This is a genomic window from Halanaerobium congolense, from assembly GCF_004366375.1.
Lineage (GTDB): Bacteria > Bacillota > Halanaerobiia > Halanaerobiales > Halanaerobiaceae > Halanaerobium > Halanaerobium congolense.
This window is the reverse complement of the sequence record NZ_SOEF01000004.1, coordinates 57,672-115,342: the sequence shown is the minus strand read 5'-3', so window position 1 is coordinate 115,342 and position 57,671 is coordinate 57,672. Positions and strand designations below refer to the sequence as shown.

The following is a 57,671-nucleotide window of genomic DNA, read 5'->3' as shown; positions in this document are numbered from 1 at the left end:
AAACATCACTTAAATCATTTTCAATTACCTGCATCTGAAATTCATTTGCGATTTTTAGTGCATCTTCCCGGTCACTGCTGCTGGAATGACAGGGCATAATAACTGTGAGCAGATTTTCACCAAAGGCCAGCTGGGATAATCTAGCAGTAACTGCAGAGTCAATTCCTCCGCTCAAACCAACCACTGCTCCCTCTAAACCGGCTGTTTCAACCCTCTCCTGCAGCCAGGAAACTAAATTATCTTTAATTTTTTCATAATCATGGTTTTTAAATAAATTTTTATCCATTATTTTTCCCTCCAAGGATATTTTCCGTCAATCATTGCTTTAAAATCACCTTTAATTGCTGTGATTCTCCAAATATCATCAATTTTTTCAACAAAAAGTTGATCTTCCAATGCAGCCGAATAAAGTTTTTCCCTATCTCTAAAATTAAATTCATAAAAAGCTTTGAAACTACGGCTGTTGGTTGAATGCGACACTTCTTCTATCCTTAAATTCTCCAGGCTGTAAACTTGATTTACCTCTTCCCCAAATTCAGGATTCCTGTAGGCCGTCTGCATTTTTTCAATTACATGACTTTCAGAAATTAGACGCTCCATCTGACCCAAATCAATGGCTGCTGCTTCTTTAGCCAGACCAATATTTTTCGCAGCAAGTGCCTCATAAAAATAATTGACTACTTCTGCAGGTGAATCCTCAGCTGTAATAACCGGAGCCGGCCCCGAACTTAAGCCCCAAAAAATAGAAGCAAATAAAATGACAAAGAAAAGCAGTGGTTTCCAGCTCTGTCGAAAAAAGAGCTTTATATTCTCCTTTTGCCTCTTTTTTTTAAGCACCTTATTTTCAATTAAATTCTCTCGTTTCAAAAAAGGAAGCAGTCTAAAACTAGCAGCAGATGCTGCACTTTCGAGCTGCTGCAGTACTGAATCCAAATTTGATCTCTCATTTTCATCACGGTCCAGCATTTCCATAAGCAGACTGTTCAACTGCTCACTGATTTCCGGTACTAAAAGCTTAGGCTCCAAAATATTTTCGGTCTGGATTTTATTTAAAACTTTTGCCTGATCATCGTCACCAAAAATTGTTTTCGAAGTTAAAAAATAATAAAAAACTGCAGCTAGATTGAAAATATAGGCCTTTTGATCCCAGGTCTGACCCGCTATTATTTCTGGCGGTTTAAAATATTCAGCAGCAGGTGCTTCAAAGTCAAAATTATTATAATTTTTTTGACTGCTGTGTATCTGCTCCGGCATCAAATAAATATTTTCCTGCTGATCAATATAAAAATTAGCTGCATTTATTCCTTTTGGAAAAAGCCTTTTTATCAAATCCAAATCTCTTAAAAGCTTTAAAATTTCGATCATTTCCTGCAGCAGTTTCTCTGAACTGATAGAATTCTGATTTAAGTATTCAACCAGTGGTTTTAAGCTGCTGCTGCCCTGATAAAGCAAAAAGTATTCCCCATTTTCGTTAATCACATCTTGATATGCAATAATTTTTGCTGGGAGATCTGCCGGCATATTTTTTACAGCAGCTCTTACTTTTTTAACTACATCTAACTGCACCCTTGACCGTGGTACAGTATCTTGAAAAAGTTTTACTTTATTTAAATTTTCATTATCTGCTTTTTCCCTACTCATAGCAATTCCCCCGGCATTAATTACAGAATTAAATCATCTTTATGCTTGGCAGAATTTTCATATTCATCTTTTTTCTCCTGGTAGCCATCACGACCAAAAATACCATAGGTATAATTTTTACCAAGTTCTACTCCCGGCTGATTAAAGGCATTAATATCTAATAGCTCACCTGTTACAGCTGTCTGGAATTCAAAGAAGTAGAATAACTGACCTAAGGTAAATTCATTTACTTCAGGTACTTTAAGAGTTTGATTCATTCTATTTCTTTTATTTAAAGCAAGCTCTGTTGCCCATTTTTCTGTATTAATCAATTCAGCAAAACTGTGGCCTCCTAAATAACCAAGACCTGCTAAATCTTTGTAAGCTCCTGGAATTTCTAATTCTTCTGCAAAATTTTCTACTTCCAGGAAGGTAATTATTTTATCAAAAGGACCTTCCATATACAGCTGTGCCTGTGAATGCTGGTCAGTTGCACCTAAGGCTTTAATTGGAGTTGGACCAACATTAACCTTATTGCCCTGGCGGTCAACTTCCTTACCTAATGATTCTGCCCATAACTGTCTGTACCAATCAGCTACATCACGCAGACGATCCGAATAAGGCATCATTACTGACATAACCTTACCTTTTTGATAAGCTAAATACTGAATTAAACCATTGACTAAGGCAGGGTTTTTCCAGAAATCATCCTGACGACAGATTTGATCCATATAAGCTGCACCATCAAGCAGTTTTTCAATATCTACTCCGGTCATAGCAGCTGATAAAAGTCCTACCGGTGTTAAAACTGAAAATCTTCCACCAACATTATCGGGAATGAAGAACTTCTTCATATTCTCTCTGGCTGCAATCTCAATGAGATAGCCTGAATCTTTACTTGTGGTAGCAATGAAGTGCTCACCCACATTTTCTTCTCCAACAGCATCAGCAACAAATTTGCGGGCCAGCAAAAACTGACTCATTGTCTCCGCTGTACTTCCTGATTTAGAAATTACATTGAAAAGAGTCTTTTTTGGATCCAGTTTCTCAAATAGTGCCTTAATTCCTTCTGGATCAACATTATCATTTACAAAAAGACGGGGATATCCATTACGCGCTTCTTCAAATAAATTATAGTGGGGATCATTTATTGCAGTCTGAACCGCAATATTTCCGAGTGCAGATCCTCCTATACCCAATACTACAAAATTGTCAAATTTGTCTTTTAACTCTTCGGCAGTTGCCTTAAGTTCTTTTACAATCTCTTCCTGATTGTAAGGTAACTCCATAAAACCCATCTTGCCATCTGTTTCAGCCTCAAGAATGTTCTGATGTGCTTTTAAAGCTTCCTCTTTTGCTTCTTCTAGCTCCTCCACAGTTAAACCATGCTCGTCACCAATCATTTCCGCAAAAACATTGTTAATATCCAGTTTTAATCTTAAATTATCTTTTTCAGACATCCTAATTCCTCCTTATATTCTTATATCGCTGCCTAAATTATTAATGCTATCACAAGTATATATTTTTCAGCACTATTTTGCAAGATTTATATGCATTTAAAAAACCCTACCTTTTACAGTAGGGTTAATATCTTGACTATTTTTTTGCATTTTGATTTGCGTTAGAATTAGGAGATTTATTTGATGATCCACCTTTGTTATTTCCCTTTCCTTTATTAGAGCTACCTTTTCCTTTATTATTATTTTTGGCAGAGTTTTGAGAAGCATTATTTTCCCCTCGGTTTTCCAAAGCATTCTCTGAAGCTGAGTTAGAATTTTTTTGTCTATTATTTATTCTTTCAGCCCTTGCCTCTTCTCTTGCCTCTTTTCTGTATTCTGCAGCTAATTGTTTTAATTGAGAAGTTTCAATCTCACCATTCTCTTCTATAATAGATGCTATCTCAGCCGCAAATGCTTCTGTTTTTTCACCTGAAATATCTTCACGACTTAGCTTTCTCAGTTCAAGTGCAGTTTGAAAACTTAACTGGCCATTATCAGTTTCATTTTGATAACTATTAATTAATTCTAAAGCCTTTTCTTCTTCAACACCATTATTTAAACTTTGCTCTAAATTATTTAATATTACAAAGCCCTGTCCTAAATCAATTTCTTCGTCCATAATTTTATTTGTAACTGAAGTCATTGTTTCAATACTTAAACTTTCTTCATACGATGTTAATTTTCTTTCTAAAGTGACTTTTTCAATATTATTTAAATCTTCACTTTCATCAATAGCTGTTAACAATTCCTCAAGGTTTTCATAACTAACTTCATATTCCTCTTCAGTATCTCCCTCATCAGCAGCTTCTTCCTCTTCATTTGCTGCAGTTTCTTCCATACTACTTGCAGCCGCCTGCGTTTCTTCTACAGCCGTTTCTTGATTTTCTTCTGTGCTGTCTTGAGCCAAAGTTAAAGCAGAACCAAATGCAAAAAGAATCATCAATACTACCAAAATTAAAGTTATTTTTTTCTTCATTTTTTGACCTCCTCATTAAAGTTTTTCTAACTATCTTCATTATAGTACAGGTACAGCAGCAAAACAAATCATCTGGCAAAAGAATTGTGTTTTCTTCATAAATTTCATTTTTTTACGATATAGTTTTATGAGCTTTGCTCGTGGGATGGACGTATATGCAGCGTAAACCACCCGATTTATATCGTTTTATGTAAAAAAAGCAGCAGTTAAGAGGTCTTTTCTTTCTCAAAACTGCTGCTTTTACTATTTTTTTAACAAAAAACGATAGGTTCACGTTACATGTAATTTTTTGTAATTTTTATTCTAACTATTCCAGATAGGTGTTCCAGAAGAAAGGCTGCCAGCCTGCCTGGAAGTTTTTAAGTTCTGTTCTCCTAATATGCAGGCGGCTGTAATCTAAAATGTTAAAGTAAGGAACAGAATCCCAGAGTTCAGCCTGCATTCTTTCTACAATTTTATATCTCTGCTCATAATCAACCTCTCTCAGCATTTCTGCAAAAATTTGATCCATCTGTCGGGAATCTTTACTATCCCAGTTTGTAATCCATTTATTAGTACCTGTCCATCCCTGGTGTATCTGAGGATCAGGAACTACTTTTATAAATGGAGAAAGATGCATATGCCAACCTTCTTTTTTAGCTCTTCTTTCAACAACAGTTGGACGATCAAATAGCTGCAGTTCAACATCTATTCCTATTTTCTCCAGCTGATCCTGAATTGCAATTGCTCCCTGCCTTTCCATTTGATTATCCTGGCCACTTAAAATAACAAGTGGCTGACCATCATAACCAGCCCGCTCAAGCAGTTGTTTTGCCTTTTCTGGATCATAAACTCCGTAAATACCTGAGCCTGCATCAGACACATGCCAGGGATTTCCTTTTTCGTGCAGGGCAGATTCCAGACGCCAGAACTGAGGATCACCAATCATTGCATAACCCAGCTCTTCAAAATCTAAAGCATAAGCTATTGCCTGTCGTGCATACTTATTATCAAATGGAGCTTCCGCATTATTAAAAATCAACATTGACATTCGATCAGGATAAATAATTACATTTTTAATATTTTGATCCATTTTAAAAATCTGATATTGATCTCTCGGTACCTCTTCAGCAAAATGGAATTGTCCGGTCTGTACCCCAGAAACTCTAACCTGAGCATCAGGGATAAAGTTGAAAACAATTTTATTTAAATATGGAATTCTCTCACCGGCAAAAAACGAACCTTCACGGGGGCTAGGAGTATAATCTTCAAAACGAGTTAAAACCAATTTTTGATCCGGCACCCATTCTTCATATTTATAGGGTCCGGTACCTACATGACGGTCAATAACATCAGTGCCAAATTCGTCGATAACTTCCTCTGCTCTGACTACAAACTTTTGATTGGAAACCGGTGAGGCCAGAATATTTAAAAATGGAGCATATACTTCTTCAAATTTAAAACGAATATTGTACTGATCAAGTTTTTCAATCTCATCAAAGTGGGGGGCCACCAGCTGCCCACCATTATTAATTTCTAACCATCTTCTAAAAGAGGCTACAACATCATCAGCATCCATCAGCTCTCCATTATGCATTCTTACATCTTCTCTTAATTTAACATCATAAACTAGTCCATTTTCTTTTATCTCATAGCTTGCTGCCAAATGTGGAGTTAAATTAAGATTTTCATCAAACTCAAATAGGCCTTCATAGACATGATTCATCATCGCTGAAATCATAGAATCAGTTGAATTATCTGTATCCAGGTGGGCAACCGACATCTGAAAAGCCGTATTAAGTGTACCGCCAAATCGGTCTTCTTCCTGGGCCAGCACTGTTGAGCTAATCAGCAGAGAAAAAACTATTAATAAAACAATTAAACTAAGTCTTAGTTTTTTTTTCATTTTTTAAACACCTCTTTTTATTTTTTTAAAGTATTTTTTAAATGTGGATCTAATAAATCTCGCATACCATCTCCCAGCAAATTAAGTGATAGAACTGATAAAATGATCATCATACCTGGAGCCAATATCATCCAGGGTGCAACTACCATGTATGTCCTGGCATCTGTTACCATGGCTCCCAAACTTGGCGCAGGTGGCATGATACCAACCCCCAAAAAGCTAAGTGCCGCCTCATCCAAAATAGCTAAAGCAAAATTAAAGGTTGCCTGAACCATAATAGGAGATGCCGAATTTTTAAGAATGTATTTAAAGATAATTCTTAGATCATTAGCACCTGCTGCTCGTGCAGAATCAACATAATCTAAGTCTTTAATTGAAATTACCGCACTACGAATAATTCTAGCCATCTTAGGAAAATAGGCAAAAGATAGAGCAAGAATAATATTCAGCTTGCCGGCTCCCCAGATAGCTGCCAGTGAAATCGCAATAATAATACCGGGAAAAGCCATCATTGCATCTAAAACTCGCATAATTATCTTATCAATCTGAGGATAATAGCCAGCAACTATGCCGACTACCCCGCCAAAGATAACAGTTAAAATAACTACAGAAATACCAACTTCAATTGAGGTCCGGAGGCCATAAAGAATTCGGGTGAAAATATCTCTTCCATATTGGTCTGTTCCTAAAAGATGTTCTTTAGAAGGTGGCTGTAATCTATTTCTGGCATTATTTCTGACAGGATTATAATCTGTCAGTAGAGGAGCAAAAAGGCTTAAAGAAATCAGTATTATTAAAATTATAATTGAAGTTGTTATATATGAATGTTCATATTTTTTATATTTCTTTAAAAATAGCAATTTATTACCCCTTTATTGATAACGAATTTTTGGGTTTAAAAATGCATAACTTAAATCTACTAATAAATTTAAAACTACATAAATCAAGGCTACAAAAATTATAGAAGCCTGGATAACAGGAATATCCCGCCGCATGATTGCATTGATTGCCATAAAACCAGTGCCTGGAATCACAAATATTGTTTCCACTATCCAGGTACCTCCCAGCAGTACTGCAAAGTTATGACCAATTACAGTAATTATCGGCAGCATTGAATTTTTCAAAGCATGTTTAAAGACTATCGAATAAGTTGAAAGCCCCTTGCTTTTTGCTGTTCTAATATAATCATGTTTTAAAGTATCCAGCATTGCACTTCTAGTCATACGAGCAATTAAGCCGGCCTGCATAAAAGCAAGCGTAACAGCTGGTAAAACTATATATTTAAAAGTGCCCAAACCGGCTTCAGCAAAAGGCTCATAGCCGCTAACTGGAAACCAACCCAGCCTAACTGAAAAAATATACATCAAGATTAGAGCCAGCCAAAAACTTGGAATAGAGATCCCAAATAGCGAAATTGTAATTGAAAACTGGTCTAAAAATTTTCTATGTTTAACCGCAGCCAGAATACCCAAAAGCAAACCAGCAGTAATGCCAAATACTTCGGCAAAAACTGCAATTAAAAATGTAGGTCTAATTCTTTCTGCTAAAACTTGAGAAACCGGTGCATTTAAATAAAGTGAGTCGCCAAAATTACCTCTAACTATATTAGCAAGCCATTTAAAAAATCTTACAATCAATGGCTGATCAAGACCTAAACTTGCTTTAACCCTGACAATTTCTGCCTCTGCAGCCATGTTCCCCAGTATAACACGCACTGGATCTCCAGGCATTAAATTTGTGATAAAAAAAGCAATTAAAGCTACAATAAATAAAATAGGAATTAAAAGTAATATTCTCTTTATAATATAGTTCCGCATTTTTTCACTTCCTGATTCTAACATCTCTGTATCTTTTAATTAATATTACCACAATAATATAAGTATATCAATCAAGAATAATTATTGATAGTTAATTTATTTAATTTTTAGCTGCAAAGGCTTTGGCTATTTTAGCCCCTACTACAGCGTTATTTTTAACTAAAGCAATATTGGTTTCCAAACTTTTACCAGCTGTTATTTCTTTAATTCTGTCAAGTAAAAAAGGAGTTAATTCTTTACCAGAAATTCCCTGTGATTCTGCCTCAGTTAAAGCCTGCTCAATTTTTTCATTGATTACTGAGTACTCGATCTCATCAGCTTCTGGTACTGGGTTAGCAATTAAGACTCCACCTTCTAAACCAAGTTCCCATTTTGCCTGCAGAATATCAGCTGTGTGCTCAGGATTTTCTAATTTGTAATCAACATTAAAGCCACTGTGGCGGCTGTAAAATGCTGGCAGTTCTTCAGTTTGATAGCCGAGTACCGGCACCCCAAAACTTTCTAGTTTTTCTAAGGTTAAACCTAAATCTAGTATTGATTTAGCTCCTGCAGCAATAACTGCTACTGAAGTTTTCTTTAGTTCTTCTAAATCGGCTGAAACGTCAAAACTTGTTTCAGCACCTCTGTGAACTCCTCCAACTCCACCGGTAACAAAGATCTTAATTCCAGCTAAATCTGCTGCAATCATAGTCCCAGCTACTGTTGTTGCTCCATGCTTCTTTTCTGCTAATACTACTGGTAAATCGCGTCGGCTGACTTTAACTATTTCGTCGGATTCACCTAAAAATTCAACTTCTTTTTTTGTTAATCCAACTTTTATCTTACCATCAATAATTCCAATTGTTGCCGGTACTGCTCCATTTGCTCTAATAATATCTTCAATTTCTAAAGCTGTTTCAATATTCTGGGGGTAAGGCATTCCATGAGCAATAATTGTTGATTCCAATGCCACAACAGGTTTTCCAGATTCCAGTGCTTCTTTTACCTCAGCTTTGATTTCTAAATATTTCTCTAAGTATTTCATTTTACTACCTCCATAATTTTTTATACTAATTTACTCAAATCAGGACTACAGGTCAGTTCAGATTTTACCGTCAGTGCTGAAGCCTTAATTCCTAATTTTATTGCCTCGTTGATAGACATTTCATTCATAATTCCGGCTGCAAATCCTGCTGTTAATGCATCACCTGCACCGGTTGTTTCTACTATTTCATTACTGCTGACTTTTACAGCCTCAAAATGCCTTAATTCCGTTTCACCTTCAGACTGGCTCAAATAATAGACTCCATTTTGACCGGCACTAATAATCATCTCCGGCAGCTCTTTGTTCCGAGAATATTCTCTTTTTAAACGCTCAAGTCTTGCTTCTAGATCCATTTTTTGAGCAGATTCCGAATCTTCCATTTTAACTATATTAACTATATCAAGTATAACTTCAGCTTCATCAAGATTAGCTCTTAAATAATCCAATTCAGTTAATTTACCTTTTAATTTCAAAGACTTTTCAACTGAAACTGCATCAGTTATTTTTATCATTTTTTTGTCTTTTACTAATTCTAATAAAAAAGAAATTATATTTTCTTCTAAATTCGTGTCAAAAATAAGCATTGAGGACGTTTCAATGATTTTTCGCTTATTATTTAAATAATTACTGTCGATTTCTTTTAAAATTCTCATATCGTTTACTGCACCAATCAAATCACCATTTTGATCCATATGTGCCAGATAAACTCCAGTTTTATAATCTTGAGCCGGTGTAGTCTTAAAATGAGAAATATCCACTCCTACAGCTTCTGTTTCTACTTTTAATTGATCACCAAAATGATCACTGCTTACTGCTGTTAGGAGTACAACTTCCTGCTCTAAAAGCGCAAGATCTTCTGCAATGTTGCGTCCTACTCCTCCAGAACTTTCTTTGATCCAGCCAGGACTGGAACTTCCTTTTATATAGTTAGGGCTATAACCTTTGATATCTAGATTAGCTCCTCCAACGATTACAACTTTTTGTTCAGGGGCTGTGATATAACCGCGGCCTAAAAGGTAGCCTTTGGTGCTTAAATGATGGATATATGTACCTACCGCTGATTCTGAAATTTTAAGTTTGTTTGCAATTTCTTCTCTACTAATTGTTGCATCTTTTTTGATCAGAGCCAGCACTTCTTTTTCTCTTTCAGTTAATTTTTCTATTGTCAGCACCTCCTTTTTTAAATTTTTATTTATATTTATAAATTATTGTTTAAATAAAGTATAGCATATTTATTTAGATTTGTAAATAATTATTTAGATATTTTAAGTCATCAAAAAAAAACCGCCCACAAAGGGCGGCAGTTAAGTACTTATTTGAATTTTATCAGTAATTATTATTCTACAACTTTAATTTCTTTTCTACCTTCCCAGTGACCATGAAGGTTACAGAATGCATATACATTTAAATCACATGATTCTTCTAATTTAAGATTTAATGTAGCTTCTGCTTTCATATCAGGAGTAAATTCTACTCTAGCTAGACTTGCATAATTAGCATATAGATCAAAATACTGAATATAATGATCTGGACCCATTGGATGAGTGATTTCCTTACCAAAAGTAACTTTGACTTCAAAGTATTCACCTTTTTTAACTTCATCAGGACATTGGATATAAGGAACATGCTTCTTCTCTAAGGCTGTCTTGTCTTCACCAGTGTTTTCTAACTTCTTAAGATCATAATAACCCATTTTAAAATTCCTCCTTATAGATTTTAGTTGATTATTAAATACCTAAATTAATATTAATATTAATTTAGAAAATTTGATTTCATTATATAATTACTTAGTAAACTTACGGAAAGCTGAACTAGGTTCTCCACAAACAGGACATTTTTCTGGTAAACCATCTACAACTGTATGGCCACAAACTTCACAAATGCTGACATATTCTAATTCTATATCTTCACCATTATCAACATGTTCTTTAGCATCTCGGTAAAGTTTAGCATGGATCTGCTCAGCTTCTAAGGCATAGTGGAATGAACGCACTGCATCTGATTCCCCTTGCTCTTTAGCAACAATACTGTATGTAGGATACATCTGCTCAACTTCACCTTCTTCACCTTCAATAGCGCCAACAAGGTTTTCTGAAGTTGTACCTAACCCAAATTCGCCACCACCAGCAACTAAAAAGCCTCCTTCAACATTTTCATGAGCTGCAAAATGATTGCCTGCATGAACTTCTTCAGCATAAGCAATAGCATCAAATAAAAGTGCTACATTTTCGAATCCTTCTTCTGCTGCTTTCTGGCCCCAAATCTTATAACGCTGATAAGCCATACTTTCGCCAGCATAAGCAGAACGTAAATTTTGAGCTGTCATATCATTATTAACCATCTTTTAACTACCTCCATTTATTAATAATTATTATTAATAGTATAACATCTTAAATAATGTTCTGTCAAGAATACATATTTTTAGATTTCAGTAAAATATAATACTTACTAATTATATTAATTCTATTTATAAAATGATTTTCCTGCTTTTTTTATTAAATATAGTTAATTTTTAACTTAATTTTAATATTTTATTTGTTATTTTCTTATAATTCGCTAAATTTCAACAAAAAATCCGACCAAGTTTGACCTCAGTCGGATAAAATACTAATTAATATTTATTTCTATTTGCTGTTTCTAATTCTCATTTTTTCATTTAATATTTTTTTACGCAAACGAATTGCCTCAGGTGTAATCTCTACCAGTTCATCATCTTCTATAAATTCTAAAGCCTGTTCCAGAGTGAATTTCTTAGCTGGTGCTAGATTAATAGAATCGTCAGAACCAGAAGCTCTTACATTTGTCAGCTTCTTATTTTTACAGGCGTTTACAGTCAGGTCATTCTCACGGCTGTGCAGGCCAATAATCATACCTTCATATACCTTAGTTCCTGGTTCAATGAACATTTCTCCTCTATCTTCTAAATTAGAAAGCGCATATCCCATAGCAGTTCCCTGCTGATTAGATATTAATACACCATTTTTTCGTTTTGGAACCTCACCTTTAAATGGTTCATATTTTTCAAAAGATCGAATCAGAGTACCTTCACCACTGGTATCATTGATAAACTCACTTCTGAAACCAATTAAACCTCTAGTCGGTACCAAATATTCCAAATGTAAATAATCACCTTCAGGCATCATAGAATGCATGATTCCTTTACGCTGATTTAATTTATTAATTACAGTACCAGAATATTTTTCCGGCAGCTCAACCATTACTTTTTCAATTGGTTCATGTTTTTTACCATCAATTTCTTTCATTAAAACCTCAGGCTTGGAAACAGAAATTTCATAACCTTCACGGCGCATATTTTCTAATAAGATTGAAAGATGCAGCTCACCTCGGCCGGATACTTTAAAGGCTTCTGTGTTTTCAGCTTTCTCAACCCGCAGGCCAACATTAACTTCTAATTCTCTTTCCAGTCGAGCTTTAAGATGGCGGGTAGTTAAATATTCACCTTCCAGACCAGCAAAAGGAGAATCATTTACTAGAAAATACATAGCCAGCGTTGGCTCAGCTATTTCTATCATCGGCAGTGGATCAACTTTACCTACTTCACAAACTGTTTCTCCGATTGAAATATCTGGGATGCCAGCAATTGATACAATTTCTCCACTGTGAGTTTCCTCAACTGCATTCTGTTTTAAACCCTCATAAACAGATAACTTAGTTATTTTTCCCTTTTTAGTTGAGCCATCACGCTTATAGACTTCAACCTGCTGACCATCTTCAAGTGTTCCTTTATAAACACGGCCAATACCAATTCTCCCGAGATAATCATCATAAGCCAGATCATAAATCTGCATCTGCAGTGGCTCATCGTCTAAATCAGGATAGCTTTCAACACTATCAATAATTGTTTCAAAAAGTGGATCTAAATTTTCACTTTCATGATCTAACTCAAAAAATGCCTTTCCTTCCACTGCAATACCATAAATTACAGGAAATTCTAGCTGATCATCATCTGCAGAAAGCTCAATAAAAAGATCAATAATTTCATCATGAACCTCTTCTGCCCGCTGATTGTTTTTATCTATTTTATTAATAAAGACAATTGGTTTAATTCCCTTTTCTAAAGATTTCTTCAAGACAAATCTAGTCTGCGGCATTGGACCTTCGGAAGCATCAACAATTAAAATTGCAGAGTCTACTGCTTTAATAACGCGCTCTACTTCTGAAGAAAAGTCAGCATGACCTGGAGTGTCAACAATATTAATTTTTACACCTTTATGCTCAATAGCACAGTTTTTAGAATAAATTGTAATTCCCCGTTCACGCTCAAGATCATTACTGTCCATTATACAATCTACAACTTCTTCGTTTTCTCTAAAAACTCCACTCTGACTTAAAAAAGCATCAACAAGGGTTGACTTACCGGCATCAACATGAGCAATAACTGCCAGATTTATTATTTCTCTTTTATCCACATTAAAAACCCTTTCTCTTATAAAGTTAAATTTAACTTCCTTATTTTATATCTTTTCCCATAATATTATCCAAACTAATACAAAAAAATTAAAACTTTTAACTATAATAATGTAATAATTTTAAATTATTTTAAAATATTACATTTTTTCTACTATAATTAGAAAAACCCTGACCACTTAAAAAAGTAATCAGGGCTTACAATTCTTAATTATAAAACTTTTATATGCTTTATAACTTAACGATATTAGCAGCTTGTGGGCCGCGATCGCCTTCTACGATTTCAAATTCTACTTCCTGACCTTCTTCAAGGTTTTTGAAACCTTCTTCTTCAATAGCTGAGAAGTGTGCGAACACGTCGTCTCCATCTTCTCTTTCAATAAAGCCAAAACCTTTTTTCCCATCAAACCACTTAACTGTTCCTGTGTAAATCATTAAATAAATTCCTCCTATTATTAACGATGGAAGTGTTACTTGTTTTTTGTTTTCCATCTTTTACAGTTTAGCATTATAAAATGCTTCTGTCAACAATTATTTCAAATTATTTTTTTCTTGCTTTAATTTTCATTTTTATAGACCGTCATTTAGCCGCTCAATGACATTTTGTAACTTAAATTACAATTTTCAATCCAATTCTTAAATCCGGTTACAATAAAGCTAATAGTTTAGAAAAGCTCTGTCCAATTGAATGAACAGAGCCTTAAATTCATAAAACTATCTATGCTTTATAATTTAACGATATTAGCAGCTTGTGGGCCGCGATCGCCTTCTACGATTTCGAATTCTACTTCCTGACCTTCTTCAAGGTTTTTGAAACCGTCTTCTTCAATAGCTGAGAAGTGTGCGAACACGTCGTCTCCGTCTTCTCTTTCAATAAATCCAAATCCCTTTTTCCCATCAAACCACTTAACTGTTCCTGTGTAAATCATTAAATAAATTCCTCCTAATTTTTAACGATGGAATTCTTACTTGTTTTTTTCTCCATCTCCCATAGTATAGCATTCTGAGACATCACTGTCAAGAATTATTTCGATTTTATTTTCATTTTCTTTATTTTTCTCATCTATTCTTTAAGTTTTCATTTTTATAATTTGCTTTTTATGCTCTTTACAAACTGCCCTGCATTATTTAACATTTCATCTTCATTATTACCAGCCTGAATAACTTTTATCAGCGCACTACCGATAATAATTCCATCAGAATAATCAATTATTTTTTTTGCCTTTTCCGGGCCATCAATACCAAAGCCCAGCCCCAGCGGCAGTTCACCTGCTGTTTTGCGAACTCGATTCAAATATGTTTCTAATTCAGGATAAATTCCCTGCTGATCATCACCGGTTGTCCCCAAGTGGGCTACACAGTAGAGAAAGCCTGAACTTTTAGCTGATATCTTTTTTAAGCGCTGCTCGGAAGTGTTGGGAGTTACCAGCATAATTTGAGAAATATCAAATTCAGCTAGATATTTAAATAGATCTGCTCGCTCATCAACCGGCAGATCAGGAACAATTACCCCTGAAATTCCAGCCTTTGAAATATCTCTAGCAAATTCTTTTTCTCCATAATTTAAAATTGAATTATAATATCCCATTAGTATTAATGGGACTTCAACTCGATTTTGAATTTTATCTAGTTTTGCTATTAACTTTTTTAAAGTAGTTCCAGCTTTTAGGGCTCTTTGTGAGGCTTCTTGAATAACCGGACCATCAGCTAAAGGATCAGAAAAAGGAATCCCAATTTCTATAAGATCTACACCTTCATTCTGCAGCTTGTAGATCAGTTTTTCAGTCATCTCCAGGCTGGGATCACCACCACTAATATAAGTAATCAGAGCATTTTTATTTTGAAACTGTGCTGTAATCTTATTCATCTTTTTCAGCCTCCCTGATCTTTTTGAAATTATTAATATCTTTATCTCCCCGACCCGAAAGATTAACAACTATTAGCTGATCTTGATCAAGTTCTGGAGCCAGTTTTTCTAAATATGAGAGAGCATGGGAGCTCTCCAGTGCAGGAATAATCCCTTCTTTTTCACTTAACAATTTAAAAGCAGCTATTGCCTCCAGATCAGATGCTGAATGATATTTTACCCGCTCAATTGATTTTAAATAGCTGTGCTCTGGACCGACACCTGGATAATCAAGACCAGCAGAAATAGAATAGGCTGGAATAATCTGTCCATCATCATCCTGCAGCAGATAGGATTTACTGCCGTGTAAAACTCCAACCCGACCGGCAGTTAAAGTAGCTGCATGCTGACCGCTGTCAATTCCTTTACCAGAAGCTTCAACCCCGATTAAATTAACTTCTTTGTCTTCTACAAAAGGATAAAAAATTCCCATCGCATTACTGCCACCGCCAACACAGGCTAAGATATAATCCGGCAGCCTACCTTCTTTCTCTTTAATCTGCTCTTTAGTCTCATCTCCTATAATCCGCTGAAAGTCACGAACCATCTCCGGATAAGGATGGGGTCCAACTACAGAACCAATGATATAGTGAGTATTTTCAACATTGGTTACCCAATCTCGTATCGCTTCGTTTGTGGCATCTTTCAATGTTCGGCTGCCGCTGGTAACTGGAATAACTTCTGCCCCCAGCATTTCCATTTTATAAACATTAAGTGCCTGCCTTTCAATATCTTCAGCTCCCATATAGACTTTGCAATCTAGATTAAAGCGGGCCGCCACGGTGGCAGTTGCCACTCCATGTTGACCGGCTCCAGTTTCAGCTATTATTCTTTTTTTACCCATCTTTCTGGCCAACAGGATCTGTCCTAAAGTATTATTAATTTTATGAGCACCTGTGTGATTTAAATCTTCACGCTTCAAGTAAATCTTTGCTCCCCCATAGTATTTAGTCAGCTGTTCTGCATAATATAAAGAAGTCGGCCTGCCGCTGTAGTCAGCAAGCAGTGCCTTTAATTCATTAATAAATTCCGGATCATTTTTCAATGCTAAATAAACTTCTTCCAGCTCGTCTAAAGCCGGCATTAAAGTTTCTGGGACAAAGCGTCCCCCAAATTCTTCAAAATAACCTCTGCTCATTTTCTCTACTCCTTTCAAATGAAAATTAATTAAATTTTTGTTTAAGTTCACCCTATTTTTTAAATTTTTTTATTTTCTCTACTGTTTTTTTAACCAGATGATTATTTTTCTTACCTGGTTCAGCTTCCACTCTGCTGTTAATATCAACAGCTAAGGGTTTTAGCTGTTTAAGAGCTTCTTCTATGTTATCTGCTCCCAGACCGCCGGCAAGTATATAGGGCAGCTCCAGTTCTCTGATCAGAGACCAGTTAAAACTCTGGCCTGTGCCTCCACTCTGACTGCCAATTTTTGTATCAAAAAGGAGATAATCAGCACTTTCTAGATACTTTTCAACTTCTGTCAGATCTTCTTGAGCTGCAATAGAAATGGCCTTAATACTTTTCAAAACTGTTCTGGCAAGCATTTTCGGCTCCTCACTGCCGTGAAACTGAATATAATCAAATAAACCGCTATTTTCAATCTCTGCTACTTTTTCCAGCTCAGGATTAACCACAACTGCTACCCGAGCGATAAAAGGCGGCAGATTATCGGTTAATTCTTTAACCTTTTCTAGAGTAACCTGCCGCGGACTTTTCGCCAGAATAAAACCCATAGCGTCAACTCCAGTATTAACTGCATAGGCAACATCTTCTCCCCGGGTCATTCCACAAAGCTTAATCATTGTTCTGTTCTCTAACAAAATATTCACCCCACAATTTTATTCTAAATTAATTGAGACCTAATTCTTTGATTTTAGCTGCTGGAGACTCTGCTCTCATTAATGTTTCTCCGATTAAAACTCCGTCTACTCCAATTTCTTTTAAAAAATCTAAATCTTCTTTAGTTTTAATTCCACTTTCAGCAATTAGATAATGATTGTCTCTCTCCCCAAGCTTCTCCAATTCTGCAGCTAACTCTGCTGTTGTTTTAAGTTGAACACTAAAATCATTTAAATCACGATTATTAATTCCAATTATCTCCGCCTCAGTTTTTAAAACTCGCTTTAAATCCGCCAGGCTGTGCACCTCAACTATTGCTTCCAACTTCAGCTCTCTGCAGATATCTAAAAATTTATTTAACTCCTGATCAGTCAAAATTGCTGCAATTAAGAGCACTACATCGGCTCCAATAAAAAAGCTCTCATAAACCTGCAGGGGATCAATAATAAATTCCTTCCTTAAAATCGGCAGCTCAGTCAGTTTTCTCATCTGCTTTAAAATCTGATTGTTTCCCTGAAAAAATTTCTGGTCAGTTAAAACTGAAATCCCTGCAGCACCTGCCTTTTCATAAGCTTTAAGCTGTACATCCGGTTTAAAATTTGGCTGAATAAGTCCTTTGCTGGGTGAGGCCTTTTTGATTTCTGCCAGCAGTGAAATCTTATCTGAAGCCAGCTTCTCTTTTAAGGATCTTCTCTTAGTTTTAAGTTCTTTGACTTCTTTCTTTTTATGCTCTACAATTTTATCTAAAATCATTTAGGATACCGCCCTAGAGCTGCTGTCAAGTGAGTTACTACAATTAATCAGTTCTTCTAATTTTTGCATAGCCTTACCGCTATCTATCAGTTCTTCTGCCAGCTGTACACCTTCCCGCAGACTCTCAACTTTATCCTCGACCAAAAATGCTGCTGCTGAATTAAGCAGAATCACATCTCTTTTAGGACCTTTTTTACCCTGCAAAATATCTAAGGTAATTTCTTTATTTTCTTCCGGCTCTCCTCCTAAAATTGATTCTAGTGATGCAGCTTTAAGTCCGGCATCTTCTGCTCTAAAATTATATTCTCTAATTTTTCCATCTTTTAAATAGGCTGTCTTATTTTCTCCTGCCAGGGAGAGCTCATCTACTCCACCGGCACCGTAAACAACCATTGCTGATTTTAATCCCAAGTTTTTGAGAACATGGGCCAGCGGCATTACCAATTCCTCTTTATAGACCCCCAGTATCTGATAATCAGCTTCTGCTGGATTGGTCAATGGTCCTAAAATATTAAAAATAGTTCTTAAACCAAGTTCTTTGCGGGGGCCAACCGCATATTTCATTGCCTGATGAAAATGAGGTGCAAACAAAAATGATATTCCAATTTCATCCAAACACTTTCCTGCCGCCTCAGGACTTAAATCAATTTTCACTCCTAAAGCTTCCAGCAGATCAGCACTGCCGCTTTTTGAAGAAACTGAGCGGTTGCCGTGTTTGGCAACATTCAGACCACCGGCTGCCATTACCAGAGCTGTGGTTGTAGAAATATTAAAGGTTCCTTTTTCATCACCACCGGTTCCACAGCTGTCGATCAAATCCCTAGCTTCAGTTTTTACTCCGGCTGCCTTACTGCGCATTACACTTGCTGCTCCGGTTATCTCATCAATTGTTTCTCCCTTCATCCTCAGACCAACCAAAAAAGCTGCCAGCTGGCTGTCTGTAGTTTTTCCTTCCATCACCATTGACATTGCTTCTTTCATCTCAGCTAATGTTAAATTCTCTCTGCTCACTACTTTATCTAAATGTTTATTAAACATCTTCTCTCCTCCTCTAAAACTAATTCTCATCTCAGCTAATTTTTTAAAAATAATTTTGCTAAAACCTTTAAAATTTATTTAAATTAAAACATTTTATTTTTTTCTCTAAATTAAAGCTCTAAAAAATTCTTAATTAGCTTTCTTCCAACCTCAGTTAAAATTGATTCTGGATGAAACTGGACTCCATATACAGGATAGTCTCTGTGCTTTAAGGCCATAATTTCACCTTCCTCACTTTCTGCCAGCACCTCAAGTTCTGGACTTAAGCTTTTTTGATCAACTATCAGAGAATGATAGCGAGCTGCCAAAAATCCGTTTTCAATCCCAGCAAATAATTTGTCATCTTTAACTTTTTTTATAGCTGAGCTTTTGCCGTGTACAATTCTATCTGCTTCAACAACTTCTGAACTAAAAACCTCCCCAATACACTGATGACCAAGGCAGACTCCTAAAATATCAATTTTATCCTTAAAATACTCGATCAGCTCTTTCGAAATTCCAGCATCATCTGGTCGACCGGGCCCCGGTGAAATTATAATTTTATCTGGAGCCATAATTGCTGCATCTTCAACACTCAACTTATCATTGCGCAGAACCTTTACCTGGTCAAATCCTTCCAGCAGGTGGACTAAATTATAAGTAAAAGAATCATAATTATCAATTACTAAAATCACGGATACCATCCTCTCTGACCACTTTTAGAGCCTCAAATAGAGCCTGCCCTTTGCTAAGTGTCTCCTGATATTCTTTGATCGGATCCGAATCAGCGACAATTCCAGCTCCAACCTGTAAGTTAAGCCTGCCTTCGACTAAAGAAAAAGTCCTGATTGTAATACAGCTGTCTAAGTTACCATTGAAACTTAAATAAGCTATAGTGCCTGCATAAACTCCCCGTGCTTCTTTTTCCAGTCCATCAATCAGTTCGACTGCCTTTATTTTAGGAGCACCTGAAACCGTACCAGCGGGAAAAACTGCCTGCAGCACATCCAGACTGTCCAGCCCCTCTCTTAAATCAGCTTCAACTTGAGAAACAATATGCATTACCTTTGAATAAAATTCAACCTCCATCAATTCTGTGACTTCCACACTTCCGGGAGCAGCAATTCGGCTTAGATCATTGCGGCCGAGGTCTAAAAGCATTGTATGCTCAGCCTTTTCTTTCTCATCATTTAAAAGGTCCATTTTCAGTTCCTGATCTTCTCTGCTGTCTTTACCTCTAGGTCTGGTTCCTGCCAGCGGCCTGGTCATTACCCTCTGACCTCTAACTCTGACCAGTACTTCTGGTGAAGAACCAATGATTCTAATCTCAGGAAAATTCAAATAAAAGGAATAAGGAGAAGGATTTACTGACCTTAAAGCCCGATATATCTTAAAAGGAGGTAGATCATTTTTTATAGAAAATTTCTGAGACAGTACAATTTGAAAAATATCTCCTGCCCTAATATGTGCTTTTGCCTTTTCTACCATCTTTTTATACTCTCTTTTTGAAGTATTAGATTTTAATATTTTTTTCTCTCTGCTGTCTAACTTAATTTTTTTAGGCTTCAATTCAGAACTGCTGTTTTCGATCTCAGTTTTCACCTTTTTAATTTCTTCTTTAGCCTGTAGATATATTTTTTCTTTTTCACCTCTACTTAACTCCTGATCAACTTTAAGATTGTTTATGATTTTTACTGTATTATGCAGATGATCATAGGCCAGAATTATCTTGCTCATTACCAGCAGACTAAGAGGAGTATTATCTTTCTTTAATTCTTTATCTGCTTCTAAATGATAAATTTGCTCCCATCTTTCTATCATCTCATAATTAAAATAGCCAACAAAGCCGCCGGAAAAAGGGGGTAATTTCTCATTTTCATAAACTTTAAGTTCGGCCAACTGCTGCTGAAGATAGGGCACTATCTCCTGCCCAATTAAATTTTCTTTTTTACCAGCTTTAATCACCTCTAAATGATCATTATAGTTTTTGATGACTGCTGCCGGCTTGAGACCAATAAAAGAGTAGCGGTCATTTTCTGAACTCTCTAAAAGATAGCTGTAGTCTTTATTTAAAGCTAATTTTTTATATAAAGAAATAGGAGTTTCGATATCTGCAATAAACTCATCATAAATTGGAATTAGATTATATTCTGCTGTTAATTCTAAAAATTCTTCTCTGTTCTTCATCTCTTTCCTCCTTAATATTTCAGTTTTCTGCCCTGAAATCAAAAAACGGTCAGAGCTTAATTAAAAGCCTGACCTTAGTTATCTTAAAGTAAGAGATTTTTTAGTTAAAAATAAGTATTTAATCCATTAATTTTTTGCTGTCTCTCCAATAATCAAGAAAAGATAGACTTAATTAAGTAAGATTAAATTTTAATATCAGAAGCTAAATGCCTCCAAAATATTTTAACTAAAAACAAAAAGCCACGTTTATATAAATAGATATAAACCTGGCCCATTAAATGCACAACAATATTGGCTCTGCTAATCTCATCTCTAACTCTTCTCTACTAATCTGGGCTCTTCTCATCTCGAATTTTTTCAAGTATATATTATTTATTCAGTATTGTCAAGAAAATATTTTCAGTTAACCCAGGGAAACATCTAAAAACATCATAACTGCAAAACCGAGCATTAAACCGGTAGTCGCTAAATGACTGTTCCCCTCAGAGTTTGCTTCAGGTATTAACTCTTCTCCTACTACAAAGATCATTGCTCCAGCAGCAAAGGCTAAAGCATAAGGTAGTATTGGTCTCATATAATAAACTCCTGCAGCTCCGATAACTCCAGCAATCGGTTCTACAATACCTGAAGACTGACCATAAAGAAAACTCTTTTTTGAAGAAAGACCCTCTCTTTTTAAAGGAATAGAAACAGCTGCCCCTTCCGGAAAGTTCTGCAGACCAATCCCCAATGCCAGAGCAACAGCTCCAGCAACAGAGGCAGAGGGGATATTAACTGCTGCTGCACCAAAGGCCACTCCAACTGCTAGACCTTCTGGAAAGTTATGTAAAGTAACAGCCAGAACAAGCAAAATACTCCTCTGCCATTTAGTTTTAATTCCTTCAGGTTCACTATTGGCTAAAGCAGGGTGTAAATGTGGTAATACAATATCAACCAGCCGCAAAAATATTCCCCCCATTAGAAAACCAATTACAGCGGGAATCCAACCGGCCACACCTAAATTTTCAGAAATTTCTATTGCTGGAGCAAGTAAAGACCAGAAACTGGCTGCTATCATCACTCCAGCAGCAAAGCCAAGCATGCCATCAAGAAGTCTGCGGTCTACCTCGGTAAAAAAGAAAACAACCCCAGCTCCTAAAGCTGTGACAAACCAGGTAAATAATGTTGCCAACAGGGCCTGGGTTATTGGTGATACAGTATTTAAAAAATCTAGAATCATCAAACCACCTCCAATATTAATAAATTAAAAATTTTTATCAAAACTATAAATTTAGATCTTTATATTTGGAACTATTTATATCATACATTAAATAAAGTGAAATTAAAAGATAAAAAATATCTAATTCTATTGATATTTTAAGATAAATAAAGTATGATATAAATAAAGATTTATATAAATATCTATTTACTTCGAGGTGATAGAGTGAAATTCTGCTTGCAAACCTCGAGGGCTTGCCCCGAGGAGGATCAAGAGGAGGGTCAAAATGATTAATAATAAGGATATAAATAAATTATCTAATCTATTTCAATTATTAGCAGAAAAAAATAGATTAAAAATTATTTTTGCTTTAGAAGACAAAGCTTTGTCAGTCACAGAAATAACAAAAATAACCGAATTATCTCAGCCTTTAGCATCTTTTCACTTAAAAGCTCTAAACGAAGCTGGATTAATTAAAAAATTTAGGAAATCTTCATTTGTCTATAATAAGTTAGTCAATAAAAACCTACTCCTTTTAATTAAAAGCTTTCTTAATTTTAGTGCTGAGCAATTTGAAGAAAACGAAAATCCAGATAGTTTCTATTTTCCTTTTCCACCCTGGAAATAATCTTTTATTCAAACTTAATTGGAGGTGTTAAATATGACAGTAGGTTCTTGTGGAGAAAGTGAAAACAAAGAAAATAATGGAGGTAATAATATGATGCCAGATATGGCTAAAAAAATGATGTCCAAAATGCAGAATAGCAGCTTTAGCCCTCAAAAAATGTGTGAAAATATGACTGCTTCAATTGAAAAAACAGCAAAATTAGCTGGTCAGGCAAACGATGAAGTCCAAATGTTATTTGAAGAGTGGGCAGGAGAAGTTGAAAAAGAATTATTAGTAATTTTAGAAAATAATTGTCAGACTGATAATCAAAATTTTGATGCTGCTGAAATTGCTGATAAGCTAAAAGTTAGTGAAAATACAGTTCTTTTCTTTTTAAGCAGATTAATTAAAGATAAAAAAGTTGAAGTAGTAAAATTAAAAATAAAGTAAAATTTTAGGCAAGGAGGTTTTAGTATGCCCTTTTTCTTTAGCGGATTCTGGATGCTGCCAATGTTTATTATGCCAATAATGGCCTTTTTAATGATCTTCTTTCTCTATAAAAAAGGATTCTTTAATTTTATTTTTGAACAATTTAATAATCAAAAACAACATTCTAATTTAAATCAGGATAATCTGCTCGAAAATAAAAAAGTTCTAGAAATTATTAAATTAAGATATGCAAAAGGAGAAATATCAACTGAGGAATATCACGAACTAAAAAATGAGTTAAAGAATTAAAGTCTTTAAGGGTTCAACTTGAAATTATATCCATTATTAAATTCACATTATACTGTTACTGCTTATACTATTAATGCAGCCTGATAGTCTTAATAATTTACAAATAATTTTAAAATGGAAGCACTTTCATTAATCAAGTTTCTCTGATATAATTTAGTCGAAAGGTAGGTGAACATTTTGAAAAAATATTTTGAAGTTGATGAATGGCAAGTTATTGAAAATGATTTTGATAAAAATTACAACCGAGTTACCGAGAGTGTTATGAGTCTAGGTAACGGTCATATGGGCCTTCGAGGGAATTTTGCTGAAAATTACACTGGAGACAGCCTGCAGGGTACATATATTGCTGGTGTCTATTATCCGGATAAGACTATCGTTGGTTGGTGGAAAAACGGGTATCCGGAATATTTTGCTAAAATTGCTAATGCTGCCAACTTTATCGGTATAAATTTACAAATAGATGGTACAGAAATTGATTTAAATAAAGTTGATTTCAGTAATTTTAAACGGGTATTAAATATGAAAAAGGCTTTTTTGGAAAGATCTTTTACTGTTGAGCTGGAAAACAATCGGGTTGAAATTATAGAAAAAAGATTTTTAAATCAAAAAAATAAAGAACTAGCTGCTGTTAAGTATCAAGTCCGTCCTCTTGCTCAAGATGCTGAAATAGTTTTAATTCCTCATCTTGATGGTGATGTCAAAAATGAAGATGCAAATTATAATGAATTTTTCTGGGAAGGACTAAAAAAGAAAAATAATAAAGGTAAAGCTCTGCTTTCAATGAAAACCAGAAAGTCTGATTTTGTTGTAGCTACTGCTATGAATTGGGATTTAAATAAAAAAGAACGCAAAGTTGAGCTGTTAACAGGACCAGGAGATGAAAATTATGTTGGTAATAAAATAACACTTAAAGCTGCTGCTGGAGAAAAAATTGAGCTAAATAAATATATTGCTGTCTGCACCAGCAGAGACTATGAAGAAAATTTAGTCAGCAAAAAAGCAGAAAAAAAAGCTGCTGCAGCAGAATTCAGAGGCTACGAAGATCTTTTTACAGAACATAAAGAGGCCTGGGCCAAAATTTGGCAGGAAAGTGATATTAAAATTAAAGGTGATCCAGAAGCACAGCAGGGAATTCGCTTCAACATTTTTCATCTCAATCAAACTTATACCGGCCATGATCCCCGTTTAAATATTGGACCTAAAGGATTTACAGGAGAAAAATATGGTGGCTTAACTTACTGGGATACAGAGGCTTACTGTCTTCCCTTTTATCTCGCTACCCACAGTGAAGATGTTTCTCGAAATTTATTATTATATAGATATAATCACTTAGAAAAAGCAGTTGAAAATGCTGATAAATTAGATTTAGAAGGTGCTCTTTACCCAATGGTGACAATCAATGGTGAAGAATGCCATAATGAATGGGAAATAACCTTTGAGGAAATTCACCGTAATGGAGCCATAGCTCATGCAGTTAAAGATTATGTGGATTATACAGGTGATGAAGAATATATTAAAGAATATGGAATCCCAGTCTTAGCACAGATTTCACGATTTTGGGCTGACAGAGCTCATTTTAATTCCCACAAAGATAAGTATATGATTCTGGGAGTAACAGGTCCAAATGAGTATGAAAATAATGTCAACAATAACTGGTATACTAATCGAATAGCAGTCTGGACACTAAATTATACACTTGAAAATTTAGAACAAATCAAAAAAAATGATCCTGCTAAATATGAAGAATGGATTTCTGAACTTGAACTTGAAGATTCTGAGCTTGAATTATGGCAGGATATGACCGAAAAAATGTATTATCCTTATCTTGAAGAATTTGATGTTTATTCTCAGCAGGACGGCTATCTTGACAAAGAACAAAAATTAGTTTCCGACCTGGAGGAAGAAGATATTCCACTGCATAAAAACTGGTCCTGGGACAAAATTTTACGCTCACCTTATATTAAACAGGCAGATGTGCTGCAGGGAATCTATTACTTTAAAGAGGACTTTGATCGTGCCAGTATCGCCCGCCACTATGATTTTTATGAACCGCGTACTGTCCATGAGTCTTCACTTTCTCCCTGTATTTATTCGCTTCTGGCAGCTGACCTTGAGCGGGAAGAAAAAGCATATCAGCTGTATTTAAGAACTGCCCGCCTCGATCTTGATAACTACAATACTGATACAGATGATGGCCTGCATATTACAAGCATGGCCGGAACCTGGATGTCAATTGTTAAAGGCTTTGCCGGTTTTAAAGTGCAAAATGATCAGGTAGAATTTAGACCATTTTTACCAGAAGCCTGGGATGGATTTAACTTTATGATTATATTTAGGGGCCGCAGAATTAAAGTTAATGTTGAACAGGAAGAAACTACTTTTTATCTAGAAGCTGGGGCTGATTTAAAAATTAAAGTTTATGGTCAGGACTATCTGCTAAACCAGAAAGAAGAACTTGTAGTTGAAAAGTAAAGAAAATTGCTTAAAAATGAAACTAAAAAATAATGAAAAAGTAAAAACTCCAGCAGACTAAAATTAATCTCGCTGGAGTTTTTCTTATATCTCTCTTTTAATTAAATCTTTAAATTCTTTTAAACTACCCCGCCATTCTATCGGATAATCACTGCCTTTTCTTTTAATTAATTTATCTTCAATAATAAAAGTTTTGATTCCTAACTCTGCAGCTGCAGCATCTTCTTTTAAATCATTACCAATCATTAAACAGTTTTCAGGATCTACATTAATTTTTTCTAATATTTCCTGATAATAATTGGGGTTTGGTTTAGAATAACTCATATTTTCATAATGGGTTAAAAGCTCAAAATCAGCGGGATCAATACCTGTCCAGCTTAGTCTTTTTTCAACTGCCTTTTTGGGAAAAAGAGGATTTGTTGCTAAAACAAGCTTTTTCCCCTGTTTTTTTAGATACTTAATAATTTCTAAAGGAGTTTCCTTATCAATTTCAAAATATTTACCTAAGGCCTCAAATTTATTTTGATAAAATTGATCAAATCGTTCTTTTATCTGCTCAACCTCAGTCTGCTTATTAATATCTATTTTTTTCATAAACTCTTCCATAAAAGCCTGCTGATTGCTTGAACTACCATCATTCTTTATCATTTTCTGGGTAGAAGCCATTAAAAGATTAATAAAATCACTTTGCTCTTCAAACAAATCTTTAAATTCCAAAGAAAGAGCTCTAAAATAGTGCTTTAAAAACTCTTCTGTTTCAATTGTTAAGAGTGTTCCATCTAAATCAAAAAGAAAAACATCTTTATCTTTAAACAAAATTTAACCTCCTATAGATTCCAATCTAAATTTATTAATTAACTGAGAATTTTTCTTAAAATTTTTCCATCAGTGGTAGAAAATCTGTTTCATCAACTAAAATATCTACAAATTCCTGCAAATATTTTCGATCAAGCTCATCAAAACGAGATTTCTGAGGACTGTCAATATCTAGAACAGCTATAACTTCTCCGGCAACTATTATCGGCAGCACAATTTCTGATTTAGAATTTGAATCACAGGCAATATGGCCGGGAAACTGATGTACATCTTCTACCACCATTATTTTGCGCTGAGAATAAGCTGTACCACAAACCCCTTTGTCTTCCTCAATCCGGACACAGGCTGTTTTCCCCTGAAATGGGCCCAAAACAAGCTGGTCATTTTTCCAAATATAATAGCCAGCCCAATTAATATCATCCATAAACTCAAATAAAAGGGCAGAGCTATTTGCTAAATTAGCCAGCCAATCTCCTTCAGGCTGAATTAAAGCCTTCAAAGCCTGGTTCATCTCCTGCAGCTTTTCTTCTTTCTTAATCACTATAATCATTCCTTTCTCTATTTTAAAAATAAGTTAAATGCTTAAAAATAATGGGACTAAAATTGGCACCAGTGTTGAAAGCACTGCTCCACTAATAAAAGCCGGAATCACAACTGCTTCTCCCCCTGCTTCCTTAACAAGTGGTAAGGTAACATCCATTGTTGTTGCACCACCCGGAGCAATTGCTGCCAGGCTGCCAAAATATTTAGCAACAAAGGGCAAAATCATAACAGTCAATAGTTCTCTAAAAACATTTGTCAAAAATGCCAGTGATCCCAATTCTGCACTATGTAACTTAGAAATTAAAACTCCAGATAAACTGTACCAGCCAAAACCCGCTCCAACTGCAGCTGATTCTCCAAGCGAAAAGTTAAATACAAAACCAATTATAACAGTTCCCAACACAGAGGCGGCAGCAATCAGAAGTGGGATTACAATCAATTTCCAGCCCATCAGCTTTAAATCTTCAATAATTTCACGGCTTGCACCAATGTCAATTCCAACTCCAAAGAGCAGCACAGCTAAAGCATAATTGGTTATTAAATCCAAGAATACTGCTTCTCCACCGTTTAAGAAAAAATATCCTGTTAGAATACCGAGCACAACTGATGAAAAAATTAAAATTGTCATTGTATTATCCGCATTTTGTTCTTCAATCTCTGACTCTGTATCAGGATCAGCTCCCAAAAGCAGATTATTTAAGTCTAAAATCTTAACAAAAATTATCACTGCTAAAACACTAAAAATAATGCTGACTGCTGCAAAAACTAGAGCCTGAAAACCAATTTCTCCAAGCTGAAGAAAAATCTTCTCATTACTTCCCAGGTTAGCTCCCATTGCCAGCAGTAAAATAACAAGCCCAATTTTTGTTATTAGGTCTGCAAATTTTACAAAGTAATTTTTTTCGTCTAAGTGAAAACCTAATAATATTCCTGTAAATAAAAATAAAATTATTAAATAAAAATCCAACTCTACCCCTCCACCATTATTCTATATAATTTTTAGTAACATATTGAGAAGTCATTGCTCTTAACATTGCACTATAATTAATTTTAAAATTTAAAATATCTCCCACTTCTAGTTTGCCAGCTGCCTCAGTTACATCAGTTATTAAATGATCACTGCTGCATCCTAAAACTTCTACACCTTCTAGTTCTGGATAAAGACCATGATAATCTATATCCTGTTTGCCAACTGCTAAAATAGCCCGCTGACGCAGACCTTTATCGGCTATAATTTGACCTCTTCCCTGGCCTCCAAAAGCCATCTCTCCTTCAGGATTTGAAGGTTTTTCTTTTAATTCAATTATTTCTGCCTTAAGATGAAAATTATAATGATTAAAACCTTCAATTAAAGATTCATTTATAATATCTGTACCAAGCAGAACTGCCTCCCCCACCCTTAAATTGCTTATTTCAGCTGCTAAGTAGTCGTTTTCTAGAAGTCTTAAAGCAGCAGTATTACCAGCAGATAAAATTTCTAGGCTTCTTCCTAGTTTAGTTTCAAGCTCTTTTTTTATATTTATTAACTTTTTTGTATTATTTTCATCTGGAATAATTCCAGCAAAACAACCTAAATTGGTACCTATACCTTTCATAATAACATTTGGCATCTCTTCAATTTTTAGAGCCAGATCTGCTAAATCAGCTGCCAAAATTCCCTCTCTTCTATCACCAATGTCAACCATAACTATTAAATCAATTTTTTTATCAACCCGCTGTGCCTCTTTTGAAATCAGCTCAGCAATTTTAAGTTCTGTAACTAAAGAGACATCTGTATAACGGACAATTTCTTCCACCTCAGAAGCCATAGGAATTCTGAGCATTAAGGCTTCTCCCTGATAACCAACTTCTCTAAACTTAATTATATTTTCAATTCGAGAGTCGGCTATACTCCCTACTCCCGCCTGCTGATAAGCTTTAAATACATTTGTGTCACCAGCTAAGCCTTTGACAACTGCTGTTAATTTTATATTTTTTGCTTCTAGCTTTTCTTTTAATTTTGCTGCATTCTCTTCAATTTTATTTACATAAATATCAAGCTGTGGATAATTCAATTAAAATCCTCCCCATAAAATTAATTTAAGATGTTTATAATTTATAATTATATTATACTCTACAATTGACAATTCTTCAATTATCAGCTTTTAATTGAACAAAATGTCCTTCGGACAATCTGTATAATACAGTAAGGTTAAATTTTGTTGATAGCGGAAATTATGAAACTATAAATATTATCCACAACAAACCATTAGGTATAATTTCCTGGCTAATAAAAAACCCGACCAAAAGGCCGGGCTTAAATACTAGCTAGATATTATTAAGATTTATTCAAGATTTATTCGATATCGATTGTACGTTTTTTGACGGGTGTCTGTTCTAATTTTGGTAGATGAACTTTTAAAATACCTTCATCATATTCTGCCTTAATTTCATCCTGATCTACATTTTCCAGGTAGAAACTGCGGGTATATTTACCCTGTCTTCTTTCACGACGAATATAATTTTCTTTCTTTTCTTCTTTTTCTTCCTGATGCTCAGCCGAAATAGTTAGATAATCATCATTGAGCTCAAGCTTAATATCTTCCCTTTTCATACCAGGCATTTCAGCTTCAATAGTATATTCGTCATCACTTTCTTTAATATCAACTCTAAAACTGCGTCCTGCAAAGTCCATCACATCACCAAAGAAACCAGAGACCAAGCTGTTAAATGGATCTTCTTCTCTTTCAGCAACATCTCTCCGACTGCGGTTTCTAAATGGTACTAAATCAAACATAAAACCACCTCCGAATTTGATTAATAGTATTTTTTTACCTTTATTCTCTACTATTATTATAAGCCTAAAGTCAGAGAAGGTCAAAAAACTAAAAACGCTATTTTTGTTAAATAATTTTGTTTAAATTAATTTAGCTCTTTTAATCTCTTTTATTCTTAGTTTTAAGTCATAAATCTCTTCCCTTTAATAAAGATTTTTTGAACTTTAAAATTACTATCAAAAATTACTAAATCAGCTTGATAACCAGCTTTAATCTTTCCTAACTTATGATCCAATCCTAATTTCTGGGCCGGATTTAAAGACACCATTTTAAATATTTCAGGAATCGATATCTCAGTTATTTCCATTAAATTACGAACTGCCTGATCTAAAGTTAAAACACTACCGGCCAGCACACCCGATTCTAATCTCGCTGCACCCGCTTCTACAATTACCTTCTGACCTCCTAACTCGTATTCTCCATCTTCCAGACCTGCTGCCTCCATGCTATCAGAAACTAAAATAATTTTATCTATACCCTTAGCTTGAATTGTAAAACGGTCGACTGCCTGATGATGGTGAATCAGGTCAACAATTAGTTCAACTGTGGCGTCAGAATCAAATGCTGCGCCAACAAGACCTGGTTTACGGTGGTGGAGACCAGTCATTGCATTATATAAATGGGTAAAGTGATTCATTCCTGCTTGATAAGCCTCCTGAAACTCTTCGTATGTTGCAGCAGAGTGGCCGGCAGAAGCTGTTATATTATTTTTTTTAAGTTCTTTTATTAATTCAAGTGCACCATCAATTTCCGGTGCCATAGTTACAATTTCCACAATATCATAATAATCCTGAAGCAGTTCTAAATCAGGCTTAATTAGATTTTTACTATTTTGAGCTCCAATATAATCAGGACTAATAAAAGGTCCCTCAACATGAGTACCTAAGACTTGAGCTCCCCTTAATCCCTGTTTTTTAGCCTGACGAATATTTTCTAAAGCAGAATGGATTTGATTTCTAGCCATTGTCATTGTTGTCGGCAGAAAAGCTGTGACACCATGTGCTGCCAGAACCTGGCTGATTTCAGTGAGCGCCTCAGGCGAAGCATCCATGGTATCAAAACCTCCACCACCATGAATGTGGGTATCAATCATTCCTGGGCTTAAATAACCTCCCTCTGCCTCAATAATTTCTGTATCTGGACCAGCTTCTAAATTATAAGCAGCCACTTTTTCAATTCCAGACTCAGAAAAAAGCAGAGAACCATTTCGAATAATTTTATCTTCTAAAATTATATTTGCTTTTGTTATTAATCTCTTCATTCATTTTCATCCTCATTTTTTTCTTGATCATCTTCAGCAATATCTTCACTGTCAAACTCGGCATATTCTTTCAGTTTTTCTTGAACTGCACTGTGGACTTTTTCTGCTTCTTCACCCAGCATAATTTCTAATGCTTGATCTATTTCTTCAATGCTGTAAAGATTAAATTCCTTATTTTCAACTGCAGCAATAACTTCTTCTTCCAGCATTAAATTATCTAGATTTCTCTGCGGAATAATAACACCCTGTTCCCCTGTTAAACCCTTTGCTTGACAGACTTTGAAAAATCCTTCAATTTTTTCATTAACTCCGCCAATTGGTTGGATAACTCCTTTTTGATTCATAGAGCCGGTTATAGCTATATCCTGTCTAATTGGCATTCCCGAAAGTGAGGATAAAAGAGCCACTACTTCGGCACAGGTTGCGCTGTCACCATCAACTCCACCATAGCTCTGTTCAAAGGCAATAGAAGCTGTTAAGCTTAAGGGAGTTTTCTGGGCATATTTACCACCTAAATAGCCTGTTAAGATCATAACCCCTTTACTGTGAATCCTGCCGCTCATTTTAGCCTCGCGTTCAATATTTATTACACCTTCTTTACCTAAATAACTGCGGGCTGTAATGCGAGCTGGACGACCAAAACTATAATTGCCTGCCTGATAAACCGAAAGTCCATTAATCTGACCAACTTCCTGACCGCTAACATCAAGCAGTAAATGATCCCGATCTATCTGCTCCTGTATTTTTTCTTCTAGTAGATTTGAGCGCATTTCTTTTTCATCAATCGCTTTTTTAACAGAACTGGCACTTACTACTTCTTCCCCATAGCTGTCTGCCCAAACATCTGACTCGTATAAAATTTCAATAATTTCATTAAATTTAGTTGATAATTTTTCCCGATCTCCTGTTAAGCGGGAACTAAAATCAATCATCGCCGCTACTGCCCCCGAGCTAAATTCTTTCAGCTGATCCCTCTTAATTACCGAAGAAATGAAATCAGCAAATTTAGCAATATTTTCTTTGTTTCGGGTCATTTCAGTATCAAAATCAGCTTTAATTTTAAATAACTCAGAAAACTCATCATCATAATTATAAAGTAAATAGTAAATATAAGGAGAACCAATCATGATAATTTTTAAATCGAGTTCTACTGCTTCAGGCTTTAAAGTAATAATTGGCACACTTCTATATTGTTCTCCTATATTTTCAACAGTTATTTCTTGGTTAATTAAAGCTCTTTTTAAGGTATCCCAACAAAATGGATTTGTCAGCAGATCTTTAGCATGAACAATTAAGAACCCCCCATTAGCTCTGTGTAGAGAACCACTTCTAATCATTGTAAAATTGGTAGTTATTGTTCCAAATTGACTTTTACCTTCAATTTTACCAAATAAATTATAGTAAGTAGGATTTTTTTCATAAATTACAGGTGCACCATCTGTTTTACTGTTATTGACAAATATATTTATTTGATAGCGAACAAAAAAACTACCATCATCATTCTGCTGCATTGCTAGAAAAGGATTTTGCTGGTTGTTGTCATTTTCATTGCGGAAACGATCAATATTATCTACAATATCATCCTGAACTTCCTCTAAATAATCCGCTATTTCTTCACAGTCTTCATATTGATTTTTTAAGTGACAAATTATTGGCTGGACAATAGAAATACCTATCTTTTTTTCTAAAGCTGATAGCTCATCTTGAGCTTTTTCTTTGATTGAGCGAATTTCCCGCATAACCTGTGAAATCTCATTTTGTATTTTTTGACTTTCATTACGAATTTCTTCTTTTTTATCTTCATCCATCTCTTGAAAATCTTCGCGAGAAATAGGCTCTCCATCTTCATCAATCGGAACCGGTACCAAACCTTGAGATGTGTTTTGAAGCAAAAATCCTCTTTCTTTAGCTGAGGATTCAAATTCCTGCATTAGTTTATTCGATTTTGGTTGATATTCATTCAATATTTCTTTTCTTTCTTTTTCGTATTCTTCACCTTCGAAAGCACGTGGGATTTCTTCCTGTAATTCCTCTATAATCTTATCCATATCATTTTTTAAATCATTTCCCATCCCGGCGGGAACTCTCATAACTCGAGGCTCTTCTGGTTCAGAAAAATTAAAAACATAAAGTATATCTTTAGGCTGCTCCATCTCAGCTGCTTTTTCTTCTGTCATATTTTCAGCATAAGTTGATTTTCCTGTTCCAGACTCACCTACCATAAAAATATTATAACCATTTTTATCAACTCTCATCCCAAAATCAAGAGAGTCTGCTGCTCTATTTTGACCAATGATTTCTTCATCAATTGCAGAAAGTTCTTCGGTAGTATCAAAATCTAATTGTTCAGCCTTAAAATTGTAGTTCAACTTTGATCTAGATATTTTATATTTATCCATTTTACACACTCCTCTGCATTTAATCTAATATCTTCTATAATACATGAAAATTCTGACTAAAACCCTTTAATAATAATTTCGTCAAAAATTAAATATATCCTGCTTTAAAAATTAGTTTTGATTTAATTTGGTATCTCAAAAAAGGAAATCCCTATAGTATTGAATTAAAACTTTAACTTTAAATAAAGCCTTTAGGAAAAAGTTGAAATTTTTTTTCAACTAAGATAAAATGATGTTAGGATATGTTATTTTTTTAACAATATTTAGGGGGTGTATAAAATGACCAAAGATTTATACAGCATTCCGGACATAATTATGAGTAGGCTGCCTGTTTATTATCAGCATTTAAAAAAATTAAAAGAATCCAACAAAACATATGTCTCATCTGAAGAACTAGCAAAATTAACTGGATTTAGCAGTTCATTAATTAGAAAAGATTTAAGCTATTTTGGCACATTTGGTCGTAAAAGTTATGGCTATGATATTTTTTGCCTTTTTCAACAGATACGTATCATTATGGGTTTTAATTATAATAAGAAAATTATTTTGATTGGTGCAGGTCATTTAGGTCAGGCTTTGGCCTATAATAAGGGGTATATTGAAAGAGGCTATAAACTAACAGCTGTCTTTGACAAAAACCCAAAATTAATTGGTTTGGTAATCAATGATCTTGAAATTAAAAGTATCAGTGATTTAGAAAATTATCTATCTGAAAACAAAGTTGATGCTGCAATTTTAACAGTTCCTGAAGCAGCTGCTCAAAAAACAGCCGACCGCCTTGTAGCTGCAGGAATTAAAGCTATCTGGAGTTTTGCAGAAGTTCCCATAAAAGTACCAGCTGATGTTTTAGTAGAAGAACAATTAATTAATGAAGGGCTTTGTAAATTATCAGTAAAAATGAATCAGCCTCGAATCAATAAATCTGAAGTCGAAGAGGACTTTGACTGCGAGCAAAAGTAGAAATTTTAGTTTCAAACTAACTCTGCTATAAAAGTTTCAATCCCTGCCCCAAATAATTCAAAATTAAAATCATTAATAGTCTTAGTTGTTTTTACTTTACCACCTTTCAGTAAAGTTATTTGATCAGCTAGTTCTTTAATTTGCCTGCGGTCATGGCTGACCATCACCACTGTCATCTCATCAGTAACCAAATCAGCAAAATGAGAATTGAAAAAATAAATACTCTCTTCATCTAAATTTGTAGTTGCTTCATCAACAAATAAAATTTCCGGCTCAGAGATTAGAGCTCTAGCAATAGAAGTTTTTTGTTTTTCTCCACCAGAAAGTGTATAAGCAGACTGCTCTAACAAATTACTGATCTCCAGTCGGCCAGCCATTTCCCTTACTTTTTTGTCTATTATGCTTTGTTCAATATTTCTCAATTTTAAAGGCAGAGCAATATTATAGAAAACATTACCCCGGTACAGATAAGGGTCCTGCCAGATTACAGAAAATTTGCGCCTTAAAGCTAAATTTTGTTCATCTTTATTAATTTTACGACCTTTATAATAAATTTCACCCCGAAAATCCTGTTCAACCAGACTTAAAATATTTAAAAGAGAGGTTTTACCGCTGCCATTCCCCCCAATAATAAAGTTAAATTTATTTTTCAAAACTGCAAATTGATCAATATCCAGAATGGTTTTACCTCTGCAGATCTTTTTGATATTTTTAACTTCAATAATTTTATCTTCTAGCATAGTTTTTTCCCTCCTGCAGAAAATAAGTGACAAAATTAATTAAAAATGAAAGTGATAAAAGAATTATTCCTAAAGCTAGGGCAAAGGCAAAACGACCCTTATTTGTTTCCAGTGACATAGCAGTAGTAATAGTTCTGGTTACACCTTTAATATTTCCACCAAGCATCATTGAAACTCCAATTTCTCCTAAAACTCTGCCAAAGCCAGCAATTACTGCTCCAATAATCCCATATCTGGCTTCTAAAATTAAAAGTTTAAACTTCTGACTGCGGCTGGCTCCCATCGAAATTGCTGTTTTGTATAATTTTTCATCCATTGAAAAAATTATATTTCTTATTAGAGCAGTTATTAATGGTATGATCAGTATTACCTGGCCCATTATAATTCCAGCTGGTGTAAACAAAAGATCCAGTTCTCCCAGCACTCCTCTCCGGGATATTAATGAGTAAACAAAAATTCCGACCACTACTGTCGGCAGACTGAGCATTGTATTTAAAATAATGTTAATAAACTTTTTTGTTTTAAACTTATTGCGGGCAATTAAAACTGCCAGCGGCATAGAAATTATTGAAGCAATAAAGGTTGAGGTAATAGAAATTTTAAGTGAGGTTGCAACCACCTGTATAACCTCTTGATCCAGAGTTATTATTAACTGCAGTGCTCTTAATATTGCATCAGTATAATAGTCCACTTTTTACCTCCTGAAATAAAATTAGATTAGCCGGCCGCAGAAATTAAAACTACAGCCAGCTATTATTGTGTTTTTTTAAATCTATTCTTCTAAATTTTCTGCTTCAATTGCAGATGGATAGAATAACTGCTCACCATAACGCATATAATTATTAATTATACTCTGACCCTGCTGAGAAGTTACATATCCGGTAAAGGCCATTGCCATCTGGTAATTTACATGGGTATGATAGGCCGGGTTGATCGGAATAATTCCATAAGGATTAAAAAGCTCAGGATCTCCACTATTTACTATTTCCAGCTCAATATCTCCACTGTAGGCTAAATATGTTCCCCGATCAGCCAAAATATATGCCTGACGCTCATCTGCCATATTAATACTGGGACCCATACCCTGACCGCTTTCTAAATACCAGCTGCCAGCGGGAGTTATACCTGCACTATCCCAGATTGATAATTCTTTTTTATTGGTTCCAGAATTATCACCGCGGGAAACAAATTCTGCTTTTTCAGCTTTAATTTTTTGAAAAGCTTCAACTGCAGTTTCTGTATCTCTGATTCCCGCTGGATCAGATGGTGGTCCTAAAATAACAAAATCATTATACATTACATCTCTTCTGTTAACTCCATAGCCATTGGCTACAAATTGATCTTCTGCCTCTCTGGCATGAACAAAGATAATATCAGCATCTCCATTACGCCCAAGTTCAATAGCAGCCCCGGTTCCTACTGCTACTACATCTACTCTGACATCAAATTTTTCCTCAAAAGGAGGCAGCAATTTATCCAGTAAACCTGAATTCTCTGTACTGGTTGTGGTGGCCATTGTTAAAACTTCCTGAGCAGCAGCTGCTGTTGTAAAAATCAGCATAAAAATAAGTAACGATAATAAGATTTTCTTACTTGACATAGTAATCCCCCTAATTTTTTGATTTCTCTTTATTTTTTTCCTAATTCAAATCAAATTTTAAAGCGAGTCAGCTGAAAAAAATCCAGTCAAAAAAATAACTTCCGGCAGCATAACCGGAAGTTTTAGGGCGGATTGAAGTTAATGCAATCCAAATCGATCACTCCTTTCCATTCCGGGAGGCCTAAAGGTTTTCCCTTAAACCCTGTCGGTGTACTCAGCATAACTATTTGTCTTAGCTTGAATACACTCGGAGTTGTGCAACTATTCTTACATTAATAATATATTCTTTTTAATTTAAAGTCAAGCAAATTTAACTTTAATTTCCTTAAATTGTTTGTCTTTAACAGAGATAAACTCTTGCTTCATATGGTCTTAAACTTCCACTGAGTTCAAAATCAGCCTCTTTCTGATAGTTATTTAAAATCAGCTCGGCTGTTTCAACTTCCACTTCCTCAGTTAAATCATAATCAACTCTCTTTCTGCTGAAATTTAGCAGTATCAGCAGATTATTTTCTTCCCCCCGTCTCTGATAAGCATAAATATTTTGATCTTCTTTAAGTAAAATATCATATTCTCCATAGGCAAAAACAGGATATTTTTTGCGCAGGGAGATCATCCTTTGATAATATTTAAAAACTGAGTCTTCAGCAGCTAAATCCTTTTCGACATTGACTGCTGGATAATTTGTATTCAGCTTCAGCCAGGGTTCAACCTCTGAAAAACCAGCATATTTATTGCTATTCCAGTGCATTGGTGTACGGGCATTATCTCTGGTTCGATAATTAGCAATTTCTAAAATCTCGTCTTCACTTAATTCTCCCTTTGCCTGAACTTCCTTAATATAGCCCCGAGTTTCAATATCATCAAAGTCATCTAAGGATTCAAAACTAATATTGGTCATTCCAATTTCTTCTCCCTGATAAATAAAAGGAGTTCCTCTTAAGGTATGCAGCATTGTCCCCAGCATCTTGGCAGATTCCTTGCGGTACTCACCATCATCACCATAGCGGGAAACAATTCTTGGCTGATCATGATTGCAGAAATACAGGCTGGTCCAGCCGTTATTTTCCTGCAGCTTATACTGCCACTCACTCATTAAATCTTTAAGTTCTGTCAGATCCCAGTCAGTAATCTTATCCCAGCCTTCTTTGCGGTCAAATTCTAAATGTTCAAAAGGGATAACCATTGAGAATTCTTTTCGTTCTTCTTTAACAAATTTTAAGGCCTCATCTTTATCCACAAAAGGAGTTTCACCAACTGTCATTGCCTCATAATTGTTAAATGTCTCAGCTGCCATTTCCTGTACAAATTCATGCACTCGAGGACCATTGGCAAAGTATTCATGTCCCTTCTGTCCAGCTTCAGCTCCGTCAGGAAAGCGCTGGTCTTTAGAGATTAAATTAATTACATCTAACCTGAAACCATCTACACCCTTTTCCAGCCACCAGTTAATCATCTCATAAATTTCCTGACGCAGTTTTGGATTTTCCCAGTTTAAATCCGGCTGTTTGGGAGAGAACAGGTGAAGATAATATTGATCAGTCTGCTCATCATATTTCCAGGCTGAACCTCCAAAAAAAGACTTCCAATTATTGGGTGGACCATCATTTTTACCATCTTTCCAAATATAATAATCTCGATAGGGGTTACTTTTACTTTTTCGTGATTCTTGAAACCACTGATGTTCATCTGAACTATGATTAATTACTAAATCCATAATTAACTTAATCTCTCTTTCATGCAGCAGCTCCATTAGTTCTTCTAAATCTTCCATTGTACCAAACTCATCCATAATATCCTTATAATCACTGATATCATAACCATTATCATCATTGGGAGACTGATAAACCGGGTTTAACCAGACTGCATCTACACCCAGCTGATCTAAATAATCAATTTTTTCTATAATCCCTCTCAAATCTCCAATTCCATCATTGTTACTGTCCTTAAAACTGCGGGGATAAATCTGATAAACCACAGCTTCTTTCCACCATTTTTTATTCATCGTTAAACCTCCAGTTATAATTATTTAAGCCGCTTTTCCTGCAGCCTGATCTGTTACTTTTTTTATCAAATTATTGATAGTTAAAAACAATATAAATAAAATTGTAATAAAAATTGGAATTATCTCTAAAGAAATATTTTGTGCCAGCACCCCTGCCAGTCCGGGAAGTAAGGCTCCACCTAATCCTGCAGCAGAAATCTGCATCCCGATAGTATTAGTTGTATGCTCCTTACCTACCCTGTAAGAAGTGCTTGAAATCAGAGCTGGAAAAATTGGTGCTATTGCAAGTCCAGTTATAGCAATTCCAAACAGTGATAACCCCTGTGATAAGTTAACTGCTATTAAAATGCTGCCAAAAAGACCTAGTACCGCAGCATATTTAGTAATTTTTCGGCTTAAGAACTTGTATGCTAAAAATCCGGCTAAAATTCTGCCGATTGTAAATGAACCCCAGTACACACTGACCCAAAATCCGGCCAGGGCTGTACTAATTCCTCTGGATTCTGTAAATAAAGTATAAGTCCAGTGCCCGATCGCCATTTCTATCCCGGTATAAATAAAAAATAATAAAATACTCAAAAGAGCAGGTAAATGTTTTAAAGTGTCAATCATTTTTTCTTCCCGCTTTTTCTGCTTATCCTTTTCTCCTTCAGCCTGCTTTTTGTTTTTAGAATCCTTCCAGAGGGAAAGAGTCAGCACAAAGATCAGAGCCAGCATTATTTGAGCTGTCCCAACAATTATATAACCTGTTCTCCAGCTGTCAGAATATTTGATTGCATTAGCCATAATAATTGGACCAATAGTAACTCCAACCCCAAAACTTGCATGCAGCCACTGCATTAATCCTTCATTAAAATTCTTTTCTACATATGTATTTAAACCTGCATCAATTGCTCCAGCCCCCATACCGGCAAGAACTGCAAGCACCGGTAAAAGCCACCAAAAAGGCGTAAGGGTATAACCAATCAGAGCTAACCCGGTAGCCAGACAACTTAAAGCCAGCAGAACTGCCACTCCAATCTTTTTAATAAAAAAGCCATTAAAGAAACTGGAGAGCAGATAGCCTGTAGTTGATCCAATTAAAATAATACCTAAAGCATCAAGAGGCAGCGAAAAACTGCTCCTCATTTCAGGCCAGGCAACCCCTAATAATCCATCAGGTAATCCCAAGGAGATAAAGGCAATATAAATGAGAGCAATTAATAAATATTTCTTTTTTTGTTTATTCATAATTACACCTTTTTCTGTGAATTAATATTCTTTATCAATAATTATTTCAAGCTAAACAGCAAAAACTTAAGCAGTTTCTCTTTTAACCAGTTTCAGCTCTAATTCTTTCTGGTAAATTTCATTTAATTCACCCTTAATTGCCTTTAATAATATTTCAATTGCTAAATGACCAAGCTGGTACATCGGCTGCCAGACAGTTGTTATCTTCAAATACTTTGCCAGCTCAATATTGTCATAACCGATTACCGCTATATCATCCGGAGCTTTTAAGCCCTTTTCTTCCATGGCCTGCAGGACTCCAATTGCCTGATTATCAGAAGCAGCAAAAACAGCTGATGGCCATTCAGTTCTGGGGAGTTCTAATATTTCCTGCATTGACTGATAACCATCTTCGGCGTAAAAATCTCCATCTTTGATCAGAGCTGTATTAATTTTTAGATTATGTTTTTGAAAAGATTTCTTCACACCTGCTAAACGCTTTTGTCCATGCAGACTATTAATATCACCATTAATAAAAGCAATTTTGTTGTGATTATGATTAACTAAATAGTCAACTGCCATCTCTGCACCTTTTAAGTCATCCAAATATATTGAATGAAAATCAGCAGAAAATTCATCAGCAAGCACTACCGGGATTCCAGAGTCTTTTAATTCTTGATTTTCTGTATCTGAAATATCCATTGTTAAAGCAGCAATCCCATCAACCTTTCTGCTGTGTACTATATCCATAATTTTTTTCATTCTATTTTCATTTAAATCAATTTTATACAGAATCAAATCAATATTTTCTTCTTCTAAAGCGTCCTGTATGCCTTTTAAGACTTCAACAAAAAAATGATCAATAAAACTCGGAACTATAACAGCAACAGCATTTGCTTTCTGTCGAGCTAAATTTTGTGCAAGTTTATTAGGCCGATAATTAAGCTCCTTCATTACTTCCAAAACTTTTTTTCTAGTATTATCTTTTACCTTATCACTATTATTTAAAACTCTTGATACAGTTCCAATTCCAACATCAGCTTTTTCTGCAACATCATAGATATTAACTTTGTTTTTAGACATTTAGATCTACTGTCCTTTCATTATTTTAACATTTATCCATATTATATCGTGTATAATTAAAAAATACAAAGACAGTTTAATTAAAAGTAAGACAGGATGTGGTACCACATCCTGTCTGCTAACAGCTTATATTTAAAACTTAGTCTTCCAAGATATCTTCAATTCCTAATTCTAAATATGCTATCGCGTCTTCTGCCCTCGATTCTCCAGTTAAAACAGAGTGGACTGCCTGAAAAAATCTTTCTGATACCGCACTATAATCTTCTCCAGCCTCAGCTGATGGTCTGGGAACTGTGTTAGTAAAGACCTGATAAAGATCACCAAAAAATGGATTGGCTTCTAAAACGTCTTGATCTTCATATAAATCAGCAATAGTTGGGTTAAATGATCCTTCTACTGCTCTCATTTTTTGGACTTTTTCACTGGTCATAAATATTGCCAGTTCTGCTGCCAATTCAGGATATTCACTGTATTTATTAACTGCTAAATTCCAGCCGCCTAACACTGCAGAACTACTTCCATTTTCGCCAGCGGGTAAAGGAGCAACATCAAACTTACCTGCTGTTGCTTTATCTTCTTCAGATGCCAGAGCATAAACATAAGGCCAATTTCTCATAAAAGCTGCATTACCAGCTTCAAACATTTTTCTAGAACTTTCTTCAACCAGCCCGGTTACTCCTGGAGGTGAAATTTCTCCAACCCAATCAGCCGCCATATTAATTGTTTCTACTGCATTCTTATTATTAATTGTAACCTCTTTATCTTCATTAATTATTCTGCCGCCATTATTAGAATAAATCCACTCTAAAGCATTACAGGTCAAGCCCTCATAAGCATTTCCCTGCCAGACATAACCCCAAAAATCAGGATTTTCTTCTCGTTCACCTGCTTGAATAGTTTTAGCCATTTCTTCTAATTCTGTCCAGGTAGCAGGTGGTTCTGAATAACCATATTTATTTAGTAAATCTGTTCTATAATATAATAATCCAGCATCAGTAAACCAGGGCATTGCTACTAATCTACCATCAACAGTGTTATTCTGGATTATTGACTCAAAATGTTTATCTGCAACTTCCTGAGCACCAAATTCATTTAAATCTAAAAAATGATCAGCTAATTCACCAGGCCAAATTACATCCACCTGAAAAACATCAATAGTAGAATCTTTAGTTTCTAAATATTGAAGATATAGACCTTTCCTATCATCAGATAAGTCAGGAGTTGTATAAACGTCAACTTTGACATTTGGGTGTTCTTCTTCAAACATTCTGGCTGCTTTTTTGGTAAGCTCAAGTTCAATCCCTACACTTCCACCTGCAATTGTGATCTCCGTTTTCTCATTTTCTTCTTGAGCTAAGCCAACCACACTTAAAGCAAAAACTAAAAACAAAACTAATAATACTGATAAAATCAAACGTAAACTCTTCATCAAATTAATCCCCCTTAATATTATTTATGGAACCGCTTCCAAAGAGTTTAAAAATTAAATGGAACCGCTTCCAAAAATAATTATACCAACAGTATTTAAAAATGTCAAATAATTATCTTAATTTAAGAATTAAAATTATTTAGGTAAAATAAAAACCGGGGTTTTTATTCCCCGGCATCTTAATTTTTTTTGTTTTTAATGGCCGCCCATCATGTAATATTCCATCAAGGCGCTATCTTTCAATTTTACATGTCCTTCCACATCAGATTTAGTGTTGTACTTCACCTGATCTTCATGACTTTTGTGAGTGCGCTTGTGCTTAAAAATGTTCTTCATTAGTAATGCCCCCTTAATAATTTTGTTAGGGAACATACTCGCTGCACATCTACTTTGTTCCAGAAAATAAGTCCACCGACCTAATAATAACTCCGCTACTCACTTTCTGTCGGTTCAATTAAATTATACTCCTTCAAAAATCATTTGACAAGGAAAATTATGAATTTTTTTAAAATTATTTCTTTTATCCTTTAACATGCTAATGTGTCGATTTAACAAATATTATGCAGGACATGCAGGACATATTGAATTTTAAAAAAATATAGCAGTACAATTAATATCTAGCCGTAAAGCTTCCATCCCCTTTTAATAATTAGCATCAAAATAATTAAAGCTTTAAAGTCATAACTTATAAATCCATCTTCTTTAATCTATATGAGACCTGATAATATTTTAAATCAATGCCCTTTTCCTGTAAACGAGTTGCTATTCTTCTGGCTCCAAATCCTTTTTCTCGATAAAACTTTATTAGTTCTTCTGCATTTTCTGAATTAGAATTATTTTCTTTGACTTCTGACTGATAATTATTGTTTCTACTTTCAGCAAGTATTTTTTGGGGAATATGCTCATTCTTAACTAAAATCATCAGTTTTTTATTATCTAAATTATTAATCAAAGGTGTAGCACTATCAATTGCATAATTAATTACATTTTTGAAATGGCGCACATTTCTTTTATAAGAGGCATTCAACAATCTTTCTCTTGCTTCAGGCTCAAACATTATTTCTAAATCAAAGTCATATTTTTCTAAAGCAGATTTTTTATATTCTTCTTTAAAATGGAGGAACATCTTCTCTTTCTCACTATATGAACGCTGATCGAATGGTGGTAAAACCAGTTCATACTGGGCCAGCCTTTGATAAAGTTCTGGCAGCAAATTTTCTTCTAAATCTTTTGTAGAAGCTGCTATCACAATTACATCAACCGGTATTTCTTTTATTCCTCCGATTCTGCGCACCTTCTGCTCTTCAATTACCTTAAGAAGCAAATTTTGGTAATTTTTGAGGGCGTGAGCTTCATCAAGGAATAAGACTCCTTTATTAGCCTGCTCAATCAATCCATTTTTATTAGAGGCACCGGTGAAACTTCCTTTTTTAGAACCAAAAATTTCAGAGGCCGCAATATCAGGATTTGTAAATTGAGCACAGTTAATATGAACAAAAGGAGCATCTTCTTTTAGAACTCCAATATTTTTAGCAAAACGAAACATTAATTTAGCCAAATAAGTTTTACCAGTTCCAGTTTCGCCAGAAATAATAGAATGTCTAGGACCTCCTGGAGAACCCATGGCCTTACAGGCTTTGTTTACCACTTCTTTTAAACTGCCCTGACTGCCAATAAAATCATTAAATATATTTGAAGAAGATGTGTTAATTAATTTTTCCTGTAAATTTAAAATTTTACTATTCATCATCTTCAGTTCTGTGATATCTCTAAATATTGCCAAACCACCCTTAATCTGATCATCTATTATTAAAGGATAAGCATTAACAATAAAATGTCTGCCATCAGGGTTTTCTACATGAATATTAGTATATTTCTTTTTAAAATCTAAAACTTTTAAAACAGCTGCATTTGGATAAAATTCTGTAATATGCTTTCCCAACATATTTTCAATAGAAGTATCTGCATAATTTGCAGAGTTTTCATTAACATAGATTATATTCCCATCTGTATCAACTACATTTACACCTTCATTAATTTTTTGAATTATTTGATCCAATATTATACTTGTTGACTCATTTAAATCAAGCCACTGCATAAAGTTAGTCCTCCCTTTATAAATTAAGATTATCGCCTGTCGTAAATATATTTTCAAAATATACTTTGTTATACTTATTATATCATAGACAACCTATAACTTTTATGAAATTGATACAGATATTTTAAATTATCATACACAAATCTTCTCAGGAATTATAATTTTTTTACCATTATGTTCTTTTAGACTAACTTCAACTCCATAAACTGAATTGATTTTGGCTGCTGATAAAGTAGAAGCTGTACCATCAGAATAAATACTGCCCTCTTTGAGCATAATAATTCGATCACTAAAACGGCTAACTAATGATAAGTCATGCATTGTCACAATCACTGTTTTCCCACTGCTCACTTCTTTTTCTATCATCTCAAAAATTTCAAGCTGGTGTTTTAAATCCAAATTATTGGTTGGCTCATCTAAAAGAATAAGTTCTGCTGCTTGAGCAGCTGCTCTTGCTATAAATACTTTCTGCTGCTGGCCACCACTCAATTCATTAATATTTTTGAAAGCAATTTCCTCTAAACCCAGTTTCGAAATCACTTCTGCTGTTATTTCTTTATCCTGCTGATTTGCTTTCCAGCCACTGTAAGCCTTACGTCCCATTAATACAGTTTCAAAAACATCAAGATTAAAATTAATCTCTGAAGCCTGAGGTACATAAGCTATAATTTTAGCAAGTTCTTTTTGGCTGAAGTTTCTTATCTGCTGATTTTTAACCTTTATAGTTCCCTGGTCAGCTTTTAGGTAATTATTAATACATTTTAAAAGAGTACTTTTGCCAGATCCATTAGGCCCAATCAATGTTATTAATTCTCCTTTTTCCGCTTCTAAATTAATGTTCTTCAAAACTTTTTTCTTGTTATAGGCAAAATTTAATGCTTCAATTTTTAATATCACCAGATCTGCCTCCCTTTAACTATTAAATAGATAAATAATGGTGCACCCAAAAATGCAGTTAAAACTCCGACTGGTAAAACAACCGGTCTAAATAATGTTCTGGCTAAATTATCCGCAATAATCAAAAGCAGTCCCCCCGCCAGAGCCGAATTTAAAAAAAGCTGTCTCTGATTTCCCGCTGCAATTTTTTTAATAATATGAGGGGTTACAAGACCGATAAAACCAATTACTCCAACAAAAGAAATAATAACTGCTGTTAAAATAGAAGCTGCAGTCATCGCAAATAACCTTAATCTTTTGGAGTCTACTCCCAAACTTGCTGCCAGTTCATCACCAGAGTTCAAAACTCCATAGCTCCAACCGTGATAGATAAAATAGACTAGACTAATTAAAAGCACAGCTAAAATTATAAAAAATTGATTCCAATTTGTTCTCCCTGGATCACCAAAAGTCCAATAAATAACTGAAGCCAGCTCCAAATCATCTGCAAAAAATTCTAAAGCTGTAGTCCCAGCTGTAAATAAGGAAGAAAGAGCAATACCTGCCAAAACAATGCTTTCTCTGCTGGCCTGCTGTTTAGCACTGATCAGTATAACAATAATAACTGCCAGCTGTGAAAAAACAAATGCTGAAACTGAAGGTAAATATAATCCATCCAAAAATGATAATAATGGGAAATTACTAAGATCAACAACTACGATTGCAAAAGCCGCTCCAAAAGCTGCAGCATGAGATATTCCCAGAGTAAAAGGTGAAGCAAGTGGGTTCTTCAAAATGCTCTGCATAACTACTCCGGCCAGAGATAAACCCATCCCAGCAGTTAACGCTGTCAAAATTGAAGGCAGCCTAATATTCCAGATTATATTATAAATCATCCCTCTCTGACCTTCAAAAATAACTCTTAATAAATCACTAAAATCTAGTTCAGCAGCTCCTACAAATAATGAATAAATTGAGGCTAAAATAATCAGCAGAATTAATCCCAAACTGAGAAAACTGATCTTAGTTGAGTTCTTTTTCTCTTCTTTTAGTATTTTTTCTTCTATGCTTAATTTATTAGTTTCCATTATTTTACCTCTTTAATTAGGGTTAATTTAAGTTCATCTTTTTAAAACCACCAAAAATATCTGCCATCTCATTATATACTGGTTTCCCCACAAATTTTTGATAAATTTGATCTGCTTTTTCTTTTGGCTCTACCTCTTTAAATTTTTCTGGATATAATATTTTAGCTATGTAATAGGCATCAGCCAGCATTGTTGCAAAATTGCTTGTATAATGGTTATAAGGTAAGAGTTGGTAAATATTGTTTTGTTGATAAGCCTTAAGATATCTGAATTCTTTTCTCTTTAAATCATTTTTTACCAGTTTAAGGCCTCCTTGATCAATAAAAATTAGATCTGGATCTTCTAAAAGCAGCCTTTCCTTGCTGATACTAAAGTTGCTTTTATCCTTTTCTTCAATAATATTTTTGAGTCCAAGATATTTAAATGGTGGATAATTAGATTCAGTAGAGCTGATTCCCTGAGCTCCCTTATTACCTATCCCACCTATATAAAGACGTAGATCAGATTCCAAATCACCTGTTTTTGCCTGTAATTCAACTTTGCTTTGATTGAAGAAATTAATCAGTTCTTCTGCTCTTTTTTCTTTATCTAAAATTTTTGCTAAAAAATTTAAGGCTGTTTTAAGCTCTTTTTCAGTCATTGAACCAGGAGAACCATCATTTATGGAAACTACAGGTATTTGAGTTTTAGTCTGCAGGCTATCCATTTCAGCTCTGCTTAAATAAGATGCAATTATCAGATCCGGATTCTGGGCTGTAATTAATTCGGCATCTCCTCCAAATTGAGGTCCAATTACTGGTAGTTCTAAAAGTTCTGGTTTGGCTATAATATATGGTCTTTTTTGATTTCTTTTTTCAAATTCTTCTACTCCTACTACTTTGTCTTCTGCCTCTAGATAAACCACAAGTCTCAATGCTCCCGGTCCGACTGCTGCAATTTTTTCTATTTCATCTGGAAGATTCAATTTTCTTCCTGCCAGATCACTAATCTCTATAGCATTAATAGAGCTTGGAAAGATTAAAATAATCAGCATTGATAAAATTATTGTGACTTTAATCTGCTTTAAATAATCCAACTATTTTTCAACTCCCTCTATTTTAGTTACCGTTAATTTTCCATGTTTAATTCCTTTTAAAGCAATTAGTTTGGAACTTACTTTCTTCAATTTACTGTGTAATCCTTCTACCACAATTACTTCCAGACAATAATCTCTATTCAAATGCAGATGAAGATTGCTTTTAAATAAACAGTGATAGTCATGTTGAACTTGAATCATTTTGTCACTTAATCCTGTTTTATGATGATCATAAATTAAAGTGATTGTACCTACCACATCTGCATCATCTTTTGATTTTTCTTCTTCAATTATCTTATTCCGAATTAAATCTCTGATAGCTTCTGAACGATTATCATAACTTGTTTTATTTAACTGATCAAATTTTTGAAGTAAATCTTCTTCTATCGAAACTCCAAAGCGCTTAAGATTAGACATCGGCATCTCCTTTCGTAATATTTTTTTAAAAAACGTGTTACTAATTAATTTCGTGATTCTTTAGTTGATTCCTGCCTGATTAAAATAAAAAATGCCAGCTGCTGAATTTAAATCAGCTAACTGACACTTTAGTCAAATATTAAAATAATTTTTCTGCTTTGGGCGTTCATGGTACACAGCCTCAGGTGCAATTTCTTTAATCCGCTGATAAACTTCTTTTTCAGCCCTGCTTGCTAAAATATTATTATCATGTTTTAACATTTCTTTAACTATGCCTTCAATTTCAGCTAAAGATTTTCCCTCACAGTAAATAACCTCGGGAAAACCGTTTCGCAAACTGCGGTGATTATCTACTTTAGCAAAACCCAGATCCTTAAAAGGCAGGTCTTTTAAAGACGATGCTGCAGCGTCAACCTCAAGTTCTCCCTTTTTAACTTTTTCTAAAATTACTCTAATATCTTCTTTATTCATCTTTAGCCTCCGAAATTTCCTTATTCATACTTCCACTTTCATAAGCTGAGAGATCTAAGGTAACATATTGAAAACCTAATTTCTGTAATTTATCAGATAATTTGTCCATTAAATTCAAATCTAAAATTTTTTCTCGATCAGTTCAACCTTAAGTAGTGGACTTTTAATCCCAAGTTCTTTTAAAGCTTTACGACCCGGCCTGTAGTCACCTGTATCATCTAGATTAGAACCTTCAATTACTGTTTTCCCATTTGCATAATTTATAATCTTGTCAAAAATTACTTTTTTACAGTAATAACATCGTTCAGCTGTATTATCTGCAGCCTTTTTTAACTCCTGAAGCTCGATTGAAATTTGCTGGTGCTTAAAGTCCATTGACCGAACTAAATTTTCAACCTCTTTTATTTCTCTATCAGGAACAAAGGGGCTGTTAACAGTAACTGCTTCAAATTCCACCCCAGCTTCTTTGGCTGCAGCTACCAAAAAGGTACTGTCTACCCCTCCTGAAAAAGCTATCACAAATGGTTCCAGCTCTTTTAAATTATCTATTAATAAATTATATTTAGCTTCTGTGGTTGCTGTTGACATTAAAAATCCTCCTTCTTAATGGGTAGGTTGTACAAGTGATTTTTTGTCATAACCGATTAAATCTTTACGACCTGCCATCTTTAAGGCTTTTCGCACTATTTGCTGGTTTTCTTTTTTATGATACTGCAGTAGAGCTCTCTGCATTTTTTTCGCTTCAGCAGATTTGGCCACATAGACTTCTTCCATAGTCCGCGGATCAAAACCACTGTAATACATTGCGGTAGCCATAGTCCCAGGTGTTGGATAAAAATCCTGGACTTGATCTGGATGATGATTGATGTCTCTTAAATATTTTGCAAGTTCAACTGCATCTTCCAAACGACTGCCGGGATGACTGGAAATGAAGTATGGTATTAAATACTGTTCCAGCCCAATTTCTTCATTAACCTGATAAAAAGCCTCCCTAAATTTATCAAAAACCTCTATCCCGGGTTTTCCCATATAACTTAATACATTATCTGAAACATGTTCCGGTGCTACTTTAAGTTGGCCACTAACATGATGAGCAGCCAGTTCTTTTAAATATTTGCGGCTCTCTTCATCTTCCAGCAGATAATCAAAACGAATTCCTGAGCGAACAAATACCTTTTTAACTCCCGGGAGTTTTCTTAACTCTCTTAAAATCTCAAAATATTCTTCATGGTCAACTTTCAGTTTGCTGCAGGGAGCAGGAAACATACATTCTTTTCCTTTACACATTCCTCGAGAAAGCTGATCAGAACAGGATGGCTTGCGGAAATTTGCAGTTGGTCCACCTACATCATGGATATAGCCTTTAAAATTATCCATCGCAATTATTTTTTTAGCTTCTTTAATTAATGATTCTTTGCTGCGGGCTGTCATCATCTTTCCCTGATGAAAAGATATTGCACAAAATGAACAGGCACCAAAACAGCCACGAGAGCTGACCAGACTGAATTTAACTTCTTTAATTGCCGGTACTCCACCAGCTCTTTCATACATTGGATGATAATCTCTCTGGTATGGTAACAAATAAACATGATCCAATTCTTCCTGTTTTAAAGGCTCAACCGGTGGATTCTGAACCAGGTAGCGATTTCCATGCTGCTGAACCAGCTGCTGACCCCTAATTGGATCCTGTTCTAAATACTCTATTTTATAGGCATATGCATACTGCTTCTTATTATTTTTAACTTCCTCATAAGAAGGTAATAATTCATAATCATAAAGTGATTCTAATTCATCTGCAATAAAAGCTGTCCCAGGCAAATAATTAATATATTTGATATCCAGGCCTGCTTCCAGATTCTCTGCAATTTTTAGAATCTGTTTTTCTCCCATTCCGTACACTAAAAGATCTGCTCTGCTGTCAAAAAGCAGAGAACGACGAACACTATCATCCCAGTAATCATAATAAGCAAAACGACGCAGGCTGGCTTCGATTCCACCAATAATTATTGGAATATCTCCATATGCTTCTCGGAGGCGGTTGCTGTAAACTATAGTTGCTCGATCAGGTCGATGACCGCTTTCTCCTCCGGGAGAATAGTTATCATAACTGCGTCGATTTTTAGAAACTGAATAGTGGTTGACCATTGAATCCATATTACCTGCAGTAACCAAAAATCCATATTTTGGTTCCCCCAGCTTTTTAAAATCAGCTGTAGATCTCCAATCAGGCTGAGCAATAATCCCAACTTTAAATCCGGCATCTTCTAATACCCGGGCAATAATAGCTGTCCCAAATGATGGATGATCAATATAAGCATCACCACTAATAATAATAAAATCTAATTCTGTCCAGCCTCTTTTCCGCATATCATCTTTTGAGATTACCATAAACTGATCTCTTGGGTTTTCTAATGTTTCATCATTTTTTTCTTTACTTAAGTTTTGCTTTTCATTTTCCATTTAAATTATCAATAACTCCTTTATTATTCCAGGTTATTTAAATTAACATTTATCAATAACACCTATTTTTATTAGCTTAAATTATTTTTAATAAATAAAAATTAAATATGAGCAATCTACTCATTATTATAACAGAAAAAGCTCTCTAAATCGAATCACATCCGAATTAATTGTTTTATCATTTTATTTACTAAAAATAAAGCCCCTGCTGCTTCACCTAAAAGATACTCATACTGAAGCGGTGCAGGGGACTAATTAGATTCTATATATATCTTATTTTAACTCATTTTAACTTAACTTAACCAATTTAAGATGCCAAATTAGCGAATAGAAAAATACTAATCATATAAATTAAATAAAAACTAGCTGCTGCAACAGCAATTTTATTAAATACCTTTATCTTACTGTTAGAAGTACTTCCTGCTTTAATTTCATCTGCTGTCGGCATTATCTCTGGCAAATTCTTTCTTTTAGCATCAAATTTATTCAAAATAACTATTAGAGCAATTGTCAGAACAAAAGCGATAGTTAAAAGAATTGCTACAGAGTCGATTCCAAGGGCATATAAAACTAGAGTAAAAATAGTAACCCCGGCTGTTGTCAGCGCATAAGGAATCTGTGAAGTCACATGATCTATATGATCAGAACCAGCAAATATTGAAGACATTACAGTTGTATCAGAAATTGGTGAAACATGATCACCAAAAATAGCTCCTCCAAATAAAATCCCCATCAATACCGGTACAATACTAAAACCTACTAACTCGTAACCTGTTGAAACAGCAATTGGAGTTAAAATAGCCATTGTACCCCAGGAAGTTCCAGTAGTAAATGAAATAAACATTGCCGCTAAAAAGATTATTATTGGTAGAGCTCTACCCGGCAGACCAATATTCATTAAAATACTGACAACATATTCTGCTGTACCTACCTGATCTGTCGCGTGACCAATTGTCCAGGCTAAAATAATAATTGCTGCAGCAATAATCATTGTTTTAAAACCATCAATTATAGCATCACTGGCTTCACTTAAAGACATAGTCTGATAAGCCAAGGATCCAATAAAGGCAAAAAAGACAAAAGCAAAAGAACCATAAAGTAAGGCTAAAGCAATATCAGTCTCCTGAAAAGCCTGGGCAACACTTACTCCTGCCTGGTAACCATCACCAAGCCACCACATTGAAAATACACTAACAATTAATAAAGAAATAATAGGTAAAAAGAAATTAATCAGTTTTGGATTTAAACTACTCTGCTCACCTACATCAGTGCTAATATCTGACAGGGCTTCTGCTCCATCTTTCATTAATTTACCTTCTTTACGTGAACGCCACTCTGCATCCAGCATTGGACCATAATATCTCTGGGTAATTACAACAAAACCAACTGTAAAAAAGGCTAAAAGACAATAAAAATTCCATGGTATTGATTTTAAAAATACCGTGTATGGAGTCATCCCAATCTGTTCAGCAGTAATCCCCGCTGCAGAAAAGCCAACAGCAATCATAGAAACCTGATAGCCTATCCAGTTAGAAACCGGGCCAAAGGTTGTTACAGGTGCTGTTGTTGAGTCCAAAATATAAGAATGAGCTTCTCTAGATGTATTATTTTTCATGCTTACATCACGAGTTGCATTTCCTGTAACAATTGTACTGGTATAAGAATCAATAAAGATAAACATCCCGATCATCCAGGTTAAGATTTGTGAGTCCCTTGAAGTCTTAACTGCACTTCCCATCCAATTTTCTAAGGCCAAAACACTACCGGACTTATAAATCAAAGCAGCTCCCGCTCCCATCAGCATTATCAAAATCAAAAATTTAGCATTCCAGGGATCATTAACTGTATTTACAATCCAGCGTAGAGATAATGAAGTTGCAGAAAGTGGGTTCCAACTGCTGATAATCAAAGCAGCAGACCAAACACCAGCAAATAAAGAAATAAGTACCTCCCTTGTATACATAGCAAGGATAATAGCTAGTATAGGTGGGATAATTGATAAAAAACCAACTGTTTCTCCACTAATAATAAAAACCTCCCTTGTTTTATTAATTTAATAGATTAAATTATAAAGCTGAAATTTAATCAGCTATTATTCTTCCTTCAACTTCTGGAGCTACAGGAGTATTAGCTTCAATATATTCCATTAATACTTCTTCAAGACCCCCAGCTTCACTTACTATTGGAGCATCTGCAAACATAGAATAACCATCTCCACCTGCTTTCATAAAGTCATTTGTAGCAGCAGTATACATCTTGTTTGGATCTAATTTCTCGCCGCCAACCCAAACTTCTTGAACTCTATTTCCAGGCTCAGCATCACCATTAAAGTTAAACTTAATTCCTGAAACCTGTGGGAATAAACCTTCTGCTGCAGGATATTCGGAAACACCATGTTCTAGGGCAGCTTTAAGATCAGCACCACTTAATTCCATCAACATAGCTGTATTACCAAATGGTAGAACAGTAATTACTTCACCCTGAGTTATTTCACCCTGGTCAATTGAAGCACGAATTCCACCACCATTTGTGATTGCTGCATCTGCACCAAATTTGGCCTTCATCGCATCTGTAATTAGATTACCAAGATTAGTTTCCCCAGTTCTAACATTTCCTCTAGCTCCATTTAATTCAACAGCAGTTCTTCCTACTACCTGAGATGTAATAACCTCATTAGCTTTATTAACTCTATCTACAACTAATGAAATAACATAGTCTTTTTCTACTTCTGCTGTCTCTTCTCTTGGAATTAAATTAGCATTAATGGCTTCTACCTCACCATTTTCAACAGTCAGATCTACATAACCAAGGTATTTAGAATATTCACCAGCCATAGCAATCATTGTATCATTAACCATCATACCTTCTTCCAGCACATTATGGCTGTGGCCATCAATTATTAAATCAATGCCAGATACTTCTTCTGCTAATTTTATGCTTGTATATTCACTACCTTTACTAATTCCTAAATGAGTTAGTGCAACCACAACATCTACCTGGTCTTCTAATTCATTTACAACCTCTTCTGCAGTTGTAATTGGATTTTCAAAAACAAGTCCTTCAACATTTTTAGGATGAGTTTTATAGCTGGTTTCAGGTGTTGCTAAACCAAAAACACCAACTTTAACTCCATCATATTCTTTAATAATATAATCCTTAGTATACGAAATTTCTTCTCCATCTTCTCTGCTTAAGTTAGCAGCTAAAAATGGAAATCTGCTCATTTCATCTAATTCAATTAATCTATCCTGTCCATAATTAAAATCATGATTTCCTAAGCTTACAGCGTCAAGCTTCATCAGATCTAAAATATGACTAATAGATTCACCTTCATTTATATTAGCAATAGTCTGACCATGAAAAGTATCTCCAGCATCTAAGAACATTACATTTTCTTTTTCTCTTCTGGCTTCCTTGATCAGTGCTGCCATTTTAGCATAACCCATGCTGCCAGCATAATCATCTTCTTCTACTCTGGAGTGAACATCATTAACATGATAAATCCTTAAGTTAACCTCTTCCGCTAGAATAGTAAAAGATAGAGTCATCACTAAAATTAAAGTTAATAAAGTAATTGAAAGTTTTTTGAATTTCACAAATTCCACCTCCGAATTTTTTGAAAATTAATTTTAATCTTATAATATATTATTAGTGATAAACCCACAGTTTCCTGCTTAACAAAAGAAATGTTTTCTTGAATTGATAAATAGTAGTTTATTAAATTCTTATTATCATTTATAATATAATTGGAGGCGGTAGTAAATGAATAATGACATAACAGCTGTAAAAGGAATCAAAGTTGGACATGCTGCAAATCAGGATGATGGGACTGGTTGTACTGTAGTTTTAGCCGAAGGAAATTTTACTATTGGAGCAGATGTTCGTGGAGGAGCTCCAGGAACCAGAGAAATAGCTTTAACAGACAGTAGAGCTGCTGTTGATAAAGCAAATGCTATTTTTTTAAGCGGCGGCAGCGCTTTTGGGCTGGATGCTGCTGGTGGAGTCATGAAGTATTTAAAAGAAAAAAATATCGGTTTTCAAACCGGAGGTGGAGTTGTACCTATTGTTCCGACTGCAGTTATTTATGATTTAGAATATAAAAGTAATAACTATCCTGACCAGAAGATGGCTTATCAGGCTTGTTTAAAAGCGGATAATATAGAACAACCTAACAAAAGTATTGGAGCAGCAGCTGGAGCTACCTGTGGAAAAATTAAGGGCATGGACTCTGCTGCTAAAACAGTTATGGGACACGCTGCTGTTAAAAATGGAATTTTAACTACAGCTGCTCTAGCAGTAGTAAATGCCTTTGGTGACATAAAAAATCCTAATAATGGTCAAATTATTGCTGGAGCTAAAAATAACAATGGAAACTTTTTAGATACTGAAAAAATGATTATTGAAAAGCAACAAATCAACCTCGACTTTTTAAGGCAGAACACAACTTTGATTGTTCTAACAACTAACGCAATTTTAAACAAATCGGAGGCTAATAGAGTTTCAATGATGGCCCATAGTGCTTTAAGCAGGACAATCTACCCGGTTCATACTCTTTTAGATGGGGATACAGTTTTTACACTTGCATCAAATCAATATCAGGCTGATCTTAACCAGATTGGTGTTATGGCTGCTGAAGCGGTTAAAAAAGCCATAATCTCAGCTGCTGATTAGCAAAATATTCATGCCAGGCAAACATAAAAAAAGAGGCCTGAAAAAGGCCTCTTTTCTAATTTATATTATTCTCTTTTTTATTATTTTAATATTTAACTCTTTTTCCAGTTACAAAAAAGATAGTTTCTTCCCCAATATTAGTTGCATGATCTCCTACCCTCTCCAGGGCTTTAGCTAAATTAATATGCTGTACTATTTGTTTGATATCTTCTCGCTCCTCAGCTTTTGTTATCATTTTAATCGCTTTATGATAAATTTCGTCGTAAAGATTATCCGCTTTTTCGTCCATTCGGCAGGCTGCTTCTGCTAAATCAGCATTTCTAATAGAAAACGATTCTAAAACTACATCTAACATTTCACTTACAATATCAGCAAGTTCTGGAATCATTACTAAAGGTTTTAAAATACCATCATGCTTTAATTGCAATAAGATTTCTGCTATATTTGTTGCTTGATCTCCTATTCTCTCTAAGTCATTGGCAATTTTAATCATCGCAATACTAAACCAGGTATCAGCTGCCAGGGGTTGATCCAGGGTTAACAAGCGTGAAACTTCTTCTTCAATAGTTATTAAATAGTTATCAACAACATCATCTTTAGCTATAATTTCATGTGCTGCATCAACATCTACATTTTCTAGAGCCTTCATTACACTCTGCAGCATTTCTTCAGCAACTTCACTCATATCACTGAGATCATCAAGAAGCTGTTCACGCTTTTTTTCGTACACCTGTTCCATCGGACTCACTCTCCTCTTTTGAATTTAATAAAGTTAAGTTTATCAATTACTTATTATTCAGGTCATATTTAAATATTCTTGACAAAAAACTAAAATCCTGCCTTTTTCATAATTTAATTTAAGCAAAAACCTTTTTAGCTGTTTTTTCAATATGCTTAACTGCATAACGAATATCTTCTAAACTTACATCTAAATGAGTCACTGCTCTTAATTTTCCTTCCATTCTACTAACTCTAATCCCCTTCTTTAAAAGCTCATCAGCAAATAGATCTGTTTTTCCATCTGCTACTGAAAAAAGAACAATGTTAGTTTCTACTGTATCAGGATTAATTTCTAAACCTTTTTGATCAGCAATTGTTTCTGCAAGCATTTTAGCATGTTTGTGATCTTCTTTTAAACGTGCGACATTATGTTCAAGAGCGAAAATTCCTCCGGCTGCTATAATTCCAGCCTGTCTCATTGCTCCTCCTAATCTCTGTTTCCAAAATCTAGCCTGCTCAATAAATTCTGCTGAACCAGCCAGTACCGAACCTACTGGAGCTCCCAGTCCTTTACTTAAATCAAGCCAAATTGAATCAAAATATTGTCCATATTCAGCCGGATTCACATCTGCTTCTACAGCAGCATTTAAAATTCTTGCACCATCCATGTGCATTCTCAGATCATTTTCTACAGCCAGCTCGGCAACTTTTTTAATCCTCTCTAAAGGCCAAATACGGCCACCACCTAAGTTAGTTGTCTGCTCAATCGAAATAACTTTAGTCTGTGGACTGTGATAGTCATTATCTCTAATCGCCTGCTCCACCTGCTGGGCAGTAAAAATTCCCCCTTCACCCTGTAAAGGCTTAATTGAAACTCCAGAAATAACCGCAAGAGCAGCGCTCTCATAATGAATTGGGTGTGCTGTTTGGTCCATTATTATTTCATCACCCTGTTTCGTATGTACAGCAAA

55 protein-coding genes and 1 riboswitch (2 of these 56 cut by a window edge) are annotated in these 57,671 nt (G+C 34.8%); of the genes, 6 read left to right on the top strand and 49 right to left on the bottom strand.

All coding sequences use genetic code 11. The annotated features are described in order from the left end of the window. From nadE to C7954_RS02665, 22 genes are all read right to left on the bottom strand, one after another. Positions 1-286 carry the 5' end (the start) of an NAD(+) synthase gene (gene nadE / locus C7954_RS02770; protein ID WP_134058622.1) on the bottom strand. The gene continues 473 nt to the left of window position 1, outside the view, so only the first 286 of its 759 coding nucleotides appear in the window; it begins with the start codon at positions 284-286; the stop codon falls past the left edge of the window. After that, positions 286-1,641 (bottom strand): protein kinase domain-containing protein, encoded by a 1,356-nt coding sequence (locus C7954_RS02765; protein WP_089655828.1) that lies wholly within the window; start codon positions 1,639-1,641, stop codon positions 286-288. The genes nadE and C7954_RS02765 overlap by 1 nt, the downstream gene beginning before the upstream one ends. Before the next feature lie 20 nt (positions 1,642-1,661). Continuing rightward, positions 1,662-3,080 carry a glucose-6-phosphate isomerase gene (locus C7954_RS02760; RefSeq protein WP_089655829.1) on the bottom strand — a complete coding sequence of 473 codons (1,419 nt, stop codon included), beginning with the start codon at positions 3,078-3,080 and terminating at the stop codon, positions 1,662-1,664. 136 nt (positions 3,081-3,216) lie between these two features. Further along, a complete protein-coding gene (locus tag C7954_RS02755; protein ID WP_134058619.1) occupies positions 3,217-4,095 on the bottom strand; it encodes a hypothetical protein in 879 nt (292 codons plus the stop codon). Between the two features lie 307 nt (positions 4,096-4,402). Continuing rightward, on the bottom strand, positions 4,403-5,980 hold the full coding sequence (locus C7954_RS02750) for an ABC transporter substrate-binding protein (RefSeq protein WP_073157440.1): 1,578 nt from the start codon (positions 5,978-5,980) through the stop codon (positions 4,403-4,405). A gap of 17 nt (positions 5,981-5,997) precedes the next feature. Next, on the bottom strand, positions 5,998-6,840 hold the full coding sequence (locus C7954_RS02745; protein WP_073157438.1) for an ABC transporter permease: 843 nt from the start codon (positions 6,838-6,840) through the stop codon (positions 5,998-6,000). 12 nt (positions 6,841-6,852) lie between these two features. Then, positions 6,853-7,797, bottom strand: a complete 945-nt coding sequence (locus C7954_RS02740; protein WP_073157435.1) for an ABC transporter permease — start codon at positions 7,795-7,797, stop codon at positions 6,853-6,855. A gap of 100 nt (positions 7,798-7,897) precedes the next feature. Further along, on the bottom strand, positions 7,898-8,821 hold the full coding sequence (locus C7954_RS02735) for a pseudouridine-5'-phosphate glycosidase (RefSeq protein WP_073157432.1): 924 nt from the start codon (positions 8,819-8,821) through the stop codon (positions 7,898-7,900). Between the two features lie 20 nt (positions 8,822-8,841). Continuing rightward, entirely contained in the window at positions 8,842-9,993 is a 1,152-nt protein-coding gene (locus tag C7954_RS02730) for a PfkB family carbohydrate kinase (protein ID WP_073157429.1), read from the bottom strand. Between the two features lie 164 nt (positions 9,994-10,157). Further along, entirely contained in the window at positions 10,158-10,514 is a 357-nt protein-coding gene (locus tag C7954_RS02725; protein WP_073157427.1) for a class II SORL domain-containing protein, read from the bottom strand. Between the two features lie 90 nt (positions 10,515-10,604). Next, on the bottom strand, positions 10,605-11,162 hold the full coding sequence (locus C7954_RS02720) for a rubrerythrin family protein (RefSeq protein WP_073157424.1): 558 nt from the start codon (positions 11,160-11,162) through the stop codon (positions 10,605-10,607). Positions 11,163-11,445: 283 nt separating this feature from the next. Then, the gene (gene typA, locus C7954_RS02715) at positions 11,446-13,251 is read right to left on the bottom strand and encodes a translational GTPase TypA (RefSeq protein ID WP_089655834.1); all 1,806 of its coding nucleotides are present in this window, start codon (positions 13,249-13,251) and stop codon (positions 11,446-11,448) included. Between the two features lie 229 nt (positions 13,252-13,480). Beyond that, positions 13,481-13,681, bottom strand: coding sequence for a cold-shock protein (locus C7954_RS02710; RefSeq protein ID WP_208107116.1), 201 nt, complete (start codon positions 13,679-13,681; stop codon positions 13,481-13,483). A gap of 293 nt (positions 13,682-13,974) precedes the next feature. Further along, positions 13,975-14,175 carry a cold-shock protein gene (locus C7954_RS02705; RefSeq protein ID WP_208107117.1) on the bottom strand — a complete coding sequence of 67 codons (201 nt, stop codon included), beginning with the start codon at positions 14,173-14,175 and terminating at the stop codon, positions 13,975-13,977. A gap of 158 nt (positions 14,176-14,333) precedes the next feature. Further along, positions 14,334-15,116, bottom strand: a complete 783-nt coding sequence (gene trpA / locus C7954_RS02700) for a tryptophan synthase subunit alpha (RefSeq protein ID WP_089720121.1) — start codon at positions 15,114-15,116, stop codon at positions 14,334-14,336. After that, complete coding sequence (gene trpB, locus C7954_RS02695; protein ID WP_073157415.1) at positions 15,109-16,293, bottom strand: tryptophan synthase subunit beta; 1,185 nt, start codon at positions 16,291-16,293, stop codon at positions 15,109-15,111. Before trpB ends, trpA begins: the two co-directional genes overlap by 8 nt. Positions 16,294-16,345: 52 nt before the next feature. Continuing rightward, complete coding sequence (locus tag C7954_RS02690) at positions 16,346-16,972, bottom strand: phosphoribosylanthranilate isomerase (protein WP_134058616.1); 627 nt, start codon at positions 16,970-16,972, stop codon at positions 16,346-16,348. 28 nt (positions 16,973-17,000) lie between these two features. Next, on the bottom strand, positions 17,001-17,744 hold the full coding sequence (gene trpC, locus C7954_RS02685) for an indole-3-glycerol phosphate synthase TrpC (RefSeq protein WP_073157413.1): 744 nt from the start codon (positions 17,742-17,744) through the stop codon (positions 17,001-17,003). Beyond that, positions 17,745-18,782, bottom strand: a complete 1,038-nt coding sequence (gene trpD / locus C7954_RS02680; RefSeq protein ID WP_073157410.1) for an anthranilate phosphoribosyltransferase — start codon at positions 18,780-18,782, stop codon at positions 17,745-17,747. A gap of 110 nt (positions 18,783-18,892) precedes the next feature. Then, a complete protein-coding gene (locus C7954_RS02675; RefSeq protein ID WP_073157408.1) occupies positions 18,893-19,456 on the bottom strand; it encodes an anthranilate synthase component II in 564 nt (187 codons plus the stop codon). Continuing rightward, entirely contained in the window at positions 19,440-20,948 is a 1,509-nt protein-coding gene (locus tag C7954_RS02670) for an anthranilate synthase component I family protein (protein WP_073157405.1), read from the bottom strand. The genes C7954_RS02675 and C7954_RS02670 overlap by 17 nt, the downstream gene beginning before the upstream one ends. A 403-nt stretch (positions 20,949-21,351) precedes the next feature. Beyond that, on the bottom strand, positions 21,352-22,167 hold the full coding sequence (locus C7954_RS02665; RefSeq protein ID WP_073157403.1) for a ZIP family metal transporter: 816 nt from the start codon (positions 22,165-22,167) through the stop codon (positions 21,352-21,354). 265 nt (positions 22,168-22,432) lie between these two features. Between C7954_RS02665 and C7954_RS02660 the strand changes: the two genes are divergently transcribed. The 4 genes from C7954_RS02660 to C7954_RS02645 all read left to right on the top strand — a co-directional run bounded on the left by C7954_RS02660 (position 22,433) and on the right by C7954_RS02645 (position 25,963). Next, positions 22,433-22,774, top strand: coding sequence for an ArsR/SmtB family transcription factor (locus tag C7954_RS02660; protein WP_089655839.1), 342 nt, complete (start codon positions 22,433-22,435; stop codon positions 22,772-22,774). 33 nt (positions 22,775-22,807) lie between these two features. Continuing rightward, positions 22,808-23,203: a hypothetical protein gene (locus tag C7954_RS02655; RefSeq protein WP_110300929.1), complete on the top strand. Its 396-nt coding sequence runs from the start codon at positions 22,808-22,810 to the stop codon at positions 23,201-23,203. Between the two features lie 24 nt (positions 23,204-23,227). Then, positions 23,228-23,491: an SHOCT domain-containing protein gene (locus C7954_RS02650; protein ID WP_089655841.1), complete on the top strand. Its 264-nt coding sequence runs from the start codon at positions 23,228-23,230 to the stop codon at positions 23,489-23,491. 177 nt (positions 23,492-23,668) lie between these two features. Next, positions 23,669-25,963 carry a family 65 glycosyl hydrolase domain-containing protein gene (locus C7954_RS02645; RefSeq protein ID WP_089722801.1) on the top strand — a complete coding sequence of 765 codons (2,295 nt, stop codon included), beginning with the start codon at positions 23,669-23,671 and terminating at the stop codon, positions 25,961-25,963. A gap of 84 nt (positions 25,964-26,047) precedes the next feature. On the opposite strand, the gene C7954_RS02640 is transcribed toward C7954_RS02645, so the two are convergent. The 7 genes from C7954_RS02640 to C7954_RS02610 form a co-directional block, all read right to left on the bottom strand. After that, complete coding sequence (locus C7954_RS02640; RefSeq protein WP_073157395.1) at positions 26,048-26,779, bottom strand: HAD family hydrolase; 732 nt, start codon at positions 26,777-26,779, stop codon at positions 26,048-26,050. Positions 26,780-26,834: 55 nt separating this feature from the next. Continuing rightward, on the bottom strand, positions 26,835-27,329 hold the full coding sequence (locus C7954_RS02635) for a GAF domain-containing protein (protein ID WP_073157392.1): 495 nt from the start codon (positions 27,327-27,329) through the stop codon (positions 26,835-26,837). A 24-nt stretch (positions 27,330-27,353) separates the two neighbouring features. Next, complete coding sequence (locus C7954_RS13785; RefSeq protein WP_081374518.1) at positions 27,354-28,289, bottom strand: LysO family transporter; 936 nt, start codon at positions 28,287-28,289, stop codon at positions 27,354-27,356. Between the two features lie 16 nt (positions 28,290-28,305). After that, positions 28,306-29,376: an alanine racemase gene (locus C7954_RS02625; RefSeq protein ID WP_073157389.1), complete on the bottom strand. Its 1,071-nt coding sequence runs from the start codon at positions 29,374-29,376 to the stop codon at positions 28,306-28,308. A gap of 281 nt (positions 29,377-29,657) precedes the next feature. Then, positions 29,658-30,098: an Hsp20/alpha crystallin family protein gene (locus tag C7954_RS02620; protein ID WP_073157386.1), complete on the bottom strand. Its 441-nt coding sequence runs from the start codon at positions 30,096-30,098 to the stop codon at positions 29,658-29,660. Positions 30,099-30,259: 161 nt separating this feature from the next. After that, positions 30,260-31,399 carry an N-acetylglucosamine-6-phosphate deacetylase gene (gene nagA, locus C7954_RS02615; RefSeq protein ID WP_073157384.1) on the bottom strand — a complete coding sequence of 380 codons (1,140 nt, stop codon included), beginning with the start codon at positions 31,397-31,399 and terminating at the stop codon, positions 30,260-30,262. Further along, positions 31,396-33,798, bottom strand: a complete 2,403-nt coding sequence (locus C7954_RS02610; RefSeq protein WP_134058613.1) for a Lon protease family protein — start codon at positions 33,796-33,798, stop codon at positions 31,396-31,398. The genes nagA and C7954_RS02610 overlap by 4 nt, the downstream gene beginning before the upstream one ends. Positions 33,799-34,077: 279 nt before the next feature. On the opposite strand from C7954_RS02610, the gene C7954_RS02605 reads away from it, so the two are divergent. Further along, the gene (locus C7954_RS02605; protein WP_073157378.1) at positions 34,078-34,758 is read left to right on the top strand and encodes a redox-sensing transcriptional repressor Rex; all 681 of its coding nucleotides are present in this window, start codon (positions 34,078-34,080) and stop codon (positions 34,756-34,758) included. A gap of 11 nt (positions 34,759-34,769) precedes the next feature. On the opposite strand, the gene C7954_RS02600 is transcribed toward C7954_RS02605, so the two are convergent. The 18 genes from C7954_RS02600 to C7954_RS02520 all read right to left on the bottom strand — a co-directional run bounded on the left by C7954_RS02600 (position 34,770) and on the right by C7954_RS02520 (position 54,905). Then, a complete protein-coding gene (locus C7954_RS02600; protein ID WP_073157375.1) occupies positions 34,770-35,498 on the bottom strand; it encodes an ATP-binding cassette domain-containing protein in 729 nt (242 codons plus the stop codon). Next, complete coding sequence (locus C7954_RS02595) at positions 35,485-36,189, bottom strand: ABC transporter permease (RefSeq protein WP_073157372.1); 705 nt, start codon at positions 36,187-36,189, stop codon at positions 35,485-35,487. The genes C7954_RS02600 and C7954_RS02595 overlap by 14 nt, the downstream gene beginning before the upstream one ends. An 81-nt stretch (positions 36,190-36,270) precedes the next feature. Beyond that, entirely contained in the window at positions 36,271-37,098 is an 828-nt protein-coding gene (locus C7954_RS02590; protein ID WP_089722798.1) for an ABC transporter substrate-binding protein, read from the bottom strand. 144 nt (positions 37,099-37,242) lie between these two features. Then, a riboswitch (molybdenum cofactor riboswitch) is annotated at positions 37,243-37,363 on the bottom strand. Positions 37,364-37,438: 75 nt separating this feature from the next. Further along, positions 37,439-39,103: a glycoside hydrolase family 13 protein gene (locus C7954_RS02585; RefSeq protein ID WP_089716364.1), complete on the bottom strand. Its 1,665-nt coding sequence runs from the start codon at positions 39,101-39,103 to the stop codon at positions 37,439-37,441. A gap of 24 nt (positions 39,104-39,127) precedes the next feature. Next, complete coding sequence (locus C7954_RS02580; RefSeq protein ID WP_089716363.1) at positions 39,128-40,333, bottom strand: MFS transporter; 1,206 nt, start codon at positions 40,331-40,333, stop codon at positions 39,128-39,130. A 66-nt stretch (positions 40,334-40,399) separates the two neighbouring features. Beyond that, positions 40,400-41,395, bottom strand: coding sequence for a LacI family DNA-binding transcriptional regulator (locus tag C7954_RS02575; RefSeq protein ID WP_073157361.1), 996 nt, complete (start codon positions 41,393-41,395; stop codon positions 40,400-40,402). 139 nt (positions 41,396-41,534) lie between these two features. Next, positions 41,535-42,824 (bottom strand): ABC transporter substrate-binding protein, encoded by a 1,290-nt coding sequence (locus C7954_RS02570; RefSeq protein ID WP_073157358.1) that lies wholly within the window; start codon positions 42,822-42,824, stop codon positions 41,535-41,537. 195 nt (positions 42,825-43,019) lie between these two features. Next, positions 43,020-43,160, bottom strand: a complete 141-nt coding sequence (locus C7954_RS13575; RefSeq protein ID WP_159432601.1) for a hypothetical protein — start codon at positions 43,158-43,160, stop codon at positions 43,020-43,022. 349 nt (positions 43,161-43,509) lie between these two features. Then, the gene (locus C7954_RS02565; protein WP_073157354.1) at positions 43,510-44,922 is read right to left on the bottom strand and encodes a sigma 54-interacting transcriptional regulator; all 1,413 of its coding nucleotides are present in this window, start codon (positions 44,920-44,922) and stop codon (positions 43,510-43,512) included. A gap of 132 nt (positions 44,923-45,054) precedes the next feature. Next, positions 45,055-45,819: an ABC transporter ATP-binding protein gene (locus C7954_RS02560; protein WP_073157351.1), complete on the bottom strand. Its 765-nt coding sequence runs from the start codon at positions 45,817-45,819 to the stop codon at positions 45,055-45,057. Next, on the bottom strand, positions 45,816-46,886 hold the full coding sequence (locus C7954_RS02555) for a FecCD family ABC transporter permease (RefSeq protein ID WP_073157348.1): 1,071 nt from the start codon (positions 46,884-46,886) through the stop codon (positions 45,816-45,818). The genes C7954_RS02560 and C7954_RS02555 overlap by 4 nt, the downstream gene beginning before the upstream one ends. 22 nt (positions 46,887-46,908) lie before the next feature. After that, entirely contained in the window at positions 46,909-47,961 is a 1,053-nt protein-coding gene (locus C7954_RS02550; protein WP_223174473.1) for an iron ABC transporter substrate-binding protein, read from the bottom strand. Then, a complete protein-coding gene (gene nikR / locus C7954_RS02545; RefSeq protein WP_073157346.1) occupies positions 47,962-48,378 on the bottom strand; it encodes a nickel-responsive transcriptional regulator NikR in 417 nt (138 codons plus the stop codon). 132 nt (positions 48,379-48,510) lie between these two features. After that, positions 48,511-48,849 (bottom strand): hypothetical protein, encoded by a 339-nt coding sequence (locus tag C7954_RS02540; protein ID WP_223174474.1) that lies wholly within the window; start codon positions 48,847-48,849, stop codon positions 48,511-48,513. 120 nt (positions 48,850-48,969) lie between these two features. After that, positions 48,970-49,437, bottom strand: coding sequence for a 7-cyano-7-deazaguanine synthase (locus C7954_RS02535; protein ID WP_223174475.1), 468 nt, complete (start codon positions 49,435-49,437; stop codon positions 48,970-48,972). Between the two features lie 15 nt (positions 49,438-49,452). After that, on the bottom strand, positions 49,453-51,237 hold the full coding sequence (locus C7954_RS02530; protein ID WP_369596942.1) for a YgiQ family radical SAM protein: 1,785 nt from the start codon (positions 51,235-51,237) through the stop codon (positions 49,453-49,455). Between the two features lie 379 nt (positions 51,238-51,616). Then, entirely contained in the window at positions 51,617-53,272 is a 1,656-nt protein-coding gene (locus C7954_RS02525) for a Na+/H+ antiporter NhaC family protein (protein WP_073157340.1), read from the bottom strand. Positions 53,273-53,390: 118 nt separating this feature from the next. Continuing rightward, positions 53,391-54,905 (bottom strand): bifunctional metallophosphatase/5'-nucleotidase, encoded by a 1,515-nt coding sequence (locus tag C7954_RS02520; protein ID WP_073157337.1) that lies wholly within the window; start codon positions 54,903-54,905, stop codon positions 53,391-53,393. Between the two features lie 166 nt (positions 54,906-55,071). On the opposite strand from C7954_RS02520, the gene C7954_RS02515 reads away from it, so the two are divergent. Then, entirely contained in the window at positions 55,072-55,980 is a 909-nt protein-coding gene (locus tag C7954_RS02515; protein ID WP_089716362.1) for a P1 family peptidase, read from the top strand. Between the two features lie 85 nt (positions 55,981-56,065). Here the strand turns inward: C7954_RS02515 and phoU are convergent, their stop codons facing one another. Next, positions 56,066-56,719 carry a phosphate signaling complex protein PhoU gene (phoU, locus tag C7954_RS02510; protein ID WP_073157332.1) on the bottom strand — a complete coding sequence of 218 codons (654 nt, stop codon included), beginning with the start codon at positions 56,717-56,719 and terminating at the stop codon, positions 56,066-56,068. A gap of 118 nt (positions 56,720-56,837) precedes the next feature. Further along, a protein-coding gene (locus tag C7954_RS02505; RefSeq protein WP_073157329.1) for a threonine aldolase family protein crosses the window boundary here: on the bottom strand, positions 56,838-57,671 show its 3' portion. Its footprint extends 204 nt past the window's final position; only the last 834 of its 1,038 coding nucleotides appear in the window; the start codon falls outside the window, past its right edge; the stop codon is at positions 56,838-56,840.

Bases quoted from the DNA above. Each gene is read 5' to 3' on its own strand.
- phoU (WP_073157332.1), bottom strand. From the start codon at position 56,719: ATGGAACAGGTGTACGAAAAAAAGCGTGAACAGCTTCTTGATGATCTC.
- C7954_RS02555 (WP_073157348.1), bottom strand. From the start codon at position 46,886: ATGGAAACTAATAAATTAAGCATAGAAGAAAAAATACTAAAAGAAGAG.
- C7954_RS02515 (WP_089716362.1), top strand. From the start codon at position 55,072: ATGAATAATGACATAACAGCTGTAAAAGGAATCAAAGTTGGACATGCT.
- C7954_RS02735 (WP_073157432.1), bottom strand. From the start codon at position 8,821: ATGAAATACTTAGAGAAATATTTAGAAATCAAAGCTGAGGTAAAAGAA.
- trpD (WP_073157410.1), bottom strand. From the start codon at position 18,782: ATGTTTAATAAACATTTAGATAAAGTAGTGAGCAGAGAGAATTTAACA.
- C7954_RS02570 (WP_073157358.1), bottom strand. From the start codon at position 42,824: ATGAAGAGTTTACGTTTGATTTTATCAGTATTATTAGTTTTGTTTTTA.
- C7954_RS02760 (WP_089655829.1), bottom strand. From the start codon at position 3,080: ATGTCTGAAAAAGATAATTTAAGATTAAAACTGGATATTAACAATGTT.
- C7954_RS02590 (WP_089722798.1), bottom strand. From the start codon at position 37,098: ATGTCAAGTAAGAAAATCTTATTATCGTTACTTATTTTTATGCTGATT.
- C7954_RS02660 (WP_089655839.1), top strand. From the start codon at position 22,433: ATGATTAATAATAAGGATATAAATAAATTATCTAATCTATTTCAATTA.
- trpC (WP_073157413.1), bottom strand. From the start codon at position 17,744: ATGATTTTAGATAAAATTGTAGAGCATAAAAAGAAAGAAGTCAAAGAA.
- C7954_RS13575 (WP_159432601.1), bottom strand. From the start codon at position 43,160: ATGAAGAACATTTTTAAGCACAAGCGCACTCACAAAAGTCATGAAGAT.
- C7954_RS02565 (WP_073157354.1), bottom strand. From the start codon at position 44,922: ATGCAGTGGCTTGATTTAAATGAGTCAACAAGTATAATATTGGATCAA.
- C7954_RS02725 (WP_073157427.1), bottom strand. From the start codon at position 10,514: ATGGGTTATTATGATCTTAAGAAGTTAGAAAACACTGGTGAAGACAAG.
- C7954_RS02620 (WP_073157386.1), bottom strand. From the start codon at position 30,098: ATGTTTGATTTAGTACCATTTAGAAACCGCAGTCGGAGAGATGTTGCT.
- C7954_RS02605 (WP_073157378.1), top strand. From the start codon at position 34,078: ATGACCAAAGATTTATACAGCATTCCGGACATAATTATGAGTAGGCTG.
- C7954_RS02540 (WP_223174474.1), bottom strand. From the start codon at position 48,849: ATGAATAAAGAAGATATTAGAGTAATTTTAGAAAAAGTTAAAAAGGGA.
- C7954_RS02755 (WP_134058619.1), bottom strand. From the start codon at position 4,095: ATGAAGAAAAAAATAACTTTAATTTTGGTAGTATTGATGATTCTTTTT.
- C7954_RS02610 (WP_134058613.1), bottom strand. From the start codon at position 33,798: ATGGATAAATATAAAATATCTAGATCAAAGTTGAACTACAATTTTAAG.
- C7954_RS02655 (WP_110300929.1), top strand. From the start codon at position 22,808: ATGACAGTAGGTTCTTGTGGAGAAAGTGAAAACAAAGAAAATAATGGA.
- C7954_RS02585 (WP_089716364.1), bottom strand. From the start codon at position 39,103: ATGAATAAAAAATGGTGGAAAGAAGCTGTGGTTTATCAGATTTATCCC.
- nikR (WP_073157346.1), bottom strand. From the start codon at position 48,378: ATGTCTAATCTTAAGCGCTTTGGAGTTTCGATAGAAGAAGATTTACTT.
- C7954_RS02765 (WP_089655828.1), bottom strand. From the start codon at position 1,641: ATGAGTAGGGAAAAAGCAGATAATGAAAATTTAAATAAAGTAAAACTT.
- C7954_RS02670 (WP_073157405.1), bottom strand. From the start codon at position 20,948: ATGAAGAACAGAGAAGAATTTTTAGAATTAACAGCAGAATATAATCTA.
- C7954_RS02600 (WP_073157375.1), bottom strand. From the start codon at position 35,498: ATGCTAGAAGATAAAATTATTGAAGTTAAAAATATCAAAAAGATCTGC.
- C7954_RS02575 (WP_073157361.1), bottom strand. From the start codon at position 41,395: ATGTCTAAAAACAAAGTTAATATCTATGATGTTGCAGAAAAAGCTGAT.
- C7954_RS02525 (WP_073157340.1), bottom strand. From the start codon at position 53,272: ATGTATACAAGGGAGGTACTTATTTCTTTATTTGCTGGTGTTTGGTCT.
- C7954_RS02665 (WP_073157403.1), bottom strand. From the start codon at position 22,167: ATGATTCTAGATTTTTTAAATACTGTATCACCAATAACCCAGGCCCTG.
- C7954_RS02740 (WP_073157435.1), bottom strand. From the start codon at position 7,797: ATGCGGAACTATATTATAAAGAGAATATTACTTTTAATTCCTATTTTA.
- C7954_RS02720 (WP_073157424.1), bottom strand. From the start codon at position 11,162: ATGGTTAATAATGATATGACAGCTCAAAATTTACGTTCTGCTTATGCT.
- C7954_RS02750 (WP_073157440.1), bottom strand. From the start codon at position 5,980: ATGAAAAAAAAACTAAGACTTAGTTTAATTGTTTTATTAATAGTTTTT.
- C7954_RS02580 (WP_089716363.1), bottom strand. From the start codon at position 40,333: ATGAATAAACAAAAAAAGAAATATTTATTAATTGCTCTCATTTATATT.
- C7954_RS02635 (WP_073157392.1), bottom strand. From the start codon at position 27,329: ATGATTATAGTGATTAAGAAAGAAGAAAAGCTGCAGGAGATGAACCAG.
- C7954_RS02535 (WP_223174475.1), bottom strand. From the start codon at position 49,437: ATGTCAACAGCAACCACAGAAGCTAAATATAATTTATTAATAGATAAT.
- trpA (WP_089720121.1), bottom strand. From the start codon at position 15,116: ATGAATAAGATTACAGCACAGTTTCAAAATAAAAATGCTCTGATTACT.
- trpB (WP_073157415.1), bottom strand. From the start codon at position 16,293: ATGAGCAGAGGTTATTTTGAAGAATTTGGGGGACGCTTTGTCCCAGAA.
- C7954_RS02530 (WP_369596942.1), bottom strand. From the start codon at position 51,237: ATGGTAATCTCAAAAGATGATATGCGGAAAAGAGGCTGGACAGAATTA.
- C7954_RS02650 (WP_089655841.1), top strand. From the start codon at position 23,228: ATGCCCTTTTTCTTTAGCGGATTCTGGATGCTGCCAATGTTTATTATG.
- nagA (WP_073157384.1), bottom strand. From the start codon at position 31,399: ATGAAGAGATTAATAACAAAAGCAAATATAATTTTAGAAGATAAAATT.